Consider the following 57,671-nt stretch of genomic DNA (forward strand, 5'->3'; position numbering starts at 1 on the left):
ATACCTATATGAATCTGATGCAAAAGGTAATTTAATACCGATGGATCAACTTCCAGCGCTAACAAATAGCGGTTTCTCTCCTGGTATGATCGCTGTTGTTATCTCTGAAAAAAATACAGATCAATCTAACTTACAAGTCGCTTATACAAAACACGCCGACGATTACCAACTTCGTCCAGGCTACACATTCGGAACTGCAAACTGGGTTGGAAACAACGTAAAAGACGTTGATCAAAAAACATTTAATAAATTGTTCACACTAGATTGGAAGAATAAGAAATTAGTAGAGAAAAAATAAAGAAAACCGAACCTCCATTTAGATGGTGGTTCGGTTTTTATTTAAATTACAAAATCCTCCGGAATAAACACTTTCACTTCTTTCGGCTGTACGTATACGAAATCACCCGCTTGAATGTTCAGCTGCTTGAACTGTTCTTTCGTAATTTCTGCTTCTAAATATTCATCTGTTCCGTCTCGTTTTAATTCTACATATACGACAGGTCCGACTGCGTGAGAATAAGATACTTTTGCCGGGATTGCATCTATGCTTTGTTTCGTACGAGAGATTGATAAGTCATGCGGCCTTACGTAGGCTATTCCGTCTACGTTGGAAACGTGCTTATGCTCTGGTGCTTCTAGTTCGACCGATCCTACATTTAGCTTTCCTTTATGAACGCGGCCGTGAAATAAATTTACATTTCCTAAAAAATCGTAAACGAACGGGCTTGCTGGGTTTTCATATACTTCTTCCGGTGTTCCCATTTGTTCAATGCGACCTTCATTCATTACAACGATACGGTCTGCAACGTCTAACGCTTCTTCTTGGTCATGCGTTACGAATACGCTCGTAATTTGAAATTCGTCATGTAATTTTCGGAGCCATCTTCGTAATTCTTTTCTCACCTTTGCATCGAGTGCACCGAACGGTTCATCAAGTAATAAAATTTTCGGTTCGACTGCAAGTGCCCGGGCTAGTGCAATACGTTGACGTTGTCCACCAGATAATTGCGCTGGATAACGTTTAGCAAAGTCATCCATTTTTACGAGCTTTAATAATTCTGTTACCTTTTCTTCTATCGCTTCTGCTGACGGTCTTAAGCTTTTCTTTCTTACTTTTAAACCGAAAGCGACATTCTCAAATACATTCATATGTTTAAAGAGCGCATAGTGCTGAAAGACGAAACCGACTTGCCTGTTTTTCACGTGAATGTCTGTTAAATCTTCTCCATCAAATGAAACAGAGCCTCCATCCGCTTCTTCTAATCCTGCAATAATGCGTAATAACGTCGTTTTCCCAGAACCTGACGGGCCTAATAAGGCAACAAGTTCACCTTTTGGAATATCCAAATGAATGTCTGTTAGTGCTTGAAATGTACCATATTGCTTTGATACACCTTGAATTTGAATACTCACCGTAATCCCCCTTATTGTCGTTTTTCCATTCGCCATTCAATCCAGTTTTTTATAACGAGTGTAAACACTGCAATTAATGACATTAACGTCGCTACTGCAAATGCTGCTGAAAATTGATATTCATTGTACAAAATTTCAATATGGAGCGGCATCGTGTTCGTAATGCCACGCACGTGACCTGATACGACAGAAACGGCTCCAAACTCACCGATAGCACGGGCATTACATAGAATCATGCCGTATAAAAGACCCCATTTTATATTTGGAAGCGTAACGCGCCAAAACATTTTCCAGCCACTTGCGCCAAGTGATAAAGCTGCCTCTTCTTCACTTTTCCCTTGCGCCTGCATAATGGGAATTAATTCACGTGCAACGAACGGGAAGGTTACAAAGATTGTTGCGATAATAATACCTGGTACAGAGAAAATGATTTTCACTCCATGTTCAAGTAACCATTCGCCAAGAGCACCCCTCGGTGTGAAAAGTAAAACGAATACTAATCCTGCGATAACTGGTGACACAGCAAACGGCAGTTCAATAAGAGAGAGTAATACTTGTTTTCCTTTAAACTGAAACTTTGTAATAAGCCATGCCGCTGCGATTCCGAATACCGTATTCAGCGGTACAACGATTAACGTAACGAGAAGCGTTAACCTAATTGCTGAAAATGCTTCTTGATCTGTAATAGCAGCAATGTATACATCCATCCCTCTTTCAAAGGCTTTTAGAAAAATAGTTATGAGTGGCAGTAATAGAAAGAGAGATAAAAATAAAACTGTAATCGTAATTAATATGCCTGGTACAAGCTTAGATTCTTTTTTAGCTGATACGCTTTTTACTATTTTCTTTTCTAATAATGTTGGTTCCATTTTCTCTCCTCCTATTCACTTTTTAGTTCATGCCTTCTACTCCAGCTTTGAATCATATTAATAAGAAGAAGGAAAAGGAGGGAAATAATAAGCATCACGGTCGCTACAGCTGTTGCCCCCGCGTAATCATATTGTTCTAGTTTCGTCATAATCATCAGTGGTGCAATTTCTGTTTTCATCGGCATATTACCTGCGATGAAAACGACAGATCCGTATTCTCCTAATGCTCTTGCAAATGCGAGTGAAAAACCGGCAAGAAGAGCGGGAAAGATTTCTGGTAAAATGATTTTCACAAATATTTGTAAGCGGGATGCACCTAAACTCGAAGCTGCCTCTTCTACTTCTTTATCAATATTTTGCAGCACTGGTTGCACCATTCGAACGACAAATGGTAAACCGATAAAAGTAAGCGCAACGATAATTCCGAGTGGTGTAAAAGCTACTTTTATATGAAACAGACTAAATATTTTCCCAATCCATCCATTTTCCGCATAAAGCGTTGTAAGTGTAATACCAGCTACAGCTGTCGGAAGTGCAAACGGTAAATCAATGAGTCCATCTAATAGTCTTTTTCCTGGAAATTTGTAGCGTACGAGCACCCATGCTATTAATAAACCGAAAATGGCATTTACAATAGCAGCTGCAAATGAAGTTGTAAAACTAACTTGATAGGAATGCAACACACGCTCGTTCGTTATAACCCCAGCGAACTTCTTCCAACCTAACTGTGAAGTTTGAATAAATACGATAGAAAGTGGTATAAGTACGAATAAGCTCATGTACAACATTGTAAATCCAAGCGATAATCCAAACCCTGGTAAAACACGTTTCTTCCTCATCCTCTTTCACCTCATCCCCCTTTAGCAGTACGCATTATTTTTGATAAATTTTATCGAATACGCCGCCGTCATTAAAGTGTTTTTCTTGTGCTTTTTTCCAGCCACCAAATAGTTCATCTACTGTAAATAATTGAACTTTCGGAAATTGAGATGCATATTTTTCTGCTACTTTTTCATTACGTGGACGATAAAAGTTTTTTGCCGCAATTTCCTGTCCTTTTTCTGAGTACAAATATTCAAGATACCCTTCTGCTACTTTTTTCGTTCCTTTTTTATCAACGACTTTATCTACAACCGCTACTGGTGGTTCTGCAAGTACACTAATAGAAGGGGTTACAATTTCAAATTTATCTTTTCCAAGCTCTTTTTGGGATAATAACGCTTCATTTTCCCATGCGATTAATACGTCACCAATTCCTTTTTCAACAAATGTTGTCGTTGCTCCGCGCGCTCCTGAATCTAATACTTCTACGTTTTTATAAATTTGGCTAACAAACTCTTTCGCCTTATCTTCACTATTATTATATTTTTTCAGTGCGTATCCCCACGCCGCTAAATAGTTCCAACGTGCCCCGCCTGATGTTTTTGGGTTTGGTGTAATGACAGACACACCTTTTTTCGTTAAATCATCCCAGTCTTTAATACCTTTCGGGTTTCCTTTTCGAACAAGAAATACAATTGTTGACGTGTATGGAGTGGAATTATTCGCAAGTCGCTTCTGCCAATCTTCTGCTAATTGTTTTTTCTTACTAATCGCATCAATATCATAAGCAAGTGCTAGTGTAACAACGTCTGCTTCTAAGCCATCAATAACAGAGCGCGCTTGACTTCCAGATCCCCCGTGTGATTGTTTTACATTTACTGTTTGCCCGTGCTTCTCTTTCCAATACTTCGCAAAATCTTTATTGAAATCTTGATATAACTCCCTCGTTGGATCATAAGAAACATTTAAAAGCTCAACTGTTTTTTTATCTCCACTTCCTTCAGAATTACTAGTGGATGTTGCCGAACCACACCCTGATAAAAGTACAACTGCTGATAATAAAACACCTGTACTTTTCATAAACGCTGTCTTACCCCACTTTTTCATCGTTAAGCCCCCTTAGTTTATACAATAGAAAAAGGCACACAATATATTCACAAATGTGAACATTGTGCGCCTTCAGTTTATCTGATTAGCTTCTAATGTATTCTATTCGATTTCTTTTCATTTTAATTCTGTAATTCACATGTGTCAACTTGGAATTTGAATTTTCTTATTAAACTAAAATATTGGCATACGTTGAGCCCAATGATTTTTCAAATCAGCAAATTCTTTTGGTAACTTACTATTTTCATTCCATTCTAATTTATATGCATTTACTAACACCGTAGCCATTGATTCACAGTCCACTACTCCATTTTGATTAAAATTACCGTTCTTATCACTTTCAGAGTTCATCCATAATTTCACAAATAAGATATTGCACTCGCCGTAAGCGTTAATCCCTTCTGTTCTATGTATATCTCCTCCTTGTTGGTCATATGAAGCTTTAAATATATGACACCACAGCTTAATCAATGCACAAAAAAATGAGGCAACCACCTTCAAAGATGGTTGCCTCATTTTTACACTTGCATCGCTTTCTCTCTCAATGCTCTTCTTAACAACTTACCAGTCGTATTCTTCGGTAATTCTATTAAAAACTCAATGCTTTTCGGCACTTTATATTTCGCTAAATGTAACGTGCAGTAATGCATTAGCTCTTCTTCTGTTACGTTTGCTTGCTTCAAAACGACGTACGCTCGCACAGCTTCTCCTAAGTTTTCATCAGGAACACCGATTACAACAACTTCCGCTACTGATTCGTGCGTATATAATACTTCTTCTACTTCACGAGGGTATACGTTATAACCGCCAACTAAGACGATATCTTTTTTACGATCCACGATATAGAAGTAACCTTCTTCATCCATTTTCGCCAAGTCACCTGTATATAGCCAGCCGTCTTTCAATGTCGCAGCTGTATCTTCTGGTGCATTATAGTATCCTTTCATAACGTTAGGTCCGCGAACAATTAATTCACCGACTGCGCCGACAGGTACTTCTTCCCCAAGTTCATTTACAATTTTATTTTCTACATGCCAAATATTTGTGCCAATTGATCCTGGTTTCCGAGGACGATCTAGCGGATTGAAACAAGTAACTGGTGATGCTTCTGATAAACCGTATCCTTCTGAAACAATAACGTTAAAACGTTTTTCAAAGTTTTGCAGAAGAGCAACAGGCATCGATGCACCACCGGAAATACAAAGGCGAAGCGTCTTCACATCTTCTGCGCTTGCTTCTTCAAATAAATATAAATAATTGTACATCGTCGGTACGCCAGCAAAGATCGTTGGTTCGTACGTGCGACAAATACGGAATACTTCTTTCGGACTAAATTTCGGTAACATTAAAATCGTTGCCCCGTTCACAATCGGTGCATTTACCGCAACTGTTAAACAGAATACATGGAACATAGGCAGTGCCGCAACAACGCGGTCATCAGCCGTATATTGTAAATACGACGCCACATCGTTCGCATTACTATATAAATTTTTATGTGTTAACATAGCGCCTTTCGGTTTTCCAGTTGTGCCCGATGTGTATAGAATAACCGCTACATCTTCTTCATCTAGTTCAGGACCTTCGTAAGTTGTATCTCCAGTCCCCACAAAACTAGTAAACGTTTTCATTTTTTCGGTTTCTGTATGGTTAAAATCTGATGAGGTTTCGCATATGATGATGTTTTCTAATGAAGGAAGTCTTGTTGTAAGAGATTGTATAACAGGTAGAAGGACGTCGAGTACGATGATTGTTTTTACATCTCCATTTTGTAAAATATAATGCATTTCGTCTGCTGTATAAATTGGATTAACTGGAATAACAGTTGCTCCGGCTTTCATTGTTCCGTATAAACCGACCAAATAATGTGGTGAGTTCCCAACAACTAATGCGACATTGTCCCCTTTTCCAATGCCCATTTCTGCTAAATTGCTAGAAAACCTTGTGACCATTTTGTTTAATTGGTCATATGAGACCGACTGATCCATAAATATATAAGCCGGTTTTTCCCCCTTCTTTTTTGCCGTTTCAGCCAAAGATTGAACGAGATTCACAAAAACCCCACCTTTATAAAATTTAGAATATTTAAAAATTCTAAATTAATTATATTAAAAGAAAATTAAAGTGGCAAGTGATATTCTATTAACTGCATATAGACAGATCACCTTCTCTTAGTTTACTTTGGAAAAATAAGGGGATTTTATTTACAAGTAATTTATAACACTAGACCAAAAATCATTTTAGGATAATATGCACTCATCTTTTCTCTAAGTTTATCAAGTTCTTCTTTATTTAATGTCGTATGCTCCCCGTGCAAGTTAAGAGCGTCCGCTCCATCTTCATGAAAATAAACGGTAACATATAATGCCGGTAACCCTATATTGTCTTCATCTATTGATAAGACGACATCTGGTGTTTTATTAACAGTGCTGAATGTTTCATTTCTTTTCCACTTCTTATTTTGAAACATGTCTTGTATATCATGTATCTTTCGTTTGTTATCTGTATGCGTAAAATATATAACATTATCCTCAGCCGGTTTTCCGATAGACAAAATTGTACGACTTGAGGGCGATCCACTGTTACACGCTGTCATTCCGACGGCGAAGCTGAGTAATAATACAACGTACATTACCCTTTTCATTTCGATTAGCCTCCTTTTGAATATATATATTCCTTTACGAGGGGCAAATGTCCTGTGATTTTATGTTTTGTGGTAAATGAAATTATATGAGCGATTTTTCAGTTATATCAGCGCAGCTCGATTTATATCGGCGATTTTCCAAATATATCAGCGCAACTCGGTTTATATCGGCGATTTTCCAAATATATCAGCGCAACTCAATTTATATCAGCGATTTTTCAGTTATATCGACTTACCGACAAAACCTGACAATCTACGCAAAAAGAAAGAGGCTGCCCGTGATGGCAGCCTCCCTCATTTTTAGAAGAATAAATGTAAGAAATCTTCTGTTGTAATGTTACCGAAGTAACGTGCGATATCTACGCCTTCTAAAGCTACAGTGAATGCATCTTTATCGAATTGAACGCCTGTTAGACGCTCTTCGATATCATGAACATCTAGTGAACCGAAGAAGTCGCCGTAAATTTTACATTCTGTTACTGTTCCTTTTTTCACTTCAAGACGAACGTCAACTTGTCCAACTGGGAAGCGGTGTGAATGTTGTAAGTTGAACTTCGGTGATTTTCCGTAGTTCCAATCCCAATTTTGGTAACGTTCTTCAGAAAGTTTATGGATCTCTTTCCAATCCTCTTCTGTTAATTCATACGTTGGGATTTCTGTTTCTCCTTCGAAAATTGTTTCTAGAAGAAGTTGTCTAAACTCTTCTGTCGTCATTTCTTCGTTTAGAAACTCTGTAATGTTCGCAACGCGGCTACGGATTGATTTAATACCTTTTGATTGAATCTTATCCATTTTTACTTTTAATGCCGATACGACGTGATCGATTTCAGAATCAAATAGTAACGTACCGTGACTGAACATACGACCTTTCGTTGAGAACTGCGCGTTACCTGAAATTTTTCTACCTTCAGCTAAAATGTCGTTACGACCACTTAGTTCTGCATTTACACCTAATTTACTAAGCGCTTTCGTTACAGGCTCAGTAAATTTTTTGAAGTTGCTGAAACTGTCTCCATCATCTTTTGTAATAAAACTGAAGTTTAAGTTTCCTAAATCATGATATACTGCGCCTCCGCCTGATAGACGACGAACGACATGAATACCTTTTTCTTTTACGTAATCTGCATTAATTTCTTCTACTGTGTTTTGGTTTTTACCAATGATAATCGAAGGCTCATTAATGTAAAACAGTAAATATGTTTCGTTAATATCTAAATTCTTCACACAATATTCTTCAATCGCTAAGTTTATTCTAGGATCTGTAATCCCTTTATTATCAATAAATAACATCGTATCACCTCATGAGTTCCATACGTAACCACTATGCGCTAACGTAATATGGCCACTGAAAATTTGTTTTGCTTCTGTTACTAAATCAGATGGGTTGCCTGTATGCGGTAAGTGCGTTAATAAAAGTTCTTTTACATTCGCATCTTTTGCAATACTTGCTACTTCTGTACTATTCATATGCCCTGCTTTTGCAGCCTCTTGATGTGCATACATATTACACTCACAAATGAAAAGATCAGCATCTTTCGTGAATGGAATGAATTCAGGAATATAACTTGAATCAGCGCTGTATACTACAGCATCATCTCCAGCTGTAATACGCATCGCAAAGCATGTAACAGGATGAACAGTTTTTAAGAACGAAATCGAGAATGGTCCAACTTGAAGTGTTTCTTCTGGATTGTACGCGATTCCTTTCGTATGTGGTTCATGCGTTAAAGAATGGAATCCATTCTCGTCAAAGGTATGGCCGTATATTGGTAATTCCGGTAGTTGCCCCTTCGCCCCGCTCATAATTAATCTCGCATATTGCAATACCCCGATATCCGCAACATGATCATGATGATAGTGTGACAGTACAACTGCATCTATATGAGATGGTGTTATATATTTTTGAAGCTGTGCTAGTACACCACTACCACAGTCTACAAGTAAACGAAAACCATCGTGTTCAAACAAATACCCCGACGTTGCTTCTCCCGCTTCTGGAAAGCCGCCCCAAAAGCCGACAACAGTCATTTTCATATGTATCCATCCTTTCTAAAACCGAGTAGAAATGCCTGTTTTACTTACATCCTACATTGTTAACTATAATCCATTTCCTAAACTTTTTCATTAATTTTCAATTTTGTTATAAAACAGTTGTTGACTTTTATTTTTTGTACTAATACAATGATAGTAAGAAATGGAAATGGAGGGATTGACATGATCGATCAACCAATGGAGTTTTTCAGAAATTTACCGACGAAAACTTGTGCGCACTGCGGGAAAGAAATTGATGAGCAACACGAAGCATACCATAACAAATGTGACGATTGCGTTCACGAAGAATAGTAGTTTGTGAACATAAAAAAACCTAGCAGACATAGTCTACTAGGCTAATAACATCTTATCCTTCATCGTTGAACCTTTCACCAAGAGCTCCAGTTCAAACTCATACAATTCTTTTTTTCGATAATTTTTCGTATGGATTTTATCCATCATCAGGTCGACAACTTTTCGGGCCATTTCATCAATTGGCTGTTCAATTGTCGTAATACCTGGTTCTGTAATCTGCGATAATATTTGATTATCAAAACCGATAACAGCGAGATCATCTGGAATGCTCCAGTTATGGCGTTTCGCCTCTGAGATAATTCCAGCTGCTACCTCATCGCCTCCTGCCAAAATCGCGGTAGGATTTTTTTTGTCCTTTAATACTTCATGGAATATTCGTTTTCCATCTTCCCAAGAGAAAGCGTTTTCAAGAAAGTCAATCGCTTCTACTTGGCGGCTCTTCTCAGTTATTGCACGTAAAAAGCCCATTTTTCGCTGCTGGCTAACGACTTTGGTTTCGTTACCACGGCAAAAAATAAGATTACGATATCCTTGATCTAACACATGCTTCGCAGCTATGTATGCTCCTTGCGCATGATCAAACTTCACTGTTGGAATATTTGCTTCCTCAATATATTCATTACACAACACGATTGGACCGTGCTGTAAGTATGGCTCTACATCTTCCCACGGATTTTCTAGTGAACATAGAATAATCCCATCTACTTGTTTCGTAGATAATAATTGTAAATACTCCATCTCTTTTTCCGGTAAATATCTTGTTTGACAAATAATCAGTTTATATTTATGTTCAGAAGCAGCAATCTCGATTGCTTCAATAAATCTACTGAAGAAAGGATTTGTAATCCTTGGAACTAGCACCGCAATTGTTTCCGTTTTTTGTTTACGAAGCCTTCTCGCCGCAGAATTAGGAACGAAGCCTAAATGCTTCATTGCTAATTGAACCCTTTTTTTCTTCTCATCTGAAACATATGGATGATTATTAATCACCCTAGAAACCGTTGTCCTTGATAACCCTGCTAATTTCGCCACGTCCTCTATAGTCGACACGAAATTCTCCCCCTTTGCATGAAAACGTTTTCTTAAATTGATTATATAGTATATTATTGGAAACTGCAATATCGGTTGTTATGATTTTACTATATTAATATTATACATAGGTAAAAGTCTGTTAATGCATGGGCAATATACTGCTTTTAGAAATTTACGTTATGTACATTCCTTTTCTTAATACCATATATTCTTTATTTAATATAAAAGCCCATCAATACATCATCTCCATATGATCCATCTTCATATTTAATTTGCTTTCGTTGTCTTCCTTCTTCTACAAAACCCATACGTTTGTACACTTTAATTGCCCGATCATTAACAGAAACTACACCTAAGCAAATTTTCTCTAAACCTTTCTGCCCTTTAGCCCAACTAATAAGAAATTCAATTAATTTCGTGCCGATGCCTTGATTACAATACGCCTCTTTAATCCCCATTCCCATTGTGCCTGCGTGTTGTAACCGTTCTAGTTCATATCGGTTGAAAAGTAAAAAGCCTACCACCTTATAATCTACTTCATACACAATATAAAGATTACCTTTCTCATTACTTTTCCGTATCTTTTCTCTTTCTGCATCAATATCATTCGGTAATTTCTTTGGAGATACTATGAAAAACTTTGTAGTATTTTCCGATAATATAATTTCTTTTCTAATATTCATTATTGCTTCTGCATCAGCCTCTTTTGCTAATCGTATCATTGAATCACCTCGTACTTTTTCTTTTAAAAAATAATATTAAAACTATAAAACGTCCAATATGCAATATTGCATATTGAGAATCTTTTTACTCTTGATACAATATTCATACATCAAAATAAAAGGAATGTATGCAATGAATCCAATCTTAACAGCTGCAAAACAACTATTACATAAAGAAGAAAAGATTTTATCTACTTTAAAATGTTCACTTACTGGCTATATGATTACGCATAAAGTCCCATATCCTGGCATGTTACTTGCTACTAATCAAAGACTTCTCTTTTTTAGCCAATATAAAAACACATTCATTGCCGAATTTGATTATGAAAAAATTCTATCCATAGAAACGAAGAGAAGAATCTTTGACAAAAAAATAATATTTTACTATGAAGATGAATATATAACGCTTGGGTACATTACAAGTTCGAATGTTGAAGCGTTCATAGACTTACTACAAAGAAACAGCAAGACTAGCACAGGCTTATAATCAGCGGGGATCCCCTCGCTGATTCATTATTTTAACTCCTCCCACTTCGTCCAAACTTCTCTCCCGTTTATACGGTACATATTATCCTCTCTATCCATAAACCTGTGTACAATAAATTCACGTCTAATTGTACAAAAATCATCATGATATTGTTTTATAAATGTATTAATTTCTTTTTCTGTATATTGATTTCCAGCATCTAACTTGCTAATTAAATGCTCTAACAATACTAGTTTCTTCTTCTTTTGACCTGGAATCGATTTTAAACGATCCTCTTTATCGAAAAAGTTACGAATGGTCGTATCACGGAATTTCATTTCACTTTCAGTCATTTTTTATCCTCCATCACTTTTTTTCTTTATCTTTTCACTTAAAATATCAATAAAGTAATATTCACCCATTAACACATAATAGAACGTGAGTATTCCAAATGCATCTTTCATACTTGTATATACTTCTTTATCAAACAATATAGGTGAAAGGGCATAAACAAGAAAGATTATTAGCGGATTTACGATAAAATAATAAGTAAGATTGCCTTTCATCATATCAACTCCTCTACCCTATGTTTCTCTGTAAATTGTTGTAATTCCTTTTCTTTCGTTTCTATAGCTTTTAGAAAGATTTATAGATGAACTAAGGAAAAGATGTGCCCTCTATTAAAATAAAAAAGCACCAAAAAGGTGCTTTTATCTACGCTTCAACCGATTGATTTTCAGCAACATTTTTAAATTGTCGTTTGTGCATCAAAGTTAAGGAAGCGATCGTTCCAAGTGATAATACAACGATAAAGATCATGAGCATTCCTATGTTTTGCCACATGAAGTCAAAGTCTCCACTCGATACGACTGCTTTCAATCCTGATACAGAGTATGTCATCGGTAACCAAGCATTGAATGGTTGTAAAAACTTCGGAATCAATTCTAGTGGGAATGTTCCGGCACTTGTTGTAAGCTGCATAATTAATGTGATGATGGCGATAAAACGGCCTGCATCACCGAATGCTGTTACTAAACATTGAATTAATGCGATAAATGCTAAGCTTGTAACGATGCTAAAGAGTATGAAGTACGGAATACTTTGTACTTCTACACCTAATCCGAACAGTAGTATAACATCTGCTACTATCGCTTGAATAATACCGACCGATAGTAAAACACCGAACTTACTAATAAACCAGCTAAACCCTGATTTTGGAACACCGACTGTATCACGTAATGGATATACAATTGATAATAGTAATGCCCCAACAAATAAACCGAGTGATAGGAAATACGGCGTAAATCCGGTTCCGTAGTTTGGAACTTCCGCCATTTTCTCCGTCTTCACTTTTACAGGACTTGCAAACATATCATACGTTTTATCCGTCCCTTTTACTTCACCAGTTTTTTCTGCTCCTTCGCCAAGTTTCTCTGCAAGTTCACCTGAACCATCGTTTACTTTTACGAGACCATCCGTTACTTTTCCTGATCCGTCTGCTAGTTTATTAACGCCATCGATTAGCTGGGTTGAGCCAGTTGATAATGTGCCTAAGCCTGTTGTTACTTGACCGGAGCCATCTGCTAATTGATTTACTCCACCTGCCATTTGATTTGCTCCTACAGATAATGTACCTAAACCGCCTGTTACTTGGCTTGAGCCATCCGTTAATTGATTTACTCCTGCAGATAATGTTCCTAAACCACCTGTTACTTGGCTTGAGCCATCTGCTAATTGATTTACTCCTGCAGATAATTGACCTAATCCATCTGTTACTTTTCCAGAGCCGCTTTGTAATTGCGTTACTCCATCAATTAATTGAACTGATCCATCTTTTAATTTATCAGCACCTATTTTTGCATTATCTAATCCCTCACCAAATCCATGAAACTTACTAACAAATTCATTTTGTGCGTTCGTTAGTTTCTCAACACCATCTGCCAGAGCTTTCATCCCTGCTGGATTTGGTAATTTATTTTGCAATCCATTTGTTGTTTGATGTATTTCGCCCTTTAATTGTTTTACTTCTTCATTTAGTTTATTTGTTCCACCTGCTACTCCGGCAGCCTTTTGCTGAACTGTCGCTGTACTTTTTACAGCACTTGTTATGAACGGTTGTAACTGCTCTTGATATTCTTTTGGTAAACTTTCAATTTGCTTTTGTAAATTCGCTACATCTTGTGCTGCAGTTTTAGCATCTCCTACTGTTGATTGCGTAAGTTCATTTAACTGATTTATATTCGCCCCAGCTCCATCTATTTTTTCATTTACTGTATTCAATATAGAAGGAACTTTCGACTGCATTTCCTCTAAGCCTGCAGCAGACTTTTGTATGTTACTATTTAAATCTTGCAATCCCTTTTGAATTTCTTGAGACCCTTTTTCTAATTGACTTCGCCCTTCAACAAGTTTTCCCATACCATTTGATAGATCAGTTGTTCCTGTTTTTAAATCACCGGATTTACTTACTAATTTGTTCAAGCCACCGGTCACTTTCTCAGATCCATCACGCAATTCACCCGTTTTGCTATTTAATGTATTTAAACCTGCTGTTACTTTTCCTGACCCATCTACTAATTTTCCGATACCTGCATTGCTATTTAATACATGTAAACCATCTGTTACTTTTCCTGATCCATCTACTAATTTCCCGATACCTATTTGCATTTCACCGGTTTTGCTATTTAACGTATTTAAACCTGCTGTCACTTTCCCAGATCCATCAAATAGTTTCCCAACTCCATCCTTCATCTCCCCAGATTTCCCTTGAAGTGTATGAAGGCCATCCGTCACTTTACTTGAACCATCATGCAATTCACTTGATCCGTCGTGTAGTTTACTTGCCCCTTCCGCTCCATCTGCTAATCCTTTTGAGACGTCTTTAATAGAATCGAACATTTTCTCTGCATATGTTTTCGTTAACGTGCTTGATACTTCAGTTTTAATCTTTTCAATGGCTGTTCCTCCAATTTGTGAAGATAAGAAGTTTAAACTTTCGTTTGGAATGTACTCTAAGTTTAATGGCTTTGGATTGTCTTTTAGTAACGTTGTAGCGTTACTTGAGAAGTCATCTGGAATGCGCACTAACATGTAATACTTTCTACCTTCCATTCCTTTCTTTGCTTCTTTTTCACTTACGAACTCCCATTTAAAACTTTTATTATCTTTTAAATTATCAACGAGCCCTTTTCCGACCTCAATTGGTTTCCCATCAAATACTGCGCCTTTATCTAAATTGACTACTGCAACTGGTAAGTCATCTAACTGTTTATACGGATCCCAAAAGGCCCACAAAAACATCCCTGCATATAAAATCGGTACGAATAAGACCGCAATAATTGGAATTAATATTTTTTTACTTTTGATAATTTCCGTGAACTCTTTCCGAAGTAACTGATTCCCTTTCATAATTTCTCCCCCTTTTATAAAATGACCAAAATGTTCATATAGTCATTTTTACCCAAACAAAAAGGCTATACTTGTTCATACATATGCCTTATCCACGAATTTATTACTATGCAACTTTTTCTCATTATGATTATATTTTTTCTATATCCCCCCTTAACTTAAATACATGACCACATTGTTCATTTGGTCATTTTTTTATAAAATTAAAAGGATTATCTTAGTTTGACAATCCTTTTAGTAAATAAAGTTCAAATAACTCTGCAATTTTTTCTTTTTCTAGCGGTTCATGATTTTTTTCCCAATCAAAAATAAGCGATACATATAGACGAAGCATAATAAATGCTGTAATTTCTGGATCACATTTGCTAATTTCACCTTTTTCAATCGCAATCTTTAAATACGATTGAATAACAGAAACGATTTCCACATCAACTTGTTGCATCACTTCTTGTACTTCTTTCGTTCCCATATCGCGCTCTTCTTGAATTAATTTAATCATAAGCTGATGTTCTTTTCTAAATTCCAAGATGCTATATAATGCTCTATGTACATTTTCAAAAAATGAAACATCTGAACGAATTGCACTTTCTGCAACTTGCTTCATTTCTGTAATTAAATTAGAAATAATTTCACCAAATAGCTCTTCTTTATTTTTGAAAAAAGTATAAATCGTTCCTTTTCCTACATTCGCTAACTTCGCTACTTGATCCATCGTTGTTGCTTTATAACCGAACGCTGAAAAAGACTTTGTTGCAGCTTCAATAATAGAACGTTTTCGATCTATCGCCACATTGTCACCTCCAAAAATGACCAATTGGATAATATAGTCAATCAGTACATCTTTGATATTACCACACGCTTACATTCTATACAAGTTCTCTTTTTATTATTTCCAGTATAAAAAAATTTCAGTCAAGTTATATCATACTGTCCATAGTTTATCAGAAGAAAAGAGAAAAGGAAAAGATGTTCTAGAGATATACATCTTAAGAACACCTTTTTGCTATTTCAACATAGAAAGCATAATTTTCTCTAATTCTTCTTTATTTACATTCTTATCGAATACTGCTTCTCCTGGGTTCTCTAAACTATGATTAATAATAACGATTTGGTATGCACGATTTTTCCCTTTTGCTGGAACAATCATCTTCATACCTTGTAAATTCCTATCCGAGTTATGAGTCGCATAGAATATTTGATTACCTTCTAATTCGTACTGTTCAATATTTTCTTCTACAACAAATAAAGCATGGAACGGATCTTTACTTTCTCCAAATACTTGTGATTGATAAGTTGTATAGTTTCCTTTTCCGTTTGTATACTCTAATTCTATAATTAACTCGGGTCTTCTCTTAATAAAACAACTTACCTTTTCATCCTTTAGATCGTAGCCTTCAATTGTGTAAGTTGGCTTCTTAATTTGAAAATCTACATGTTCCTGCGCTTCCTTTACCGTGTAATTTAAAGATTCTTCCACTTTGTCATTAAACGGTTTTGAGTGATCATAAAGTGCATATAATTTTTCACGATCAGCTTCTGTTAAACGTTCTTCCCTAAAAAATATTGACTCGTAGTCAGAATCTCTCGGAGCACCTTTTTTCTGTATATTAATAATTTCTTTATACAACTTTATGTACTGTTGGAACTCATCTGTTGTTAAAGCCTTTTCAGCTAAATATAAATAATCTGTCTTATTTTCATACACTCTTGCTGAATACCTATATTCTTTTTTTGCATTTTCTTCTGTACCAAACAGCATATCTACAGCATTTTGGAAAGCATCCTTTGACTGCTCTACTTTATCCTTTTGTTTTTCTTTCCCTTCCGTTGCACGTGCGTTGAATAAAGAAAGAGATGCTATAGCAACTATGACAATCACTCCAAGTAAAGAAAGACGATACGATTTCTTTTGGAATTTTTTAATCATAATGATTCTCCTTTTTAGTGTTCGTTTATTTCTACTTAAATTTGCTAGGCTTGGTACTTGATAGGAATAGTGTTCTAAAAGGGTAATAATTGTATGACCGTATGCAATTTGTTCCTCTTTATCTATAAAAGTAAGTGCATATGCATCACAGGCTAATTCTTGATCTTCTCGCATACAAAAATAGGCGTACCAAAGAATTGGATTGAACCAATTTAATAGGATTAAACTGTACATAATCCAATTTACAGCTACATCGTTTCTCTTAATATGAGCTAACTCATGGTAAAAGACATATTGTAATTGTTGTTCATTTAATACTTTCATATGTTTTTTTGATAGTAATACTTTCGGGCGAAAGAAACTAAAAACCGTTGGACTTGCAATCTTTCCTGCAAGACGTAATGAAACTGCCTTCTTCATTTTCATAGACTGCTTACAGCGATTAAACACTGTAGTGACCTGTTCGTCCGTAATATCCGGTTGTTTCTTTATGTAAGAATATAAACGTCTATTTGTTAGAAACGTGATGGCTGCTAATATGATTACCCCAGCTAGCCACACATACAAAGCAAGTTTGTATAAAGAAAATGTAGTCTGTTTTTCCGAACTGACTTTTACTTCCGGTTCGCTAGTTTTTGTCACCATTTTAGAATTTGATTCCAATTCCACTTTTCGGTCGCTTTCTATGTTCACTATATTCTCAGTAGCCGGCATATTTTTTGGAATAACTTCCGATACGCTAGAACTATAAGAAAGTAATGAGTAAATGCTATAAGAGCTATCTGGCGACCACGGTAAAAGGAGTCTTATCATTAATACGATCCACAGCATATATTGCCACCGGGGGGTTAATTTATTTCTAAATAGAACTTTTATACATAAAATAAATCCGACTAATATGCTAGCCATAAGTGACGTTTCTATAAGCCAATCAAAAAAATGAGGAAGGTATACATTTATAAGCGTGTTTATCATTTTTATCGATCCTTCCTCTTATTCTCCTCTGTCTTCTCATCTAAAATGCGTTTTAATTCATTAATATCTTCTGAAGATAATTTCTCCTCTTTTAAGAAATTAACAAGTAATGGCTTAAACGCTGCACCGCAAAAACGTTTTAGTAAAGATTTCGTTTCCACTTGCAAATAATTATCTTGTGATACTAACGGGTAATAAGCGTACATACGCCCTTTATCTTGATGGTAAGAAACGGCTTCCTTTTGCACTAATCGATTAATTAATGTGCGGATTGTTTTCGGTTTCCAGTCCATTGCATCTTCCAGTTCTTCTATAATTTCATTCGCTGTTTGCGGAGAATTCGACCAAAGCACTTTCATAATTTCTAATTCTGCTTCAGATATTTTAGGTAATTGATTTGTCATAGTATATTTCACTCCTAAGTATTACATTTGTAATCTATAATTAAGATTACAAATGTAATACTTAATTGTCAACCATATTTTAGAAAAATTAATTTCAGCTAAACCTTACTTACCAACAACAAAATTCCTCTTTTTCAAATAATCAAATAAAAAAACAAGAAAATCTTTACAATTAATAGTAATATAGAAAATAGACAAGTTTATCAAAACAGTGGAGGCTTTTTCAGTCATGATGCGTGCACTTCGTTTAAATATAAAGCAAGCTTTTTGTAATCGTGTTTCTTTAATTATTATGTTTAGTGGACTAGCTCTTATTTTTATTTACCATTATTATTATGTAATTCGTTACATTGGGGATGGAACGGATGCGTTTGTAACAACAGCTTTTAAATGGATTGGATTTCGCGACAATGAAATGGATGTTTATTTATTATTAATGCCCGTTATTGCCAGTTTCCCCTTTAGTACAAGTTACAATTCGGATAAATCAGATGGTTTTAAACCGTTTGTAAGTAAAGGGATTTCTTTGTTCCCTTATTCAGTAACGAAATATATTGTTACATTCTTTTGTGGCGGACTTCTTTATACATTTCCGTTCATCTTATCGTTATTATTTTGCAAATTAACCATTCCAGACGGAGAACCGACGGCTGGTTCAGGCATTATAAATGATAATGGGATGTTTGCAAACTTATATTACGAATCTCCCCTCACTTACATTACTGTATATATTGGAATTAATTTTTTATTTGCAGGTTTAATGGCCCTTTTAGGACTTGCTGCATCTGCGTGGTCACAAAAGGACTATATGGCGATTCTTTTCCCATTTGCAGTTGCCTCCATTCCATACGTCCTGCTAAATACGATATTCCCTACAATAGGCGGAGCTCCTTTTCATTTATATGACCCAAAACAACCTTTGCATGGCATGTCGCCGTATATTTTGACAATACAATGTGCATTCTTCCTCCTCGTTAGCTTAATCATGTATATACAAGGAGTAAAACGTGATAAAAAAAAATATAGAAGAAGGTTGCAAAAAAGAGAGCGGTGTAGAAAAGCGTTTCAAGTATAATAAAACCCTAATTTCCTTACTATATTGGAAATTAGGGTTTTATTTACTATTCACTTACGGTGTACCAGCCAATCCCCATAAAATAACAACCGCTACAAAATAAATCGCTTTAATCGCTATTACTAAACATAATGAAACAATTGCATATTTACTTAATTCTCTTCTTGCACCTATTAAAGTGAAAATAACCGCCAAACTAAATGTTATATAAGAAGCTGCTGTATGTATTAAGTTATACGTAATATCTAGATTGCTTGTAAGTCCTGTTATATCAGCTACAAACTGAAGCATGACGATCGTACTAAAAAAAATTGCAAACTGATTCATTACCTTTCCATTTATTTGTAACTGCATTGTTGTCCCCCTTATTAAAAACTAAATATTCAATCAATTTTATCATTAGATTACAAAAAAAGGAATCATCTCTTTATACTATTAACGATGCAAAAAAAGAACGCTTAGTCACCTAAGCGTTCCCCACTTTAAGAAGCCTTCTTCAAATCAATTTGAGCAAGTACTGGGTCGTGGTCACTTACACGTCCGTGTTCTTTCATAATGTTTGAGTTTAAGTGTACTGGGTCTACAATTGTGTGTGGTGCGATATTGTTTGTTACTAAAATATGATCTAATACTTGTGCATTTCCTTCGTGAATGTACGTGTAACGATTCTCTTTCGGCACTGTGTTTAACATATCTTTTAAGATTGTTCCCTCTAGTGTTTTTAATGGTTTAGAGAATTCGAAATCGTTCATATCACCTAACACAACAACTGGTGCATTTGTATTCTTTTTCTGAATTCCTTGCACGAAATAATTTACTTCTTGTGCTAACTGAATTCGTTTGTCTTCACTCTTTAATACGAGCGGCTGCACTTTTCCAAATGGCGTTGCATCTCCTAGTTTTGAGTTTAAGTGATTTGCAACGACAACAATGTTTTGTCCTTGGAACGTAAATTCTGCCGCTAGCGGTTTACGTGTACTTTCAAACAATGGATTTTCGTCTCCAATACGAACAACATTTTTATCAAGTAACTTCGGTACCGTCGCTAATTTCACGCGTGATGGATTATAGAAGAAGCCGACGCGAATATTCGCTCCTGGTGCTCCTCCATCTTGATTATTGTTTGGAGCGATTTCTACATACTCATACTTCGGTCCACGAATTTCTAGAACTGCATCAATGATACGTTTTGCGCTTAATGACGCATCTGTTGTACCGTCATTAATTGATCCGTTATTATCTTGCATTTCCTCTACACCGATAATATCTGGCATTTTTAAATTGTATTTAATAGAATACGCTAACGCTTTTACTTTTTCATCTGTTGTTTCTTTTTTATTCGCTGAGAAGTTTTCAATGTTATATGTAGCAACCGTTAACTTATCAAGACGTGGCTGAATATTTGCCCCTACTTGCTTAAATCCACCATCCACTACAGCTGGCAGTTCTGTTATTGGTGAAATACGGAAAGAACCGTAATCATATCCTACTACCCCTGTTATATCTCCAGTGAAAGTATCTCCTACTTTTGCTACATAATCGCGAGGTACTTTTACAGAAAGGCGCTCTGGGTTTAATTGATTTTCATCTAATAAAGGTGTGCCATATTGTGTTACTATTTTATCTCCACCATTTTTTACTGTTACATATAAATTTCCGTTTTTCTGAGGTGCAATAATTTTTGGTGTTGGCATCGTAACACGCATACCTTCAATACTTTCATAGAAGTCGATTGCATCTTCACTTGGATCAAATAAACCAAATGCATCATTATCAATAATCTGGTCCGGAATTTTCACACCGTTTTCCCCGAGTACAATCGGTGCCGGCAAAGATTGATCTTTTGCGATTACAGCAACGCGGCTCGCTTTAATTTCAGTCGTCGTTAAGTCTGTTTCAAATCGCTCTGCATATCCTGGTCCAACATATTCTTCTACTACTCCATCGACTTGAATAAGATCTCCTACTGCTACATTCGCATCTTTTTTATATACGTACATACCTTCTGAAGTAGCTGGATCATTATCTGGCTGATTATCTTCTATATAAAAGCCGTTTTTATCAAGCGCTGTGACAACGCCTTCCACATTGTTTACTTTCTTCCCGTTGTAAGGAGAGATATGTGATTTCCCTTGAATGTCATGAATACGAACCTGTTCATTATTTACGATAATAAATGAAAATGTCGAGATTGCTGAAGAAGTAAGTCCTTCTTTTTCTGCGATTGCTTTCACTACACTATTTTCATTCACTATAATTTGTCCATTATAACGAACGCTTTTATTAGTAGGATTAGAGCCATCTAACGTATAGTAGATTGTTGCGCCTTCTGTATTCGTCGTTAATGTTACCGCTGTTCCTTTAGCAACTTCTCCACCGTTCGGTGAAGCTACTACATCGCTAACACGGTTTTGTCCTTCACCTTGAAACTTATAAGCTGTTACTGATTTTAGACCTGGGTTACTAAAATATAATTCAAGAGTCCCAGTCAAACTAACTTTCTTCCCGATATTTTCAGGGTGATCTTTTACATTCACTGCCGTTCTCACATCACCTTTTGGCAACTGAACGGGCATGATTTTGTCTGGATTCGTTTCGTTTGGTGAATCTGCAATTGCTACGTTTGTATCATCAAACTTAGCTGGATCCTTCGTATATTTAGAAGAACTTTGCGTATATCCAACAATATATCCTTCCACAATCCCCTTCGTTTTCCCTTGCTGCTTAAATACTTGAATTGCTTTTTCTACTGACATAGAAGCAGTTTCTTCTGCTTGCGCTAAAGTTCCAGTAAATGAAAACAATAGCAAGAATGATAAAAAGACACTTAACAATTTCTTCACAGCCATTTTCCTCTCCCTATTTCATATTTTCTCAGCATTTCTATCATATCAAATGATTCGTTATATAGAATGATATTTCGACAAATTTTACAAAAGATTTATTTAATTTACACGCTTTCAAACTACAATACAAAATAATTATTTTACACCTTCTATGAATGCACTCTATAATGTTAGAGAGAGAAAACAGAAAATATCGAAAGTTTATTGGCATGTAAAATGGATTCATTTGAATAGGAGTGATTGGATGGAAGTGCAAACAGAAACATACCGCGCAGCTATGAATGGAACATTAGAACGTCATTTTTCAGATATGATTGCCGTTATACCAACTAGAATTACAATTGAGCAGTTAAAACAGCGACTAGAAACGATCGCTACTAAAGTTGATGATTTAAAAATTGTTTATAGTGATGAGACAAGCCTTATTGTTGAATTACATATGGGTGAAACAGTCATACCGTATGAACTGCATATTGATGAACCGAACGATCCAGAAGGATATAAAATGTACAATAGACAAGATGCTACAATCGTAGATCGTAATTTTGAAGATGCAGCTTTCGGCACTGAAATTTTCACTCGTACGCTATTTGTAGGCGATGTACTGGACTGCTTTTTCCAGCAGTTACAGTTCTTATGGAATCTCTCCCCAGATTTGTTATTTGTAATCGATTCAAGTGCAGCAATGAAAGTGATATCTAGAAGCTATATTGAATATCACGTTGAAAATGAATTATTACCTGATATTCCTGACTTATACGTTATTCATTCCGTTTATGAAGACGATAAAGACGGTGAGCCTACGCAATATTGGTTTCATACACATGGTCTTTTAAGAGCAGGCGTAACTGAAATAGAGTTAATTATTCCAAATCGCATTTCTTCCTACTACGGCATTAGCGATCTCTTTCAAACATTTGCTAATAATGCCGTTGAGAATGGACAAGTCCCTATGAATGAGCCTATCGTTATCGCGCATAGTCAGCAAGGTTCTATACATACAGTCGCTGTTCCGTGGGAAAAAGGATTATCTTATATAGGGCATAAAACGAGTATGGACCAATTATCTTCAATCGAGGATGAAGAAGTGAAACTACAACCAATAGATGCACAAAATACATTCTTAGGCGGTATGGATGACCGAGATGAATACCATCAATCTCCATCTGTTCTCTTATTCAAATTTAATACTTCAGAAGAATATATTGAAAGCTTTTTCCAAGAACACGAGGAAGCTACAGGGCTCATGTTCTATAAAACAAATAGTGAAACTGATCGTATGGCTTACAATGCGAAGAATACTTTCGGGTATTTCAGCAACATTTTTCACATTGAACAATCAAATGAAGATTTTCGTTTCCTTGCTAAATTTGGTGTATCCTACGAAGAGGGAAAAAGTGAACATATGTGGTTTGAAATGCAAAACATTACGGAAGATTTCATTCAAGGAATACTCATTAATGAACCATATTTTATAGAAGATATGAGTGAAGGAAATAGTTATCATTTAGATTTTGATAACTTAACAGAGTGGGTTATTTATGCAGGAGATGCTGTTATAAAGCCAAATAACTTATATATGTTTATTGGCGAATAAGTATTTTATATAATAAACGAAACGCCTTCAATATGATTGAAGGCGTTTCTTATAATTTATTGTGCGATTAATTCAGCATCTATTACTTTCTCCAAATGAGATAATACACGCTTTGCAGCTTCCTCACCTTGATTAATACAGTCTGGAAGTCCAGCGCCAGCATAGGAGCTACCTGCCAAGTATATACCTGGCAACTCTTTCTCCATAAATGTTGTGAGCTGTTTCATTCGCTCGTTATGGCCTACTGTATATTGAGGCATCGCTTCTTTCCAGCGACTTACAATTGTAAACTCTGGATCCTCTGTAATGTCCATCGTCTTCTTTAAATCTTCTAGTACGAGCTGAACGAGTTCTTCTTCAGTTTGTTCTACAACCGCTTCATCACCAGCACGCCCGACGTAGCAACGAAGGAGTGTTTTTCCTTCTGGCGTTGTATGCGGCCATTTTTTATGCGTCCACGTACATGCTGTAATGGTGTAATCGCTATTTCGTGATACGACAAATCCTGTACCATTAATATCGCGCTGGATTGCAGACTTTTGGAAAGCAAGTGCCACATTCGCAACGGATGTGGATGGAATATTACGGAAGAAACGAAACTGCTTGTACTGAGCAAACATGGACGGCAATACTTTATGCGAAGTTGCCACTACGATGGCGTCCGCTTCTATTTCTTTTCCGTTACTAAGAGTAATTGTATAACCATCACCCTGTTTTGCAACTTTTTCAATGCGAGTTCCCTTTATTATCGTACCTTCATGCATCTTTGCTTCGAGAGATTTTACGATAGATTCTAAACCTGTTTTCACTGTTTGGAACATTCCCTTTTTCGGTTCAGCTTTCTCTTCTTTCGGAGCGAGCGTACGCATACCGAGTGAAATACTGCGATGTTTCTGCTCAATCTGATACATTTGCGGGAATGTTGACATTAAGCTCATTTCATCAATATCCCCTGCATAAATACCCGATAGTAACGGTTCTATTAAGTTTTCAACCACTTCGTTTCCAAGACGATGTCTGAAAAATTGTCCGAGTGATTGGTCAGATACTGGCTTTGACCTCGGCATTAATAGATCAAAACCAGCTCTTAGTTTACCAATTGGGGAGAACAGCCCGGAAAATAGAAACGGCGTAATTTGCGTTGGAATTCCCATCATTGATCCATTCGGCATTTTATGTAACCGATTGTTTACGAGGATAAATGATTGACCGGCTTGATTATTTACAAGTTCATCGCCAAGACCTAATTCTTTCACTAATCTAGCTGCACTTTCTTTTCGTGCTAAGAAAGAATCCGGTCCGCGCTCAATTGTAAATCCATCTTTTCGAACGGTTTGAATTTTTCCGCCAAGTTTACCCGATGCTTCTATAAGTAATGTATCAATCGGCAAGTTTTTTTCATGAATATTTTTTTGTAAGTTATACATTGCTGTTAATCCAGTGATGCCTCCGCCGACGATCACAACTTTTTTCCTCAAGCAGGCTCCCCCTTTCTTCTTACAGTACAGATTCTTTTTTCTTTAATACAACATCTGTTAAACAATCAATAAATGCGTCCGATGCATTTGGCATTTCTGGACGATAATATTTCGCACCAATTTCATCCGTTACAACTTTACACTCAAAGTCGTTGTCATATAAAACTTCTAAATGTTCCGCAACAAATCCAACTGGTGCATATACGAATGAAGTATAACCGTGTTTTTCATTTAGTTCTCTCGTTAAATCTTGTACATCTGGACCAATCCAAGGATCTGGTGTGTTTCCTGCACTTTGCCAGCCTACTGCATAGTTTGCTACTTCAGCTCCGCGCGCGATATAATCCGCTGTTTCATTTAATTGATCTGGATATGGATCGCCCATTGCAATAATTTTCTCTGGTAAGCTATGTGCAGATACGATTAATACTGCTTTTTCACGCTCTGCATCTGACATACCGTTATATATACCTTTCACTGCATCAACCCAGTACTGGATGAATTTCGGCTCTTTATACCAGCTATCAATGCCGTGAATTGTTAAGTTTCCAAGTTTCTCAGCTTCTTCTTGTGCTCGTCCAACGTATGATTTCACGCTAAACGTAGAATAGTGAGGTGCAAGAACAAGTGCGATTGCATCTTGTATTCCGTCGTTATGCATATCTTTCACCGCATCTTCAATAAACGGTTCAATATGTTTTAAACCAAGATACATATGGTACTCTACTTCATCTTGTACTTCATTTAAACGCTGTTCTAACTTCTTAGCTTGCTCTAATGTAATAGTAGCTAAAGGAGAAATACCACCAATTGCACGGTAACGCTCTGTTAAATCTTCCAGCATTTCAGGACTTGGCTTTCTTCCTCTACGAATATGTGTATAGTAACGTTCAATATCTTCTTCTTTATATGGCGTTCCGTATGCCATTACAAGCAAACCAATTTTCTTTTTCATACAGCAATTCTCCTTTACTTCGCTAACTGCCCTTTAGAGTATTCATGAATAAATGTAGTTAAACGTTTTAATGTATCCGGATTTACTTCTGGGAATACACCGTGACCTAAGTTAAAGATATAACCCGGCTGTTTCATCCCTTGATCTAAAATACCTTTTACATGTTCTTCAATAACAGACCATGGTGCAAGTAAGAATGAAGGGTCCATATTACCTTGTACCGCCTTATGAACGCCACGTGCACGTGCTTCTTCAATCGGTAAGCGCCAGTCTAAGCCGACTACATCAAGCGGTAAGTCGTGCCACTCATTCACTAAGTGTGCAGCTCCTACGCCGTGCATAATCATCGGTACACCCATCTTACGAACTTCTGCAAAAATAAGCTCCATTGCTGGTTTAATAAATACGCGATAATCTGCTACATTTACTGTTCCAACCCAAGAATCGAAAATTTGAACTGCTTTTGCTCCTGCGTTTATTTGCGCTTTTAAATATGTAATAACCATATCTGCTAGTTTATCCATTAAAGCGAACCAAGCTTTTGGCTCTGCATACATGAACGCTTTCGTATTATGGTAGTTACGAGATGGACCGCCTTCAATCATATAGCTCGCTAATGTAAATGGAGCTCCTGAAAAACCGATTAACGGTACGTCTAACATTTCTGTCGTTAATAAACGAATTGTATCTAGTATGTACGGTACGTCATCTTCTGGATTGATTTCCCCTAGTTTTTCTACGTCTTGTAAAGAACGGATTGGATTATCAATAACTGGGCCAATACCTGATTTAATTTCTACATCCACACCAATTGCAGGTAGTGGTGACATAATATCTTTATAAAGAATTGCTGCGTCTACGTTATATTGATCAACCGGCAATTTTGTAACGTAAGCACATAACTCTGGATTATGTGTAATTTCAAATAAAGAATATTTTTCTTTAATCTTTCTATATTCCGGCTGTGAACGACCTGCTTGACGCATATACCATGCTGGTACATAATCGGTACGTTCCCCCCTACATGCTTTTAAAAATGTCTCATTTATAGTTCTTACCAAGACCCTTGCTCCCTTCCTTACCAATGCTTCGAATACGTTCGATATTTATCTTTTTTTACTATACAGCTTGTAAAAACAAAATGCATAATATTATGTACGTTGTTCATTAAATTGACACAAACATTCTTAAAAACGCTTACTATTTTCACAACATTCTTATTATAACACAGAGAAAAACTATGGTTTAGCTACTTTTGACTTTTCTCCTTCACGATTCGTTTGTGTATTATATGGTACAACGTAAAAGCTCGGTTTTGAAAATATGTTAACGAACTTTTCCTCATATTCCCCAGCACCATTTACAGTGCTAACATGTGTATGAATTCCGTTCTCCACTCTATAGATTCGGTACATAATTCTGTTATCTGGAAGTGGCGTCCAACTTAATTTTGCTTTAAATAAACCGAAAGGGCTAAATGATAGTTTCATTTTTACATCTTCAATTTTGCGCAGTCGAATCGGAGCGCCGATTGTTTCCACACCTTCAGGCTTCATAAACTTCTCTTTATGTTCTACATTAGCCTTCGTTAAAATTTTCTTAAACAATTTTGTCGCAGATGCACTTTCTCCTTGCAACTGATGCTCCTTATCCGTACGGTCATAACCAATCCAAACAGCGCCTACTAAGTTAGGTGTATAGCCGACGAACCACATATCTCTTGCTCCCTTATCGTCATTTGGCAATGAAGTTGTACCCGTTTTTCCAGCTAACGCACCGTTATATACACCAGCTCTCGCTGTTCCTTCCTTCACAACTCCTTCTAACATTTTCGTCATATACCATGCTGTCTGCTTCGAGAAGATTTTCGTCTCTACTTTTGGAGATTCCCCAATGACTGCACCGTGTCTATTTAATACTTTATCAATAACGTGCGGCTCAATAATATTTCCATTTGCTAAAAATGAACGATACATTTTTACAAGATCAAATGTTGAAACGCCATTTTTTAGTCCCCCAAGCGCTGTACTTAAACCAGCATCTGCAATATGGACATTTCCTTTTTCTAAATATTGCTTTCCTTCTTCTACCCCTAACTCATTTAATAAAGAAACTGCCGGTACGTTTGCCGACTCTAAAATCGCATCATACATCGTCATTTCTTTTGAATACTCATGATTATAATTTCGAGGTTCATACCCTTCAAAAGAATTTCTTTCATTCGTTAATAAAGAATACGGATTATACTTTTTCGTTTCTAGTGCTGGTGCATAAACGATAAGTGGTTTTAAAACAGATCCGGGCTGCCTTTTGGCAAAAACACGATTAAATCCTCTCGGGACGTACTTTCTTCCCCCAATCGCCGCTTTAATCCCTCCCGTACGATTATCCATTAATAAGAAAGCACCTTGCGCCCCTTCTTCTTTCCCAGGAAAATTCCTTGCATCTTGAAACTGGTTATATGCTACCTTTTGAATCTTTTCATCCATAGGTACGACAAACGTATATCCTCCGCGAAGTACTTCTTGATGAGACAACCCGTATAAACGAGCGGCTTCATCTATGACCATATCAATATACGGCATATATGCAAGCTCATTCTCATCTAAATTTTTATATAGAGCAATTGTCTTCCCTTGATAACGAACGCTTTCTTCTGCAGTCAAATAGCCTTGTTTATGCATAAGTGACAATACTAGATCGCGGCGTTCCTTACTCTTCTCTGCAGAATAGTACGGTGAATATCCGTTTGGTGACTTCGGAAGGCCTGCAAGCATTGCCCCTTCCTCTACTGTTAAATCCTCAACATTTTTATTAAAATACAACTTTGCTGCCGCTTGAATACCGTAAGCCCCATGACCAAAATAAATATGATTCATATACATTTCAAGAATTTGTTGCTTCGTATATTTTTGCTCTAATTGAAGAGAAATTGCGACTTCCTTCAATTTGCGCGTAAATGTTTTTTCACGAGTTAAAAAGACGTTTTTAGCGAGTTGCTGCGTAATGGTACTACCGCCCTCTACCTTCTCTCTAGCTAACGTATCTTTATAAAGAGCACGGAATATAGACGGATAATCAATCCCTTGATGCTCATAAAAACGAGAATCTTCCACCGCAACAAACGCCTGCTGCACATACTTCGGAATTTGCTCGATCGGTACGAGGTCTCTATTTTCTACGTATAATTTCGTAATTTCTTTCCCTTTCTGGTCAACGATACGTGATGAAGAGTGGAAAACGAGCTGCTTTTCATCCATCATATAGCCACCAGCTAACACGATAAGTTTATAGAGTACAATCGCTACTACGAACGTTGCGACGCCGCCTAATAAAGTCCACTTTACTTTCTTCATACATCGTCCTTCTTTCCAAATGATGGTACATTTATTATTTGAAAAAGAAGTATCTTTATGTATATAATCTTCGAAGTTTTTTAAGAGAGTTGATATAATAGAAACAAACTAGTAAGGGGGCATTAAAATGAAGGCTATTATTTCATACGAAACACCTCTAGAACAAGCACATTTCACTGCAAAAAATGATGAGAAAAATATGTTTTATAAAGAAAATACAGAAGAATCTGTAGAAGGTTCACTTCAGTATGACGTACTAGATGCTGTCGGCGAATTTAAAGGACAACCTGGCTATATCGTTTGTAACAACATTTCTGTAACAGACGAAGGTCGCCCTGTATTTGAAAACCGCTTTAAAAACCGCGCAGGCCTTATCGAAAACGAACCAGGATTCCAAGCGATCCGTGTTCTACGTCCATTAAGTAACGATACATATGTCATCTTAACGATGTGGGAAACAGAGCAAAACTTTAAAGACTGGACAGAATCACGTTCATTCGAAAACGCTCATAAAAAACGTCCCACGCAAGCAGAAGGAACACCTCAGGCTCAAGCGCATCCACATGCGGAACAGCAAAAGAGTATTTTCTCTCGCCCTTCTTTTGTGACTACTTTTGATGTGTTAGTTTAATTTTTTTGAGTTTGGAGTTCGGAAACCGCGGTATGTGAAATTATATCGGCGCAACTCGAATTATATCAGCGTTTTTCTGAATATATCAGCGCAACTCGAATTATATCAGCGTTTTTCTGAATTTATCGGCGCAACTCGAATTATATCAGCGTTTCTTCGAATATATCAGCGCAACTCGAATTATATCAGCGATTCTTCGAATTTATCAGCGCAACTCGAATTATATCAGCGTTTTTCTGAATTTATCGGCGCAACTCGAATTATATCAGCGTTTTTCTGAATTTATCGGCGCAACTCGAATTATATCAGCGATTCTTCGAATATATCGACTTATCGACAAATCATGACACAAAAAGGAAACACCATTACACACCGGTGTTTCCTTTTTCTTTGTACCAATTATATATACGAAGTGAATCTTTTTTTCTCATATGCTTTACTTCATAGCCCCGCCCCGCTACCGCTACAAGAGTTGTACATAATTCATCCTTTCTTTGAAAATACGATTGATTATAACCTACTGCTTGAACATGTCTTCTTCGCATTATTCCTGTATATTTCGAAAAATTACGATATACAACCGTTAGTTGATTTTCTCTTAATTCATAACCGCCACTTTTATATCTAGCATACGCAAGTAACGAAAACACGATAAATAACGGTAAAATAACAAACAATGCAATATATTGTTTTAAATATATACTTACGCTAGCAATTAGAACTGTGAGTATGATACTTATTAACCAGCCCATAATGAAATAACGACGCAACGCTGTTTTTGGTAAGTGAGCGATCTCCGCTTCAATTTCATAAGGTAACTCTAAATATGTGAGCAGGTGCTGTACATCTTTTTTCTTCATAAAAGGATGCAGCATCACTTCATTACTTGCTGCTCCAATACTGTGAATTGCTTCCACTTCAACAGCGCAATAACCAAATGGCTGGCGAAGCATACATTCTTTTACAGTAATCGCTTGAATTCGGTGCAATTTTAAGACAAACTCTTTCTTTTCAAATAACCCTTGAACGATACGAATTTCTTCCCCTTTGCGCTCAATTTTAAAGTTTGCATATTTCAACACATATCCAGCCGTGGAAATAATCCATGAAATTGCCATTAAAATTAATGCTATTACAATTAGTTTATAAACACCGTTTCCCATCACATACGCTTCTACTTTACTTGTGAATCCTTCAGGAAGAACAAAATCAAACTTTGTGTAAAGAAGTACCAGTCCAGAAAACACTAGTCCGAACCGACCAGATGTAATCGCTGCTGCTAAAACCTCTTTCGCTGTTAACTGATAAACCGTCTTGCTTTCTTCCTCTTCTATTTCTTCTTTTACAGTAGTTTCTTTCTTATGTAATAAAGAGATTAAATGTTTTGCCTCGTCTTCTTTAATACCAGCCAACATCACTTCTGGTTCACTACCACCACCCGCTACTTCTATATTTAACTTCATAAGCCCAAGCATCTGATAAATGACATTAGAAGACGTACTAACATTTTGCACACGTTCTTTATTTAAATAACTTTCCTTCTTTACAAAAACACCGTGCTTTATATGTAAAATATTATTCTCAATCCAGTACACTTTAAAATACCATTTAATTGCTGAAAAAATAGCCATGATGAATAAAACAACCAGAAGGAAAAGATAAAATAAATACCAAGGTTCCACTTGTTCATCAGGTTTAAATAAAACAAGAATAATAAGTGGCAACAAACTCGCAACTCTAATACCTAACAATATCGTAATCGGATGTTGCCTCTTATACATCCTTATCACTCACTTTCGCAAGTTCTCCAATTTGTCTTTTTAGCTGTTCTGCTTCTTCTTTCGTTAAACCTGGAATACTATGAGAAGTTGCGGCTGTTGAAATGTGTAATTCTGCTAAATTATACTTTCTCATGATCGGCCCTTGCTCAATCGTTACGTGCTGCACACGGATCATCGGAATAAGTACGCGTTTTACAACGAACATTCCCTTTTGAATCTCAATCTCTTCTTCATTTAATCTGTAACTATAATAGCGCTGACGCAAATTTGGAAACACAAAATAATCAAGTGGAATAAATGTAATAGCTCCTGTTACTAATAGTCCAAACAACCAGCCCCACCAGTTAAAGTTAATCATAAAAAAGAAATACGCAATTACGACTGTTAGTATAACTGCCGTCCCAATTAAAGCGTGAATTCGCCACACTTTCAGCATATTAGAATGAATCTCCCTTTCTAACGGCTGCATCTCATCACTCCAATTCTATGAATTTATTACTTATATATTATCAAAAAATAAGATTTCATATACATTTTTGTAAATTTATAGTCAAATAATAACATTTGAATCAAAAGCATATTAAAGAAAAACATACCTCAGTTTTGAAAATTATATATTATAAATATGAATTATATTGAACTAAAATAAACCTTACATGATTCATGTAAGGTTTATCGTTTTATACACAATATATTTCATTATTGTTGAGATATACTAGCATCGCTTTCAATTCGCTTTTCTTTTTGGCTCAGTTTTTTATCTTTAGATTTTTTTAATGTTAAAGTCATACCAATAAAAATAAAAAGAATTCCTGTTATTTGCATTAAAGTTGGACGGAATCCAGTAAGTACAGTATCTAATAATATTGCCACTGCCGGATCCAAAAAAACTAATATTGAGATTGTTTTTGTAGATAAATAGCGTAAACTATCAAAAAACAGATAATATACTATCCCTGTGTGAATAAAACCAGTAGCTATAATATATGTCCAATTACTTTGAGTGAGGCCACTAAAAGCATCTAAATCTATAAATGGTATTAAAAGAAATATCCCCAAGAATGTTTGTAAAAATGTCATTGCATACGCACTCATTTTGTTAATCCCTTTACCAAATAAAGTTGTAAATGCATAAAAGAGAGCTGCAAGAAATCCCCATATCATACCTGAAGACATTAATGAACCGACAGAGAAACTTCCATCGATACCAGCAATTAATAAAGCTCCTGCAAAACACACAACTATTGAAATGATAGATATGAATGTTAATTTTTCTTTAAAGACGATACTTCCAATTAACAGTACAATTACTGGTGCAAGATGATAAACCGAGATAGCAATTGTAACTGACATATTTTCAAAGGCTTTAAATAAGAAAACCCAATTAAATACTAAGAAAAAGCCACATATTAAAACTTGAATAACCTCTTTTCGTTCCCATTTATCTTGTTTATATTGCCCTGTAAGCAACCAGCATACACTTAAAAATATTGTCGCAAAAATACACCTTACAAACACTAATTCAAACGAAGGTAAGTTTGTTTGAACTGAAAAAAATCCAACTGATCCAAAGATAACCATTGATGCTATCATCTTTAAAGCCGGTACCGTTTTCTCTTGCTTAAAACTTTTTTGAAGCAAATTAATCCCCCTCCAATAAAAACTCGGTTTATAGTGAGAAAAACACCAGCCTAAAAAAGGACAGGTGCTTTTCCTCAAAAACACTCAATTATAAATTTTTCCCAGCAGTCCAACCACCATCAATTACAAAATTAGAACCAGTAATAAAGCGGGCCTGATCAGAAATCAAGTACTCAATACATGAAACAATATCCTGCGGCAACCCCCAAGTATCTAAAGATTGATTACTTTTTATCATAGACATCAAAGCTGTATTACTAAAGTATTCTTCTGTAAGTTCAGTTCTAATAACACCGGGAGAAATGCTATTCACCCTTATATTTTGCTTTCCAAATTCCATAGCCATCTGTTTAGTCAATCCGATTAAAGCATGCTTTGATGCAACATAAGCAGCTCGCTCTGGTTCAGCCATTAATCCAGAAACCGATGCTATATTCACAATACAACCTTTTATTTTCGATTCACACCATCGCTTAGCTACTTCCCTAGAAAGGATAAATGGGGCTACTAAATTTACATCAATTACTTTTTTAAACATATCATCGGATAAATGTAAAACAGGTGTTATCTCTCGAATACCAGCTGCATTTATTAATATATCAGGAGAAAGCTTTTCTAAATCTAATTGAGTAAAAAGATTATGAATCGCTTCGCTATTACTTAAATCAATTTGCACTACTTTCAAAGGCATATCTGTTTTCATATAATCTATTAAGTTATTATTATTAATATCAAGCGCTATTACATGAAATGATTTTTCTAAAAAGTATTTTATACAAGCATGACCTATACCGCTATTGGCTCCAGAAATCATAATTATTTTATTCTCTCTCATTTTGTCTCCTTATAAGAAAATGTTACTAATAAAATATCACGAAAAGCCTCCGTACTACATTCTGTTCCAAGTGGCGTTACGGCATGGAAGACCTTTTGTCCAAATACTAAAGTTTCTAAAGGCTCCTTCAAACTTATAAACTGATTAATTTCCCGAGGAGAATTAGCTATTAAATTATCTCCACCAATAGCTGTATTACTTAAATTCATAAGGTGTAAAAACACTACTGGTTCATCATCTTTATGTAACCAAATAGGTGAACTAAAAGATGGTCTTTCTTTAGTAGCTTTATATCTTACTTGATGTAAACCTATAATTAAGTCTTTACTTGTATCTATTATATTTGTTTTAAATGCAAATTCAGTATCAAAGCGCACGATATTTTGAATTAAAGGATTACATAAAAAGCTATCATTTATGCTATTGAACTGTCTAACTTTCCCGCCATCGTCATAGTTATATTCTTTAGATTGGAAGTAATCATTACTATTATCTAAAATATAATCTGGTGAATCAACATACTTTATATACCTTGAATAAGATCTAGCACGACATTCACCGTATGCATCATCTTCCAAATTATAATAATCTAACTGTGCTTGTGTTAATAGACGATGATTCTCTTCCTCTTGTAAAAAGATTTCATTTGAAATTTCAAGGAATCCTTTAGATTCAAATTCATGTACCTTTTCTTCTATGCTAAAGCCACTCATTTTACTAAGAACAAACGTCATTATAAAAACCTCCACACTATTGTATTTTTCTATCTCACCCTATGTTAGAAATGCAATAAGTAACCGAGATTCTTGCTTAATAAAATTAAAAATTATGATATTCAATTAATACACCAAATGAAATATACGTAATTCATTAAAATTATTTATTAAGCAATATTATATATCCTTTCGGGTATTTTTTCTAATTATCTGAAGATTTATCAACATTAGTCTTAATATTCAAAAATAAAGAAATAGATTTTTCAGAAAGATAAAACTGCGCGTATTGCAATTATTTATGTATATAACTTTTTTTAAAATTATATTTTAAATATAGCTAGTTTTTTATAAATTTTTTGATATAATTACATACGGGAAAAGGGAAGAACTTTGTCTTCCCTTGTGTTTTTATTTGCATCTAGTACTTTTGCTAGATGCTTTTTTTATGCTAAAAAAGGTATCCTCAAATACTTTGAGGATACCTTTTCACCTTTATTATCTCTGCTGTTTTCTACCTAATATGAGTAATCCAAAACTCATCATTACAAGAAGTGCTCCCATATATGGTTCCACAGGCATTTTCTGCCCTGTCTTCGGTAATTCTTTTTCAGGTTTCTCTGGATTCGGTGTCCCAGGCTTTTCTGGATCTGGTGTCCCAGGTTTTTCTGGATTCGGTGTTCCAGGCTTTTCTGGATTTGGTGTTCCAGGCTTTTCTGGATTCGGTGTTCCAGGTTTCTCCGGATTCGGTGTTCCAGGCTTTTCTGGATCTGGTGTTCCAGGTTTTTCTGGATCTGGTGTTCCAGGCTTTTCTGGATCTGGTGTTTCTGGGCCTGGTGGCGCTAAATGATTCAATTTGTTTAATACTTCTAATTGAACTGCATTTATCATTCCGTTTGTAATTTCAAATGGAATTGGATTAGTTAATTTTTCATATCCTTTTGGTGCTTCTACTTCTACTAGTGTGTAGTTACCTACAGATAGATCTGTGATTTTTGCCTTTCCATCTTTATCTGTTGTTACTTTCACTACTACTTTTCCCTTGTCATCATGAACTTCAAACACAGCTCCTGATAAGACTTCCTTGCTTTCAGCGGCCATTTTTGTAATCTCCACTGAACCTTTGTCTAACTGTTCATTCTCTACTTGCAATGATAAGACTTTCGTCATACCTTTTGTAATTTCGAATGAAACTGGCTTTTCTAGTGGTTTGTAGCCTGCTGGTGTTTCTACTTCTACTAACTCATACTTTCCAATAGATAAATCTGAAACGTCTGCTTTTCCTTCTTTATCCGTCGTTACTTTCGCAACTACTTTTCCTTTTGAGTCACGTACTTCAAATACAACATTTTCTAATGGTGCTTTACTGTCTTTATCTATTTTTGTGATTTCTACATTCCCCGTATCTACCATTTCATTTTCTACAGTGAACGCTAAAGATTTTGTCATACCTTTTGTAATTTCAAATAGTACAGGCTTTTCTAATTTTTTGTAGCCTGGTAAACTCTCTACTTCTACTAGCTTGTACTTTCCTACTGATAAATCTGAAACTGTTGCTTTTCCAGCTTTATCTGTCGTTACTTTCGTTACTACCTTGCCTTTGTCGTCTTGAACTTCAAAGACTACACCTGCTAACGGTGCCTTATTATCTTTATCTATTTTTGTAATTTCTACATTTCCCGTATCTACCATTTCATTTTCTATGTTTAATGATAGAACTTCTGTCATACCCTTTTTAATTTCGAATGATACTGGCTCTGTTAGTTTTTTGTAGCCTGGTAAGCTCTCTTTCTCTACTAATTTGTACTTTCCTACAGATAAGTCTGAGATTTTTGTTTTACCATTTTTATCTGTTTTTACTTCCGTTACTACTTTTCCTTGTTCGTCTTGTACTTCGAAGACTACGTCTTCTAATACTTTTTGACTATCTTTATCCACTTTTGTGATTTCTACTGAGCCTTTGTCTACTAGTTCATTCTCTACTTTTAGTGATAAGACTTCTGTCATACCTTTTTTGATTTCAAATGATACTGGTTTCGCTAGTTTTTTATATCCTGGTAAGCTCTCTACCTCTACTAGCTTATATTTTCCTACTGATAAATCAGCAATCTTTGCTTTTCCTTCTTTATCTGTCGTTACTTTTGTTACTACTTTGCCTTTTTCATCTTGTACTTCGAAGACTACACCTGCTAATGCTTTTTGACTATCTTTATCTACTTTTGTAATCTCTACTGAGCCTTTGTCTAACTGTTCATTCTCTACTTTTAATGATAAGACTTCTGTCATACCTTTTTTGATTTCGAATGATACTGGCTCTGTTAGTTTTTTGTAACCTGGTAAGCTTTCTTTCTCTACTAATTTGTACTTTCCTACAGATAAGTCTGAGATTTTTGCTTTACCATTTTTATCTGTTTTTACTTCCGTTACTACTTTTCCTTGTTCGTCTTGTACTTCGAAGACTACGCCTTCTAATACTTTTTGACTCTCTTTATCTACTTTTGTGATTTCTACATTTCCCTTGTCTAACATTTCGTTTTCTACTGTTAAAGCAAGAGATTTTGTCATGCCTTTTTCAATTTGGAAAGTAATCGGATCTACTAATTGTTTATATCCTTTTGGTGCTTTTACTTCTACTAACTTGTATGTGCCGACTGATAAATTAGTAACTTGTGCTTGTCCTTTTTTATCTGTCGTTATTTTAGCGACTACTTGTCCTGCTTCATCTTGAATTTCAAAGACTGCATCAGCTAAAGCATCTTTATTTTCTTTATCTACTTTTGTAATTTCTACATTTCCTGTATCCACTAATTCATTTTCTACAGTCAATTGTAATGCTGTTACTCTACCCTTTTCAATTTCGAATGAAATTGGCTTTTCTAGTGGTTTGTATCCTGCCGGTGTTTCTACTTCTACTAACTCATACTTTCCAATAGATAAATCTGAAACGTTTGCTTTTCCTTCTTTATCCGTCGTTACTTTTGCAACTACTTTTCCTTTTAAATCACGTACTTCAAATACAACATTTTCTAATGGAGCTTTACTATCTTTATCTATTTTTGTTATCTCTACATTCCCTGTATCCACCATTTCATTTTCTACTTTCAATGATAGAACCTCGGTCATGCCTTTTTTGATTTCAAATGATATTGGTTTTTCTAATTTTTTATAACCAGGTAAACTGTCTACCTCTACTAATTCATACTTTCCTACAAGTAAATCTGAAACATTTGCTTTTCCATCTTTATCTGTCGTTACTTTTGTAACTTCATTACCCTTTTCATCTTGGACGATGAATGTTACTCCCGCTAACGGTGCTTTATTATCTTTATCTATCTTTGTTATCTCTATATTTCCCGTATCTACCATTTCATTTTCTATTTTTAATGATAGAACTTCGGTCATGCCTTTTTTGATTTCAAATGATACTGGATCTGTTAGTTTCTTATAGCCTGGTAAACTTTCTTTCTCTACTAATTTGTACTTTCCTACTAATAGATCTGAGATTTTTGCTTTACCATCTTTATCTGTTTTTACTTCCTTTACTACTGTTCCAGCTTCATCTTGCACTTCAAAAACTACGCCTTTTAATGCTTTTTTGCTGTCTTTATCTATTTTTGTAATTTCTACTGAACCCTTATCTAACTGTTCATTTTCTACTTTCAACGATAGGACTGTTGTCATACCTTTTTTAATTTCGAATGATACTGAATCTGTTAGCTTTTTGTAGCCTGGTAAACTTTTCGTCTCTACTAATTTGTACTTCCCTACTGATAAATCAGAGATTTTTGCTTTACCATCTTTATCTGTTTTTACTTCTGTTACTACTTTTCCTTGCTCATCTTGCACTTCGAAGACTACGCCTTCTAATACTTTTTGACTATCTTTATCTATTTTTGTAATTTCTACTGAGCCTTTGTCTAACTGCTCGTTTTCTACTTTTATTGCTAAAGCTTTTGTCATACCTTTTTTTATTTCAAATGGTACTGGTTCTGTTAGCTGCTTATAACCTGGTAAGCTTTTCGTCTCTACTAATTTGTACTTTCCTACTGATAGATCTGAAACATTTGCTTTTCCATCTTTATCTGTTACTACTTTTCTTACTACTTCATCTTTCTCATCTTGGACTTCAAATTCGACACCCGCTAATACTGCTCCGTTTTCTTTGTCCACTTTTGTAATTTCTATATTACCTTTGTCTACCATTGCATTTTCCACTCGTATTGGGAATATGCCGTCCCCTGTTACACTTACTTCGAACTCTGTTTCTTTTAATTGGTAGCCTTCAGGCGCTTTCGTTTCTTTTAAAATATATTTTCCTAGTGCTAACGGTTTAGAGATTGCCTTACCATCTTTATCTGTAACAATATGTTCGACTACTACACCGTCTTTTACTATATCAAACTCTGCATTTGCTAATGGTTTTTCACCATTTTCCGAATCAATTTTCTTTATTTCAATTTGACCCTTTTGCACAGTATTTTTAATTTCAATTGTTTTTGTTTCTCCAGCTTGAAGTGTAACCTCTACTGGGCTTGTTAATTTTTGATATCCTTCTGGTGCTACTGTTTCATAAACTTTATACGTCCCAGGAGCTAAAGTTTGAGGTACTGAAAAACCTTTTTCGTCCGTTGTCAGTTTTGCAACAACTTCATTTGCACTATTTCGAACTTCAAATTCGGCACCTTTTAACCCTTTGTTCGGATTCTCAGAATCTATTTTATGAAGCGATACTGTACCATCTTTTGGAGCTTCAGGCGGTGTAATAGTTACTTCTTTTGATGTTAATGTTTTATCATCAAAATGTAATTCCGCTTTATTAGGAATCTTCTTATCTACGTAAGAAGATAAGTCTGCATTATTTTTAATTTTCGCCTTGATACTAAGATTAATTATCTGGTCTTCATATGACTTATAATCAAAATTCTCACCAAACGTAAATGTTACTTCACTTCTTTGTTTATCTATATTTAACGTCCCTTTAGAAGTAATATCTTGGCCATTTTTATCATACACTTTTGCCTCTAATACTTCTAAAACATCTTCTAAATCATCACTAATTACCATAGATGTGTATTTAGGAGGATCGTTCGGTATATGTGTACCAACTTGGTATTGAATAACTTGATCCATTTGTGTTAGCTGCTCATTCTCTACAAGCTTGCCATTCTCATCAACTATATTTTTTTCAATGCTAGGTGGATTATCGTCACCTGAACCGGATCCTCCCCCACCACTCACAAATACTTGTCCTACTTTTTCTTCAGTTTTAATATTTTTACCTTCTAATTTCACAGTATTTTTATGAGGTTTTGCAGCAGGATTTGTAACCTTTGTTTTATATCTTAAAATATAGCCTTTTGAACTGTCTGGAAATTCAATTGTAAATCCAGTCTTTGTTGCATTTATTTTAATGTTAGATAAATTTGCTGGCTTAATATTTGTTGGTGCATAACCATCTTCAAATACAGCCTCTTCTAATACTACGCTGTCTGTAATTAACTCATGCCCAGGTCCTAATGTATCTGTTAATTTAAGATCTTGCATTTCTGTTCCAGTTGCATTTACATATACAAGCCAATCAGCAATAGACGGATCTTCTTGATTATAAGAACCCCATTTCAATAGATTTTCCGTATTGGGTTGTGGCTTCGGTCTCTCTGTCGTATTACTTACATTTACTTCTTTATTTACGATTTGACCATCAACGTTAAATTCTAATGGAATTTCTTTAACACCATCATATGCTTCTAGACCAAAGTAGAATTCTACGAATAAAGAACCTTTAATGTTGTTCTTTCCTTCTACGTAATCACCCATAGTACACGTTAATAGACCCTTTTTCATCTCACATGTACCAACTGTTTTTCCTTCAGCATCTTTTAAAGGAAAACTCATATTCATAAGGTCTTTTCGAAACTCTTTTGGCATATCAATTGTGAATTGATCTCCACTTTTTATTTTTTCTTTAGCTGACCACTTCACTTCTACTTTCATACCATCTGAGGCTTGATATGGTTCAGATGTCGTGCCATCAGTACGGGAAATATTAATTTCGTCCACTGGACTTTTCATCACAGCAGCTTGAATAACTGGAGCCCACACATTCAGCACTGAAAATAATACTAGAAAAACTAATGAAACCATTGAAATATGTCTTTTAGTACTTTTCATTTGCATAGTTCCCTCCTAAATTTTTATATTTATATAACAAAAAAGATCGTCCGGTTGCATCAAAAATGTGCAACCAGACGATCTTAGTAACCAATATGTATTACCGTAGACTCTAAGCTTTGCGGCCTATCCTTTCGAATAGTGTGCTAAAAATATCTTTTATTCTTTTTTTGTTTCATTTTCCTCTTAAACCAAATATTACTATACCGTCTGGACGGTTATAATTCAATACTCTATAAAATTGTTCTATTTTTCTAATAAAAAAAATAATTCACCACTACATTAAAGAAGCAATGGTGAATTATTTTAAAATTATATAGTTCGCATATTCTATTTATATGAATTACTAATAAGAGCTTGAATTACTTTTTCTCTTAACTCGGGGCTTAGTCTTCCAACCCCTAAATATTCCGAATACCATAATCCATCTGCTGCTAATCTAATAATTGTTGCACAAACTGAATCTATCTCATCATTTTCTATATTTTTTTGCAGTTGCTGAAATGATTGTTGTAATGGCTCAAGTAATTCAGGTTTTAACATGAGTGCTGCCATCATACTGCTAGACAACTCTTCTGTTCTTCTCTCATTACTTAATCTTTCCTCTACAAAAGAGCGAACCCATCTCCCTTTCCTCTCTGAGTCTTCCGCTACTTTATTGTAAATGGCCCCTTCATAATCCTCTACCCCTCGGACTATCATACCTTCTATTAAAGCTTCTTTATTTGAAAAGTGATACAATAATCCACCTTTGCTTAAACCCGCCTCTTTTGCCACTGCTTCTAAAGTTAATTTAGCAACCCCTTTACATTGTACAATTTGAGAAGCGGCCGCCAAAATCTTTTGCCGCGTTATGCTTATACTCATTCCTTTTTAAAACCCCATTTCTACTAAATTTATATAAATACGAATCTTATTTTTAATATTGTTGATTACTACTAAGTATTTTCTTTATACAACAAAAGCTTCATTACCTTTGAATTTTTAGTTACTTATTCTATTAAAAATTTCCATATCATTCAATATGATAACATTAAATACACAAAGCTGACTATACATCTATACTTTTGTATTTATTGAAAATATATCCATTAATAAAATTTACCGATTTATTCCTTCTTATTACTTTAAGACAGCAGTAATTCTTTCAGTACTAAATAAAAAATGTTATTACTCCCATTAAATTGAGTAATAACATTTTACTTAACAAATTCGCTGCCAACTAGCATCCTTCACATCTTCACTAGTCGGTTTTCTAACTGATCCAATAAAGTGAAACTTTATATCCGCAACATGGACAGGTGTATTTCATTTTGTCACTCCATTATTAACTTGTTTTCCCATATATTCCGACTCACAAAGAATGTAACAGCACAAATCATAGTTATCCCCATGAAAAATGTATTAGAATCTTCATATGTAGTTGGAATGCCTACCGTTACGAAAACAATACTAAAAGCTAAAAATAGATATAATAATAAAGATATAATATAGCTTAGTTTAAATCGTAAAATGATACCTCTAAACAATAGCTCACCAAGTAGACAGCCACCTAAAATAATAGGTACTCCGAAATACAATGTAAGGACTCCCATTTGCGCAGTAGATTGAATTATCTTTCCAATTATGTTCGGCGAAACCAGCTCACTATCGTTTCCCATCCTATCATATAAATCAAGTGCTGTTGCTGAAATAAAGAAACTTAATATAGAAAATGAATACGGTATTAAAAATTTGCTCACTCTCATTCACCTCGCTTTTTTCTTTACATATATTATTCATTATTTCCTATCATTTTTACATAAAAAAATAACCCTCTATGATAAAACATAGAGGGTAGCATTTCTATATAAAAATCTATACCTTATCCTGAAGTGAATCCCGAAAATAGGACAAATATCAAAACACCTAAACCATCTGCTATCTGCTCCCTACATTCTTTAGGGTAGATAGTTTATATGTTTTATTAGAAAGTAGTGCCTTCTTTTTTATAATATTCTTTTGAAATCTCTTCATAAAATGCGGCTGATGTCGCGTAGAAATAAGGTGCTAACCATAAGAAACCGATTCCTACAGTAAGAATACTTAAAATGAACCAACCTAAGAAACTTAAGCATAGTAAAAAGTAATCCATTTTATGTCCATTCATCATATGACGACTCTCAGTAATCGCTTGATTCGCTGTATATTCTGGATGATCATTCAAAATAAAATATGTCATAGAATAAGAAAATGATTTAATAATACCTGGAATAATAAGAAGTAATGTCCATAGAGTCAAGTATACATACATTAGTAAATATGTTAAAAACGACTTCATCAACTTACTTCCATCGCTAAACCATCTAAATATATGACCAATGCGAGCATCAGTCCCACGAATTGCATTTAAAACAAGATAATAGGCACCTATTGTTAATGGACCAATAACAAGCATTACTATAATACTTACTGTAAGTGAATCACTTGCTTCTTCCCAACCCCAAAATATCGAGAAAATACCTGTTGTTAGCATTTCAACAGCTCCAATAAGGATTCCAATTAATAAGGTTGCCCCTACCGCTAGTCCCCATCTTCCTTTTAATGCATCAAGTGCTTCTCTTTTCAACTGACTTATCATATATAACCTCCTAATACTATTTCCATTTTATTATACCATTTATATCAAAAATCCCACATATTTTCCCAAAACAGAATCATATTACCTTTTTTCATACGTATTGATACATGTGTGCTGTAGTTGTACTAATATATGGATTAAACGACTCTTTTCCCTATAACAAAAAAGCCTGCCTTTCATAATAGGCAAGCTTTCTCAAGTTACATCTCATTTATTTTCTTCTTATACCAATCCTGCATTCTCTCCGCATCTTCTACTCTCGTATGCTCTATTTTATAACTAGATGATGCACTCGAAAACTTATACGTACATAAATCCGCACGGCGCTGGAAATATGATTGTGTCTTCTCCATTGATTGGACGTGTCTTCTTCTAATAAGTCCTGTATATTTTCCGACGCTACGATAGACAAGTGTAATTTGTTCTCCGTTAACACTGTAGCCATTTGTTTTAAATGTTGCGTAGCCAAGTGTAAAGATAAGGATTGCGAGCGGTAGTAATGCCCACATGATGTAATACTTTTCAAAGTATACGCTTATTCCAGTAAGCGGGATTGCGAGCATAGCGAAAAAGATTAAACTATCAATGAGATAGCGGCGCAATGCTGCTTTTGGTAACGAAGTAATATTTGCATTCAGTTCGTATGGTAATTGTAAATGCGCGAGTAATTGTTGCACTCGATCTTTTCGAATGATAGGATGCAGTGTAACTTTTTCTTCTTTCCCTTCACTTTGAATGACTTCTACTTGCACAGCACAATAACCGAACGGTTGGCGTAAAATGCCTTCTTTTATCGTAATCCCTTGAATGCGGTGCAATTTTAGTACGAGTTCTTTTCTCTCCAGTAACCCTTGCGAAATACGGACTTCATCATTTTTTCGATTCACTGTGAAGTTACCGTGTTTTAACGCGTAGCCAATTGTAGATATCATCCAAGAAACGACAAGTAAAATAGCTACCATGTAAATCCAGCCATATATATCGTGGTCCATTACATATGACGTCACACTATTTTTTATCCATTTCGGAATATACTCATCTACTTGGTGATAAACGAAAAAGATTAAAGAGAACAATACTCCAAATTGACCAGATGTAACAGACGCTATTAAAATCTCTTTCCACGTTAACTTGTACTCTGTCGTTTGTTTTTCCTCTGTAACAATTGCTTTTTCTACTGTATTTTCTGCTGCTTCGTCTAACGTTTTTTCTGCTTTCACTTCTGGAGTTGGCTCATTTAGCAAAGTAATAAGCTCCGTCGCCTCTTCTACCGTAATTCCAGCTAAGCTAACTTCTGCTTCATCGCCCCCGCCAGCTGTTTCAATCTGAATTTTTTTCAAACCGAGCATTTGGTATAGTACGTTAGAACTTGTATTAATTGTTTGAACACGTTCTTTATTTAAGTAGCTCTCCTTTTTCACAAAGAGACCTTGTTTCACATGTAATACGTTATTTTCGACCCAGTATACTTTGTAATACCAGCCTACGATAGCTGAAATAATTGTGATTAACGCAAAGCCAATAGGAACTAAATACCAAAATGGAAACTTTCCCCTTAAGCTAAAAAGAAAAATAATGAGTGGTATAAAGTCTGTTATTTTTAACTCTAATAACATCGTGATTGGATGCTGCCTTTTATACATCCTCATCACTCACTTTCGCTAATTCTGCGATTTTCGTTTTCAACATTTCAGCTTCATACATCGTTAAACCTGGGATGTTATGAGAAGTTGCTGCCGTTGAAATGTGTAATTCTGCTAAGCCATATTTTCTCATAATTGGTCCTTGTTCAATCGTTACGTGCTGCACACGAATCATCGGTACTAATACGCGCTTTACGACAAAAAGACCATGCTGAATTTCAAGTTCTTCTTCATTTAGTTGATAGCTGTAATAACGTTGACGTAGTTTCGGGAATAAGAAGTACGCAAATGGTGCGAACACAACTGTTAGCCCAATCATCACATACAAAATCCACGCCCACCAATCAAACTTTATCATGAGGAAAAGGTAAGCTAAAATAACGAGTATACCGATCCCTTCTTCAATTACAGCACGAACTTTCCACACCTTGACCATGTCAGGGTGAATTTCATTTTTCAATGGATCCATGTAACCACTCCAAATCTAGTAATCTAATATATGAATACTCTCAATCTATATTTTACGTAACTTTACAGAAAATTGAAATTCAATCTTCTTTCTTCTCAGGAATAAAATATCCGAACCAAAGTAGCCAAATGAAACCGATTAACTTCATCCAATTTCCATCCGCTTGAAAAGCTTCAATCATACCTGGTATTTTATAAACCCCAATAAATCCAAGAAAACCGAGCCACCAGTTTTTTTGCATTTTCATCTTTACTCCTCCTTCATGACGTTTTTCACATTTCGAATCCAAATTTCTTTATACTTTAACTGGAATCCCATGAGCATATAGTTGCTCATATTATCAATCACGAGTGCTAGCGTATGAGCATTTTCTTCCGTTTCATGTTGTGACACTACGTCAAGTTCTACGCCTTTCTTCAATAAATCGTGGAAACCATTTAAGAAATCTTCTTGTATTTCAAATAAGCGTTTCTGATACTTTTCATTTCGCGATGCAGTTACGATAAATTCATTGATAACGCGTAATATCCCTTCTTGCCCTTCATATTCAGAGAGCATATGTAAACCATCAGCAATTAACTTTTCTGCAAAATTTTCTTTCGTATATTGCTCTTTATCGAAATAACTCACGAAATGATATCCAGAGAAAATTTCTTCAAATAAAAAATCGATTAACGCTTCTTTAGAAGAAAAATGATAATAAATAGCCGGTTTTGAAATACCTACCTCTTTCGCAATCATGGAAAGACTCATCTTCTCAATGCCGTGTTCTGCCATAAGTTTAAATGATGCCTCTACAATGTTTTGCGATGTTTGTAAATTCTTCGTCATACTGTACCTCACTTATTTTTACTTACCGGTCGGTAAGTAAATTATAAAACAAAACGAAATGATTTTCAATTTAGTTAGCACTACAGAAGGTGTTTATCAGAAAATACAGAAAGTTATAAAGTAAAAGCAACATATAACAATAAGGAGGATATCATATGGGACTTGGCGGTAATGGCGGTAGTGGTGGTAATGGCGGCGGTGAAGCAGGGCAAGCTGGTAAGAGCGGATTTTCATTAATCATTGTACTTTTTATCGTATTGATTATAGTTGGAGTTAGCTATATCGGACTTGGCTTCTAAGAAAAGGCGTCCTACGTTACACATGTAGGACGCCTTCTTTTTAATCCCTATTCAGCAATCGCATACGATAACAATTCATCGTCACTTCTCCAAGTCTTTGCAGCAATTGATAGTTCGCATATGCGCCGACTGGGGCACCGATTACCGGGACGAGCTGAAGCATTTTTGCTAAATCGATATAGTCTCGGTATTCTGTTTGGAACTTTTCCCAGTCCATATGATTTTCTTTTTCTGTATCCCACGTTTCAATTGCTTTCCATATTTCTTTTCTGTGATTGTCACTTGAAAAGGCAAGCTGAAAAACGTGAAGGATAAAAAGACGCTCTTCTTGTTTACTCGTATCAAATCCGTACAACGTTGCTGCATCGAATAAAAATTTAATTTTAATTGTAAGTAGAAGCGGAAAGTCAGCAAGACCGAGGAGAATACCGCCAGCCCCCGTCCCTGCTCCTTCTGCCGCTGCTATTTTTTTGTACTCATCCATTTTTTTACGTACTTCATCGTCTCGTCTTTGCAATGACCATGTCGTCTCTTTTAGCTTCGGCTTTATAAAGTTTGACCCGGCGCTGATCGTTTGCACCATCATACGAATCGTCTCTGTTAGTACCTTTTGTACTTTCGCCGGAATGAGCTGTTGCACTTTCGTCTGCACTTTTTTGGAGAACCGTGTCATCATAGAAGAATCTTTCATGAATGTAGCTTTCCACTGCTCCAATTCTTTTATAACCTTCTCTTCGTATGTAATCATAGGTTCATTCCTTTCAATTTAAACGCTCAATGCGCTTCGCCCCGTATTGGTAAACAAAACCGATACTAAATAATATGCTTACGATAAGTAAAATTCCTGTCATCATGAAATCTTTCGTTGCTAGTGCAAATATAACTGTAAAGATTACGCTCCCTATGATTAGAATCGCGTTTAATAAAGTAAGAAAGTCTTTCTTCTTCTCTTCTCCCCCTACCGGATACAAATCAAGCCAAATCTTCATGCGGTGATGTTTCCATAAAGTTAAGAGCTGATAACCGATTAAGTATAGGAAAATAAGGCTTACAATAAATCGTCCATATAAAAACGGAATGAAGTACAAAATAACTCCTCCAAGAGCGAGCAAACGCACATATAAACCGAAATAGTTACCAGATCGTAAAAATGTTCTCGTATATAAGTATAAATAGGTACGCTTTTCACCAATCATCGAAAGAATGAAATCGAGCCATTTTCTCCGTGCTACTCTTTCTTTTAATGCTGGTACATCAACGAACATATTCGCAATGCGGTACAGTAGCATCATCTTCTTACCTTCTTCAGAAATTAAATACTCCCAGTTTAGCGGCTTTCCCTTCACCATTTGATGCAGTACTACGAGGTATAACACCATGAGAAGGACGGTTCCGCCAATAAACATAACCGAAGTACGCTCTACAAGGAAATAAACAAATAAACCGTTTAAAATGAAACGAATGAACCAATCAGCTCTTTGTATATTTTGATCTGTTAAAAATGACTTTTCCCACGCTACGAATAAGTTCCACGCTTTTACGATAACAAACGCGAGTACAATCCATATGTAAGCCGCTCCTGTTTGCTTCATTTGCTGGAAGTATAACGGGGCAAGCGCTGCCGCTACGATTACGATTATGTATAACTGGATCATAAATGTAAAAAGAAACGCCTTTGTGAAGTAAGGTTTTAACTTTTCTTCAACTGGCAGCAAGTAAACGAGATCTGCTTCTTTTAATAATGTTTGAATGGATCCAGCCGTTAACACGAGTCCAATTAATACTGCCATTACGAGCGCCGCCGGAAACGAAGTTGTTAACGTTTGTAACCATTGCTGGTAATAGTACGCTCCCGCACCAATGATGAACACGAAAATAAATTTCAAATGATCATTAAATACGTATTTACTATATGTACGAACTTCTTTTAGAAAGTGACGAAATCGTTCTTTCCATAACGCTGTGCTATTCATAATCTTCTTCCTTTGTTAGCGCGATGTAAATATCATCTAACGTTGCACCTGGCATATTAAACTGTGATTGCAGTTCAGATAATGTTCCCTTCGCTCTTACTTCACCTTGATGCAAAATAATGAACGAATCACAATAACGCTCTGCCGTCGCTAAAATATGTGTGCTCATTAAAATACCGGCACCACTCTTTTTCATTTGGTCCATCATTTGAAGAAGGGATTGAATCGCTAACGGGTCTAATCCAACGAATGGTTCATCTACTATGTAAAGAGATGGCTCCACTAAAAATGCGCTCATAATCATTACTTTTTGTTTCATTCCTTTTGAGAAATGAGATGGAAACCATTTTAAACGATTTTTCATACGAAACTCTTGTAGTAGTTGTCCTACACGTTCTTCATATTGTTTTTCATCAACCCCATACGCCATAGCTGTTAATTTCAAATGCTCTTCTAACGTTAATTCATCATATAATACCGGCGTTTCCGGAATGAATGAAAAGCTAGAACGGTACGCTGTCATATCATCACGAATTGTTTTCCCATTAATTGTGACAGTTCCTTTTTTCGGTTCCATTAAACCGATAATATGTTTAATCGTCGTACTTTTACCAGCTCCATTTAAACCGATTAAGCCGACAAGTTCGCCTTTATTAACAGAGAACGAAACGTCTTTTAATACAGGTCGTTTCGTATATCCTCCTGTAACATTTTCTACACGCAATAACTCGCTCATACGACACCACTTTCTTCATTAGTATTCATTCTATATTCATCTTACCAAAAATTATGCTGTACTACATAGTATCCATGTACTCAAAAAAAATTTTTAAATTTATTAGCATATATTTTTCCGAAAGCGGACATCATAATTATTGAAGAAGGAACACATTGAAAAAGCAACCACCTATTGATGAGTACAACAACATAGTGAAGTCATCATGAAATGGGGTGTCCAATTTGGACAATGAAATTTACACATAACCAGATCATTTGTTTCATTTTCGAAACGGGGTGTCTCTGAAAGAGCATATACTGTTTTAAAAAATAAACAATTTCATTTTAAAAAAGATTGCAATTCATTTCACTTGAAAATGGGGTGTCTACGGCAGAAACTTTAGCCGATTTACCGTGCATTTCTTAAATAAATGAGGTGTCTGCGAAACGTAAATTACGATAATGCTTTTTCAATCCCTCTTCAGAAAACAGGAAGCTGAGTCAGCTTCCTGTTTTTCGTGTTTGTTCTCTTATGTAATTATGGTAAAATACGGCTAAGGATATTTGAAAGGATGAGATCAATGAATCATACAGCAGACAATTGTATTTTTTGTAAAATCATTGACGGGCAGATCCCTTGCTCAAAAGTATACGAAGATGAACATGTGCTTGCATTTTTAGATATTAGTCAAGTAACAAAAGGACATACTCTTGTTATTCCGAAAGTTCACAAACAAGACATTTTTGCGTTAACGCCAGAAATCGCATCACACATTTTTTCTGTCGTTCCAAAAATCGCAAATGCGATTAAAGCAGAGTTTAATCCAGTTGGCTTTAACCTACTTAACAATAACGGTGAAAAAGCTGGACAAACTGTGTTCCACTTCCACCTTCATTTAATTCCACGCTACGGTGAAAAAGATGGTTTCGGTGCTGTTTGGAAATCACATCAAAATGAATACACTATGGAAAATTTACAAAACATCGCAAGTACAATTGCAAATAGTGTGAAATAATGACACTATAAGAAGGCGTAATACATAACAAGCCACTTCCCTGAAGTCATCAAATTCCGCATGGCTTGTTTCTTTACTTAAAATGCTCAGGGATGATTGTTTGTGCATAGCACATATAAGAAAGATATGCATATTTTTCCCATCATGAATACGAACAAAAAATAAGGAGGTCTCCTTTTATGTCAAAAGCTAAATCCTTTATTACAGGTGTTATTTGCGGCGGAGCAGTTGCTGGACTAGCTGTTCTTTTCTCAACTCCTTCTTCTGGTAAAGACATGCGCGGCAAGTTAAAAGAAAAAGGAAATGATATTAAAAAGACTTTAGCTGATATTACAGCTGATACGAAATTATTAAAGCGTCAAATTGTTGAAACTGCTTCAGAAGGTAAAGAAGTGTTTCAAGAATTAAAAGATGACATGCAAGACACGCTTTCTAACTGGAAGCAAGATATTTCTCAAAACAAGCGCCATATTGAGAAAGAAATTTTGGACATCCAAAAGTCAATTGAGAAACTACAAGAAGCTGTTCCAGAAAAAGCGTAAACAAATTCCTGCTTAGTTTTTTGCATATAACAAATATTTTTTATATAAATTGACCTTGACACGGCATATCGTATAGATATGCCGTGTTTTTATGCATTTACAATATATGTTATCACTTAACATGTAAGGACAACGTATGTATTCACGACTCATAAAACGCTTCCATAGTTATGCATGATTTGTATAGAATGTCATTTTTCCGAAAAATTTTCACAATTCTCACAAAAAGACTTTATTAATTTTTATTTTACTGGCATAATAGATAGTAATGAAAAAAGAATGTTAAAGTGGGTGAGTAAATGAAAAGTGGAGAAAAAGATTACTCGGTAAAAGAAGCGATGATTTTCAGCCAACGCATTGCTCAATTATCGAAAGCGTTATGGAAATGTGTAGAGAAAGATTGGCAGCAGTGGATTAAACCTTACGATTTAAATATTAATGAACATCATATTTTAACAATCGCTTATCATTTAAAAGGGGCTTCTATTTCTGAGATTGCTAAGTTTGGAGTTATGCACGTATCAACAGCGTTTAACTTCTCGAAAAAGCTGGAAGAACGCGGCTATCTTGTATTCTCAAAAAAGGAAGATGATAAACGAAATACGTACATTGAAATTACAGACAAAGGGGAAGAATTACTACTTCGCTTAATGGAAGAGTATGATCCTGAAAATAATTCAGTGTTTAATGGGGCTCTTGCACTTCGTAATTTTTATGGGAAGTTCCCAGAAAATATCGAACTGATTGCAATCCTGCGTAACATTTACGGACAAGACTTTATCGATATTTTTGAGAAATCATTAGAAGATATTGAAGAGAACTTTACAGAATCCGATCAAAAGTTAGTTAAGAAATAATCTATTTATTTTTTCGCAATCATGCTTAAGAATTCATTCATAAGCGGCTTAAATAAACCTTGTTTTGCTAGCGCTTCCGCAGTTTCGTGTACTTCGAGCTGATGTGGAAGCGCTTTTTCAAATTGATCTAACAGCGCATCGAACAAAAGAAGCCCTTCTGCTTTCTCCACTACATATTGCTCGTTCAGTTTTTCACAAAGATTTAGTATACGTTCAATATCTTTTTTACGAGCTTTTTTCTTTATGATCAAAGAATAAAATGGACACTTCTCTTCATCAATCATTTTAAATAGTAGGTCTACATAGTATTCAGCTTGTTCTAATCTTCTAACAACGTCCATTTTCTCCCTCACTTTCTAACACAAAGTCTTCTATTTCTGAATTTTGTAACACGAACAAAATATCGTGTGATACAATATATGTATATGTATTTTAGCCAAAAGGAGGTCTCGCCTCATGACACTTATAACAGTTGTTTTTGTCGCATTCGCACTTCTTGTTATATTTTACACGAATTTCATGACACATACACTGTGTGAACGAAAACAAATAGCTGCGAGCCGCCAGCCCGGTGTCTTTCGGGTTATTAATGTATGTATAACAATTTTATTAATTTCTAGTTATATAGAAATTATATTTCATGGAAAGTGAGGAAGGAAAGCCCCTTCCTCACTTTTTTCCTCTATAAGCAAATTATACCTACAATAACCAATAAAATAAACAGTACAAGTAATAAAATAAGTTGAGAATTCATCCCCATCCCCTCCTCTATTCTGTATATGCGGCATACGCCCAATATGGCACACTTTCAAAATCTGACACGTGCTGGTTAATTTTTCTTTATCAATATGAAAACGGTTCGAAATATGATATATTAAATTTTGTACATATTGCTTATACTATAGAACAAAACATTCATCAAAACTTTATCCTCAGCCACGGTAAGCCCTGTTAAGCGCGCTTTACCAATATAAAAAAGCAAAAGTATCAGTGAGACTTAATCGGGCTCTTATGAATCAAAATTCATTGGTGTAGGATAAATTAAAAATACATAATAGTAGGAGTGTTTATCGAATGAAGAAAGCTATGCTTGCCTTAGCCGCAACAAGTGTAATCGCATTATCAGCATGTGGAACATCATCATCAGACAAAATTGTTACATCTAAAGCTGGTGACATTACAAAAGAAGAATTCTACAATCAAATGAAGACACAAGCTGGTAAACAAGTACTAAACAACATGGTTATGGAAAAAGTACTTATTAAAAACTACAAAGTTGAAGACAAAGATGTAGACAAAAAGTTCGATGAAATGAAAAAACAATACGGTGATCAATTCGATACACTATTAAAACAACAAGGTATTAAAGAAGAAACGATAAAAACTGGTGTGCGTGCTCAATTAGCTCAAGAAAAAGCTATCGAGAAAACAATCACTGATAAAGAACTAAAAGAAAACTACAAGCCTGAAATTAAAGCAAGCCACATTCTTGTAAAAGATGAAGCTACTGCGAAAAAGGTAAAAGAAGAACTTGGACAAGGTAAATCTTTCGAAGAGTTAGCGAAACAATACTCTGAAGATACTGGTTCAAAAGAAAAAGGCGGAGACCTTGGCTACTTTACTGCTGGTAAAATGGTTAAAGAATTCGAAGATGCTGCTTACAAGCTGAAAAAAGATGAAGTAAGCGAACCTGTGAAATCACAATTCGGTTACCACATCATTAAAGTAACAGACATTAAAGAACAAAAACCATTTGATGAAGTAAAAGGCGACATCAAAAAAGATCTAGTTCAGAAGAAAGCACAAGATGCTGCATTCATGAATGATCTTATGATGAAAGAAATCAAAAAAGCTGACGTAAAAGTTGACGATAAAGATTTAAAAGATCTTTTCGAAGAGAAAAAAGCTGACGCTAAAAAAGAAGAAAAGAAATAATGCAGTAAAAAGCTTGGGCTTAGGCCCGAGCTTTTTTTATCCCCTCTTCTCCCGGTAGTTATATCTAGATTCGGTAAATGAAATTATATCGGCGATTTTCAAAATATATCAGCGCAACTCCAATTATATCAGCGATTTTCGAAATATATCGACTTACCGACAAAAAACGACAACAAGCGTGACTCCCTCTTCAAACACAAAAAAACCTTGATCCACGCCACGTAGAACCAAGGTTTATCTTATTATCATTGATTAAATGAAAAAACTATGTTAAATTAGAACAGAAACACGTTTCATAAAACAAAAGGAACGTATTTATCCGTATCTTAATTGTACACCAAAACACATCTTCAGTCAACCTCTATTTTTCACTTTTAAAGGAGTGCTTACCGTATGAACAAAAAACTTGATCTAGAGCAAAAAAGATTGGATACCGTAATCGAGACAATTACGGAGCAAATTGATAAACTGGAAAACGAAACTGGCAGACGCCGAGCAGAAGTAATCAATATTCGTAAACACTTTTGGGATGATGTGAAAGTGAACACGGATACTTTCGATGATTATCTTGAAACAGTTATCAACTTAAGACAACAAGCTCAGTCACTAGCTGTTACACAAATTACCCATAAGCACACCTTTAATCGACTTGCCGCATTAAGACGCATGCATAAAGCACCTTATTTCGGACGAATTGATTTCAAAGAAGAAGGAGAATCTGCAGCGGATCAAATTTATATCGGCGTCGCTACACTTACGGATGCAAGCGGAGAAAACTTCCTTATATATGACTGGCGCGCACCTATTTCGAGTGTATACTACGATTATCCACCAGGACCGGCTGAATACAGTACACCAGGCGGCGTAATCCACGGTAATGTGGAGAAAAAATTACAATACATTATTCAAAATGGCGAGATTGATTCTATGTTCGATACGAGCCTTACAATTGGTGATGAAATCTTGCAACAAGCGCTTGGAAAAGGCACGAACAAACATATGCAAAGCATTGTTGCTACGATTCAGCGCGAGCAAAATGAAATTATCCGTCACGATGAAGGCCGACTCCTTATCGTGCAAGGAGCCGCTGGTAGTGGTAAAACATCAGCTGCATTACAACGAATCGCCTACTTACTATATAAATATCGCGAATGGCTAAAAGCAGATCAAATTATTCTCTTCTCTCCTAACTCTATGTTCAATAGCTACGTTTCTAACGTACTACCTGAACTCGGTGAAGAAAATATGCAGCAAGTTACATTCCAAGAATATTTAAATCATAGACTAAGTAAGTCATTTGAAGTTGAAGATCCTTATGAACAATTAGAATATATGTTAACTGAAACGAATAATCCTACCTATAAAACGAGAAATGCGAGCATCCGATTTAAAGCATCCACTCAATTTTTCGAGATGATTAGAGCGTACAGACAATCTCTTGAATCTTCAGGCATGCTATTTAGAGGAATGAAATTTAGAGGAAAACTGATTGTTTCTGCGAAAGAAATTACAGAGCAATTTTACAATACCGACTCCTCCCTCCGCTTCCATAGTCGAATTGAGAAGTTAACGGATTGGCTAAATAAGCAAATAGATGCACTTGAAAAAGCAGAACTGAAAAAGCCTTGGGTAGAAGAAGAAATTGAATTACTTAGTAAAGATGAATACCAAAAAGCTTATAAATATTTGCAGAAAAAAGGAGAGTTTGACGACAACTCCTTTAATGATTTTGAAAAAGAAACGAGAGTACTTGGACGTATGATTGTCCGTAAAAAATTGAAGCCACTGCGTAAAGGCGTTCAAACATTACGCTTTATCAATTTCACAGGCATATATAAACAACTCTTCACAGATGCATCATGGGTTACTGAGAAAAAACCGAAAGAGTGGGATGACATTTGCTCCTTAACAGTAAACATGCTTGATGAAGGAAAACTATATTACGAGGATGCGACTCCATTCTTACTTTTAAAAGAATTAATTGAAGGCTTCCAAACGAACAGATCGATTAAACACGTACTCGTAGACGAAGCGCAAGATTATTCTCCGTTTCAGTTCGAGTTTTTAAAACGTCTCTTCCCTGCCGCAAGAATGACGGTACTCGGAGACTTTAACCAAGCGATATTTGCTCATGCGAGTGAAACGGTTAATTTCGATACACTTACAAATTTATACGGTCCAGACGAAACAAACGGCATTAACTTAACTCGTAGCTACCGCTCAACAAAACCGATTATTGAATTTACACGTGCTCTCGTACCGGAAGGCAAGAACATTCACGCCTTTGAACGTGACGGCGAGAAACCTACAGTGACGAAAGTATCGAATGTCAACGAACTGCACGAACGTATTACTGCCAAAGTTGCTGAACTACAAAAAGAGCAGCACAATACGATCGCAATTATATGTAAATCTGCAGCTGAAAGCGCAGCTGCATACGAAGCACTTAATCATATCGATAATATTAAACTCGTGAAGAGTAACTCAGCCGAGTATGAGCAAGGCATTGTCGTAATCCCTGCTTACTTAGCGAAAGGTATCGAATTTGATGCTGTTATTATTTACAATGCTTCTAAAGATGTGTACAGCCATGAGAGCGTTCGTAGATTGTTCTACACTGCTTGTACGCGGGCGATGCATGAGTTGCAACTTTATAGCGTTGGCGAGGTTAGTCCTTTTGTGCTTGGGGCTGATTCGGAGAGTTTTGAGCTTATAATGAAAACACCTTGATAATCATCAAGGTGTTTTTCTCATTCTAAAAGGAATATCTTTACGTCGATATACACTTAGCACGATTCCCATTATAAATGCGTGAAATAGAGTTGGTATCAAGCCGTAACTAATAAAGGGTAATGATATAGAGACACGTGGTAATATCCCAAGAATCATGCCAACGTTATAAACGAAATGGAATACAAAAAGAGTTACTCCACCAACGAGGAGTAATTTACCATAACCATCATTTATTTTATAAGCTATATTCATTATTCTTACTGCAAAAAGAGACAAAATCAAGACAAGAACTAGCGCAAGCACATATCCATAATAGTAAGTCAAACTTGCAAATACAAAATCAGTATGAGTAGCAGGGATAGACTTTATATTTCCATATGTACCAAACCAACCTACCGATGCCATTGCCTCTTTTAAACGTAAATACCATTGATCATGCTCTGGGTTTAAAAACCCTAAAATTCTAGCTATCCGGTATTCTTTTACGGCAGACCAGGAAAATAAATCCCTAATAATAAAGAAACAAATCGGTAACATTGTAATGAGCCAGGCCGTTTTCTTTCCTAGCTTACTCCACCAAAGCATAACAAATACCATCGTGATATAGATGAACAGTGGTAAAAGAGTTGATGTAGTTAGAAATAAATATAAAGAAAATAAATACAACATGAGAAGATGTATAAACTTTAATCTACTGTTATTGAAAAAAGAAGCCCAGGCTAGAAGGAAGAATGGTATTGTCATTAGACAGTCAATTATGATGGAACCAATTTTCATTAATGGCTCACCATTCAAAAAAGCAGTCGGAAAACACTTTATCATTAA

General features: G+C 35.5%; 54 protein-coding genes and 1 riboswitch (2 of these 55 only partly in view). Of the genes, 13 read left to right on the plus strand and 41 right to left on the minus strand.

The genetic code is table 11. The features are described 5' to 3' along the window. On the plus strand, positions 1 to 298 hold the 3' portion of the coding sequence (gene cytK2 / locus ES895_RS10825; protein ID WP_000830636.1) for a beta-channel forming cytolysin CytK2. The gene continues 713 nt to the left of window position 1, outside the view; only the last 298 of its 1,011 coding nucleotides appear in the window; its start codon lies beyond the left edge, outside the window; its stop codon occupies positions 296 to 298. Positions 299 to 339: 41 nt separating this feature from the next. Here cytK2 and ES895_RS10830 read toward each other — a convergent pair whose 3' ends face one another. From ES895_RS10830 to ES895_RS10870, 9 genes are all read right to left on the minus strand, one after another. Further along, entirely contained in the window at positions 340 to 1,413 is a 1,074-nt protein-coding gene (locus ES895_RS10830) for a sulfate/molybdate ABC transporter ATP-binding protein (protein WP_000027100.1), read from the minus strand. Positions 1,414 to 1,424: 11 nt separating this feature from the next. After that, positions 1,425 to 2,282: a sulfate ABC transporter permease subunit CysW gene (gene cysW, locus ES895_RS10835; protein ID WP_135238337.1), complete on the minus strand. Its 858-nt coding sequence runs from the start codon at positions 2,280 to 2,282 to the stop codon at positions 1,425 to 1,427. 11 nt (positions 2,283 to 2,293) lie between these two features. Beyond that, on the minus strand, positions 2,294 to 3,121 hold the full coding sequence (gene cysT / locus ES895_RS10840) for a sulfate ABC transporter permease subunit CysT (RefSeq protein WP_001227879.1): 828 nt from the start codon (positions 3,119 to 3,121) through the stop codon (positions 2,294 to 2,296). 34 nt (positions 3,122 to 3,155) lie between these two features. Further along, a complete protein-coding gene (locus tag ES895_RS10845) occupies positions 3,156 to 4,211 on the minus strand; it encodes a sulfate ABC transporter substrate-binding protein (RefSeq protein WP_000758702.1) in 1,056 nt (351 codons plus the stop codon). Positions 4,212 to 4,385: 174 nt separating this feature from the next. Continuing rightward, positions 4,386 to 4,562: a hypothetical protein gene (locus tag ES895_RS30090; protein ID WP_001999272.1), complete on the minus strand. Its 177-nt coding sequence runs from the start codon at positions 4,560 to 4,562 to the stop codon at positions 4,386 to 4,388. Between the two features lie 167 nt (positions 4,563 to 4,729). Next, on the minus strand, positions 4,730 to 6,262 hold the full coding sequence (locus tag ES895_RS10855; RefSeq protein ID WP_001055203.1) for a fatty acid--CoA ligase family protein: 1,533 nt from the start codon (positions 6,260 to 6,262) through the stop codon (positions 4,730 to 4,732). Between the two features lie 161 nt (positions 6,263 to 6,423). Beyond that, entirely contained in the window at positions 6,424 to 6,852 is a 429-nt protein-coding gene (locus ES895_RS10860) for a hypothetical protein (RefSeq protein ID WP_000832615.1), read from the minus strand. A gap of 300 nt (positions 6,853 to 7,152) precedes the next feature. Then, positions 7,153 to 8,142, minus strand: a complete 990-nt coding sequence (gene lplA, locus ES895_RS10865) for a lipoate--protein ligase (protein ID WP_000897281.1) — start codon at positions 8,140 to 8,142, stop codon at positions 7,153 to 7,155. A 9-nt stretch (positions 8,143 to 8,151) separates the two neighbouring features. Beyond that, on the minus strand, positions 8,152 to 8,886 hold the full coding sequence (locus tag ES895_RS10870; RefSeq protein ID WP_000784680.1) for an MBL fold metallo-hydrolase: 735 nt from the start codon (positions 8,884 to 8,886) through the stop codon (positions 8,152 to 8,154). 180 nt (positions 8,887 to 9,066) lie between these two features. Between ES895_RS10870 and yhfH the strand changes: the two genes are divergently transcribed. Then, positions 9,067 to 9,195 (plus strand): protein YhfH, encoded by a 129-nt coding sequence (gene yhfH / locus ES895_RS10875; RefSeq protein WP_000567010.1) that lies wholly within the window; start codon positions 9,067 to 9,069, stop codon positions 9,193 to 9,195. Between the two features lie 39 nt (positions 9,196 to 9,234). On the opposite strand, the gene ES895_RS10880 is transcribed toward yhfH, so the two are convergent. Further along, the gene (locus ES895_RS10880; protein ID WP_000103715.1) at positions 9,235 to 10,248 is read right to left on the minus strand and encodes a LacI family DNA-binding transcriptional regulator; all 1,014 of its coding nucleotides are present in this window, start codon (positions 10,246 to 10,248) and stop codon (positions 9,235 to 9,237) included. Positions 10,249 to 10,442: 194 nt separating this feature from the next. Next, positions 10,443 to 10,952 carry a GNAT family N-acetyltransferase gene (locus ES895_RS10885; protein WP_000620018.1) on the minus strand — a complete coding sequence of 170 codons (510 nt, stop codon included), beginning with the start codon at positions 10,950 to 10,952 and terminating at the stop codon, positions 10,443 to 10,445. Positions 10,953 to 11,085: 133 nt separating this feature from the next. Between ES895_RS10885 and ES895_RS10890 the strand changes: the two genes are divergently transcribed. Beyond that, complete coding sequence (locus ES895_RS10890) at positions 11,086 to 11,439, plus strand: PH domain-containing protein (protein WP_001068220.1); 354 nt, start codon at positions 11,086 to 11,088, stop codon at positions 11,437 to 11,439. Positions 11,440 to 11,465: 26 nt separating this feature from the next. Here the strand turns inward: ES895_RS10890 and ES895_RS10895 are convergent, their stop codons facing one another. The 6 genes from ES895_RS10895 to ES895_RS10920 form a co-directional block, all read right to left on the minus strand. Beyond that, entirely contained in the window at positions 11,466 to 11,771 is a 306-nt protein-coding gene (locus ES895_RS10895; protein ID WP_000140286.1) for a DUF2087 domain-containing protein, read from the minus strand. A gap of 3 nt (positions 11,772 to 11,774) precedes the next feature. Further along, positions 11,775 to 11,987, minus strand: a complete 213-nt coding sequence (locus ES895_RS10900; RefSeq protein WP_097814527.1) for a hypothetical protein — start codon at positions 11,985 to 11,987, stop codon at positions 11,775 to 11,777. Between the two features lie 145 nt (positions 11,988 to 12,132). After that, positions 12,133 to 14,826, minus strand: a complete 2,694-nt coding sequence (locus ES895_RS10905; RefSeq protein ID WP_135238338.1) for a YhgE/Pip domain-containing protein — start codon at positions 14,824 to 14,826, stop codon at positions 12,133 to 12,135. 217 nt (positions 14,827 to 15,043) lie between these two features. Continuing rightward, complete coding sequence (locus tag ES895_RS10910) at positions 15,044 to 15,616, minus strand: TetR/AcrR family transcriptional regulator (RefSeq protein WP_000963381.1); 573 nt, start codon at positions 15,614 to 15,616, stop codon at positions 15,044 to 15,046. Between the two features lie 213 nt (positions 15,617 to 15,829). Continuing rightward, on the minus strand, positions 15,830 to 17,728 hold the full coding sequence (locus ES895_RS10915) for a M56 family metallopeptidase (RefSeq protein ID WP_135238339.1): 1,899 nt from the start codon (positions 17,726 to 17,728) through the stop codon (positions 15,830 to 15,832). A gap of 2 nt (positions 17,729 to 17,730) precedes the next feature. Then, positions 17,731 to 18,132, minus strand: coding sequence for a BlaI/MecI/CopY family transcriptional regulator (locus tag ES895_RS10920; protein WP_000184503.1), 402 nt, complete (start codon positions 18,130 to 18,132; stop codon positions 17,731 to 17,733). A gap of 229 nt (positions 18,133 to 18,361) precedes the next feature. Here ES895_RS10920 and ES895_RS10925 point away from each other — a divergent pair, with 229 nt between their 5' ends. Next, positions 18,362 to 19,207, plus strand: coding sequence for a hypothetical protein (locus ES895_RS10925; protein ID WP_000984162.1), 846 nt, complete (start codon positions 18,362 to 18,364; stop codon positions 19,205 to 19,207). 54 nt (positions 19,208 to 19,261) lie between these two features. Here ES895_RS10925 and ES895_RS10930 read toward each other — a convergent pair whose 3' ends face one another. Together ES895_RS10930 and ES895_RS10935 are read right to left on the minus strand one after the other, a co-directional pair. After that, a complete protein-coding gene (locus tag ES895_RS10930; RefSeq protein WP_001176848.1) occupies positions 19,262 to 19,561 on the minus strand; it encodes a hypothetical protein in 300 nt (99 codons plus the stop codon). A gap of 128 nt (positions 19,562 to 19,689) precedes the next feature. Next, entirely contained in the window at positions 19,690 to 22,056 is a 2,367-nt protein-coding gene (locus tag ES895_RS10935) for a DUF6359 domain-containing protein (RefSeq protein WP_098375850.1), read from the minus strand. 241 nt (positions 22,057 to 22,297) lie between these two features. Here ES895_RS10935 and ES895_RS10940 point away from each other — a divergent pair, with 241 nt between their 5' ends. After that, positions 22,298 to 23,650, plus strand: a complete 1,353-nt coding sequence (locus tag ES895_RS10940; protein WP_098375851.1) for a DUF4026 domain-containing protein — start codon at positions 22,298 to 22,300, stop codon at positions 23,648 to 23,650. A 56-nt stretch (positions 23,651 to 23,706) separates the two neighbouring features. On the opposite strand, the gene hemY is transcribed toward ES895_RS10940, so the two are convergent. From hemY to ES895_RS10960, 4 genes are all read right to left on the minus strand, one after another. Next, a complete protein-coding gene (gene hemY, locus ES895_RS10945) occupies positions 23,707 to 25,128 on the minus strand; it encodes a protoporphyrinogen oxidase (protein ID WP_001228100.1) in 1,422 nt (473 codons plus the stop codon). Positions 25,129 to 25,147: 19 nt separating this feature from the next. After that, positions 25,148 to 26,083: a ferrochelatase gene (gene hemH, locus ES895_RS10950; RefSeq protein ID WP_000726800.1), complete on the minus strand. Its 936-nt coding sequence runs from the start codon at positions 26,081 to 26,083 to the stop codon at positions 25,148 to 25,150. Positions 26,084 to 26,097: 14 nt separating this feature from the next. After that, a complete protein-coding gene (gene hemE / locus ES895_RS10955; RefSeq protein WP_000252603.1) occupies positions 26,098 to 27,144 on the minus strand; it encodes a uroporphyrinogen decarboxylase in 1,047 nt (348 codons plus the stop codon). Positions 27,145 to 27,321: 177 nt separating this feature from the next. After that, a complete protein-coding gene (locus tag ES895_RS10960) occupies positions 27,322 to 29,439 on the minus strand; it encodes a transglycosylase domain-containing protein (RefSeq protein ID WP_000756294.1) in 2,118 nt (705 codons plus the stop codon). A 127-nt stretch (positions 29,440 to 29,566) separates the two neighbouring features. Between ES895_RS10960 and hmoB the strand changes: the two genes are divergently transcribed. Beyond that, positions 29,567 to 30,070 (plus strand): heme-degrading monooxygenase HmoB, encoded by a 504-nt coding sequence (gene hmoB, locus ES895_RS10965; protein ID WP_000644065.1) that lies wholly within the window; start codon positions 29,567 to 29,569, stop codon positions 30,068 to 30,070. A gap of 365 nt (positions 30,071 to 30,435) precedes the next feature. On the opposite strand, the gene ES895_RS10970 is transcribed toward hmoB, so the two are convergent. The 13 genes from ES895_RS10970 to ES895_RS11025 all read right to left on the minus strand — a co-directional run bounded on the left by ES895_RS10970 (position 30,436) and on the right by ES895_RS11025 (position 46,774). Beyond that, a complete protein-coding gene (locus ES895_RS10970) occupies positions 30,436 to 31,851 on the minus strand; it encodes a PH domain-containing protein (RefSeq protein WP_000278150.1) in 1,416 nt (471 codons plus the stop codon). Further along, positions 31,844 to 32,320 (minus strand): PH domain-containing protein, encoded by a 477-nt coding sequence (locus tag ES895_RS10975; protein ID WP_001182725.1) that lies wholly within the window; start codon positions 32,318 to 32,320, stop codon positions 31,844 to 31,846. The genes ES895_RS10970 and ES895_RS10975 overlap by 8 nt, the downstream gene beginning before the upstream one ends. A gap of 230 nt (positions 32,321 to 32,550) precedes the next feature. Continuing rightward, the gene (locus ES895_RS10980) at positions 32,551 to 33,492 is read right to left on the minus strand and encodes a DMT family transporter (protein WP_000939627.1); all 942 of its coding nucleotides are present in this window, start codon (positions 33,490 to 33,492) and stop codon (positions 32,551 to 32,553) included. An 88-nt stretch (positions 33,493 to 33,580) separates the two neighbouring features. Then, a complete protein-coding gene (locus ES895_RS10985; protein WP_001208941.1) occupies positions 33,581 to 34,327 on the minus strand; it encodes an SDR family NAD(P)-dependent oxidoreductase in 747 nt (248 codons plus the stop codon). Continuing rightward, positions 34,324 to 35,061 carry a 2OG-Fe dioxygenase family protein gene (locus tag ES895_RS10990; RefSeq protein ID WP_000144819.1) on the minus strand — a complete coding sequence of 246 codons (738 nt, stop codon included), beginning with the start codon at positions 35,059 to 35,061 and terminating at the stop codon, positions 34,324 to 34,326. The genes ES895_RS10985 and ES895_RS10990 overlap by 4 nt, the downstream gene beginning before the upstream one ends. Before the next feature lie 477 nt (positions 35,062 to 35,538). Continuing rightward, entirely contained in the window at positions 35,539 to 41,217 is a 5,679-nt protein-coding gene (locus tag ES895_RS10995; RefSeq protein WP_135238340.1) for a SpaA isopeptide-forming pilin-related protein, read from the minus strand. Between the two features lie 59 nt (positions 41,218 to 41,276). Then, a riboswitch (cyclic di-GMP riboswitch) is annotated at positions 41,277 to 41,369 on the minus strand. 172 nt (positions 41,370 to 41,541) lie between these two features. Then, positions 41,542 to 42,078 (minus strand): TetR/AcrR family transcriptional regulator, encoded by a 537-nt coding sequence (locus ES895_RS11000; protein ID WP_000028010.1) that lies wholly within the window; start codon positions 42,076 to 42,078, stop codon positions 41,542 to 41,544. A gap of 449 nt (positions 42,079 to 42,527) precedes the next feature. After that, positions 42,528 to 42,953, minus strand: coding sequence for a hypothetical protein (locus tag ES895_RS11005; protein ID WP_002098741.1), 426 nt, complete (start codon positions 42,951 to 42,953; stop codon positions 42,528 to 42,530). Between the two features lie 224 nt (positions 42,954 to 43,177). Then, the gene (locus ES895_RS11010; RefSeq protein WP_000625400.1) at positions 43,178 to 43,831 is read right to left on the minus strand and encodes a DUF975 family protein; all 654 of its coding nucleotides are present in this window, start codon (positions 43,829 to 43,831) and stop codon (positions 43,178 to 43,180) included. A gap of 200 nt (positions 43,832 to 44,031) precedes the next feature. Continuing rightward, positions 44,032 to 45,474 (minus strand): PH domain-containing protein, encoded by a 1,443-nt coding sequence (locus tag ES895_RS11015; protein ID WP_097814066.1) that lies wholly within the window; start codon positions 45,472 to 45,474, stop codon positions 44,032 to 44,034. Then, entirely contained in the window at positions 45,467 to 45,943 is a 477-nt protein-coding gene (locus ES895_RS11020; protein WP_135238341.1) for a PH domain-containing protein, read from the minus strand. The genes ES895_RS11015 and ES895_RS11020 overlap by 8 nt, the downstream gene beginning before the upstream one ends. 79 nt (positions 45,944 to 46,022) lie before the next feature. Continuing rightward, the gene (locus ES895_RS29240) at positions 46,023 to 46,190 is read right to left on the minus strand and encodes a hypothetical protein (RefSeq protein WP_000783813.1); all 168 of its coding nucleotides are present in this window, start codon (positions 46,188 to 46,190) and stop codon (positions 46,023 to 46,025) included. 2 nt (positions 46,191 to 46,192) lie between these two features. Next, positions 46,193 to 46,774 carry a TetR/AcrR family transcriptional regulator gene (locus ES895_RS11025; RefSeq protein ID WP_000164831.1) on the minus strand — a complete coding sequence of 194 codons (582 nt, stop codon included), beginning with the start codon at positions 46,772 to 46,774 and terminating at the stop codon, positions 46,193 to 46,195. A gap of 155 nt (positions 46,775 to 46,929) precedes the next feature. Between ES895_RS11025 and ES895_RS11030 the strand changes: the two genes are divergently transcribed. Beyond that, positions 46,930 to 47,073, plus strand: coding sequence for a YjcZ family sporulation protein (locus ES895_RS11030; protein WP_000522760.1), 144 nt, complete (start codon positions 46,930 to 46,932; stop codon positions 47,071 to 47,073). 40 nt (positions 47,074 to 47,113) lie between these two features. Here the strand turns inward: ES895_RS11030 and ecsC are convergent, their stop codons facing one another. From ecsC to ecsA, 3 genes are read right to left on the minus strand one after another with little or no spacing between them, the layout of a single operon-like run. Then, a complete protein-coding gene (gene ecsC, locus ES895_RS11035) occupies positions 47,114 to 47,821 on the minus strand; it encodes an ecs operon protein EcsC (protein ID WP_000634143.1) in 708 nt (235 codons plus the stop codon). Between the two features lie 13 nt (positions 47,822 to 47,834). Further along, complete coding sequence (ecsB, locus tag ES895_RS11040) at positions 47,835 to 49,046, minus strand: ABC transporter permease EcsB (protein WP_097814068.1); 1,212 nt, start codon at positions 49,044 to 49,046, stop codon at positions 47,835 to 47,837. After that, complete coding sequence (gene ecsA, locus ES895_RS11045) at positions 49,039 to 49,782, minus strand: ABC transporter ATP-binding protein EcsA (RefSeq protein ID WP_001292603.1); 744 nt, start codon at positions 49,780 to 49,782, stop codon at positions 49,039 to 49,041. Before ecsA ends, ecsB begins: the two co-directional genes overlap by 8 nt. Positions 49,783 to 50,344: 562 nt before the next feature. Between ecsA and ES895_RS11050 the strand changes: the two genes are divergently transcribed. The 3 genes from ES895_RS11050 (at position 50,345) to ES895_RS11060 (ending at position 52,178) form a co-directional block, all read left to right on the plus strand. Continuing rightward, positions 50,345 to 50,779, plus strand: coding sequence for an HIT family protein (locus ES895_RS11050; RefSeq protein WP_001016835.1), 435 nt, complete (start codon positions 50,345 to 50,347; stop codon positions 50,777 to 50,779). A 179-nt stretch (positions 50,780 to 50,958) separates the two neighbouring features. Then, a complete protein-coding gene (locus ES895_RS11055; RefSeq protein WP_000030302.1) occupies positions 50,959 to 51,321 on the plus strand; it encodes a YtxH domain-containing protein in 363 nt (120 codons plus the stop codon). 299 nt (positions 51,322 to 51,620) lie between these two features. Beyond that, positions 51,621 to 52,178: an HTH-type transcriptional regulator Hpr gene (locus ES895_RS11060; RefSeq protein WP_000834924.1), complete on the plus strand. Its 558-nt coding sequence runs from the start codon at positions 51,621 to 51,623 to the stop codon at positions 52,176 to 52,178. A 5-nt stretch (positions 52,179 to 52,183) separates the two neighbouring features. On the opposite strand, the gene ES895_RS11065 is transcribed toward ES895_RS11060, so the two are convergent. After that, a complete protein-coding gene (locus tag ES895_RS11065; protein WP_000383655.1) occupies positions 52,184 to 52,519 on the minus strand; it encodes a DUF1878 family protein in 336 nt (111 codons plus the stop codon). A gap of 115 nt (positions 52,520 to 52,634) precedes the next feature. Between ES895_RS11065 and ES895_RS11070 the strand changes: the two genes are divergently transcribed. From ES895_RS11070 to helD, 3 genes are all read left to right on the plus strand, one after another. Further along, positions 52,635 to 52,829, plus strand: a complete 195-nt coding sequence (locus ES895_RS11070) for a hypothetical protein (RefSeq protein WP_000172690.1) — start codon at positions 52,635 to 52,637, stop codon at positions 52,827 to 52,829. Positions 52,830 to 53,252: 423 nt separating this feature from the next. Continuing rightward, positions 53,253 to 54,113 carry a peptidylprolyl isomerase PrsA gene (prsA, locus tag ES895_RS11080; protein ID WP_097814069.1) on the plus strand — a complete coding sequence of 287 codons (861 nt, stop codon included), beginning with the start codon at positions 53,253 to 53,255 and terminating at the stop codon, positions 54,111 to 54,113. 393 nt (positions 54,114 to 54,506) lie between these two features. After that, entirely contained in the window at positions 54,507 to 56,843 is a 2,337-nt protein-coding gene (gene helD / locus ES895_RS11085; RefSeq protein ID WP_097814070.1) for an RNA polymerase recycling motor HelD, read from the plus strand. A 6-nt stretch (positions 56,844 to 56,849) separates the two neighbouring features. On the opposite strand, the gene ES895_RS11090 is transcribed toward helD, so the two are convergent. After that, positions 56,850 to 57,671: the 3' portion of an FtsW/RodA/SpoVE family cell cycle protein gene (locus ES895_RS11090; protein WP_135238342.1), read on the minus strand. It continues 432 nt past the right edge of the window; 822 of the gene's 1,254 nt are visible here — the last part of the coding sequence; its start codon lies beyond the right edge, outside the window; the stop codon is at positions 56,850 to 56,852.

Source organism: Bacillus sp. 007/AIA-02/001, assembly GCF_004634455.1.
GTDB classification, from domain to species: Bacteria; Bacillota; Bacilli; order Bacillales; family Bacillaceae_G; genus Bacillus_A; species Bacillus_A cereus.

Bases quoted from the DNA above. Each gene is read 5' to 3' on its own strand.
- ES895_RS11050 (WP_001016835.1), top strand. From the start codon at position 50,345: ATGAATCATACAGCAGACAATTGTATTTTTTGTAAAATCATTGACGGG.
- helD (WP_097814070.1), top strand. From the start codon at position 54,507: ATGAACAAAAAACTTGATCTAGAGCAAAAAAGATTGGATACCGTAATC.
- yhfH (WP_000567010.1), top strand. From the start codon at position 9,067: ATGATCGATCAACCAATGGAGTTTTTCAGAAATTTACCGACGAAAACT.
- ecsA (WP_001292603.1), bottom strand. From the start codon at position 49,782: ATGAGCGAGTTATTGCGTGTAGAAAATGTTACAGGAGGATATACGAAA.
- ES895_RS10975 (WP_001182725.1), bottom strand. From the start codon at position 32,320: ATGCAGCCGTTAGAAAGGGAGATTCATTCTAATATGCTGAAAGTGTGG.
- ES895_RS10890 (WP_001068220.1), top strand. From the start codon at position 11,086: ATGAATCCAATCTTAACAGCTGCAAAACAACTATTACATAAAGAAGAA.
- cysT (WP_001227879.1), bottom strand. From the start codon at position 3,121: ATGAGGAAGAAACGTGTTTTACCAGGGTTTGGATTATCGCTTGGATTT.
- ecsB (WP_097814068.1), bottom strand. From the start codon at position 49,046: ATGAATAGCACAGCGTTATGGAAAGAACGATTTCGTCACTTTCTAAAA.
- ES895_RS11030 (WP_000522760.1), top strand. From the start codon at position 46,930: ATGGGACTTGGCGGTAATGGCGGTAGTGGTGGTAATGGCGGCGGTGAA.
- prsA (WP_097814069.1), top strand. From the start codon at position 53,253: ATGAAGAAAGCTATGCTTGCCTTAGCCGCAACAAGTGTAATCGCATTA.
- ES895_RS10970 (WP_000278150.1), bottom strand. From the start codon at position 31,851: ATGTATAAGAGGCAACATCCGATTACGATATTGTTAGGTATTAGAGTT.
- ES895_RS11065 (WP_000383655.1), bottom strand. From the start codon at position 52,519: ATGGACGTTGTTAGAAGATTAGAACAAGCTGAATACTATGTAGACCTA.
- lplA (WP_000897281.1), bottom strand. From the start codon at position 8,142: ATGTTATTTATTGATAATAAAGGGATTACAGATCCTAGAATAAACTTA.
- cysW (WP_135238337.1), bottom strand. From the start codon at position 2,282: ATGGAACCAACATTATTAGAAAAGAAAATAGTAAAAAGCGTATCAGCT.
- ES895_RS10885 (WP_000620018.1), bottom strand. From the start codon at position 10,952: ATGATACGATTAGCAAAAGAGGCTGATGCAGAAGCAATAATGAATATT.
- ES895_RS11015 (WP_097814066.1), bottom strand. From the start codon at position 45,474: ATGTATAAAAGGCAGCATCCAATCACGATGTTATTAGAGTTAAAAATA.
- ES895_RS10930 (WP_001176848.1), bottom strand. From the start codon at position 19,561: ATGCAGTTACAAATAAATGGAAAGGTAATGAATCAGTTTGCAATTTTT.
- ES895_RS10940 (WP_098375851.1), top strand. From the start codon at position 22,298: ATGGAAGTGCAAACAGAAACATACCGCGCAGCTATGAATGGAACATTA.
- ES895_RS10995 (WP_135238340.1), bottom strand. From the start codon at position 41,217: ATGCAAATGAAAAGTACTAAAAGACATATTTCAATGGTTTCATTAGTT.
- ES895_RS11000 (WP_000028010.1), bottom strand. From the start codon at position 42,078: ATGAGTATAAGCATAACGCGGCAAAAGATTTTGGCGGCCGCTTCTCAA.
- ecsC (WP_000634143.1), bottom strand. From the start codon at position 47,821: ATGATTACATACGAAGAGAAGGTTATAAAAGAATTGGAGCAGTGGAAA.
- ES895_RS10860 (WP_000832615.1), bottom strand. From the start codon at position 6,852: ATGAAAAGGGTAATGTACGTTGTATTATTACTCAGCTTCGCCGTCGGA.
- ES895_RS10960 (WP_000756294.1), bottom strand. From the start codon at position 29,439: ATGAAGAAAGTAAAGTGGACTTTATTAGGCGGCGTCGCAACGTTCGTA.
- ES895_RS10870 (WP_000784680.1), bottom strand. From the start codon at position 8,886: ATGAAAATGACTGTTGTCGGCTTTTGGGGCGGCTTTCCAGAAGCGGGA.
- ES895_RS10895 (WP_000140286.1), bottom strand. From the start codon at position 11,771: ATGACTGAAAGTGAAATGAAATTCCGTGATACGACCATTCGTAACTTT.
- ES895_RS10920 (WP_000184503.1), bottom strand. From the start codon at position 18,132: ATGACAAATCAATTACCTAAAATATCTGAAGCAGAATTAGAAATTATG.
- hemH (WP_000726800.1), bottom strand. From the start codon at position 26,083: ATGAAAAAGAAAATTGGTTTGCTTGTAATGGCATACGGAACGCCATAT.
- ES895_RS10985 (WP_001208941.1), bottom strand. From the start codon at position 34,327: ATGAGAGAGAATAAAATAATTATGATTTCTGGAGCCAATAGCGGTATA.
- ES895_RS11025 (WP_000164831.1), bottom strand. From the start codon at position 46,774: ATGACGAAGAATTTACAAACATCGCAAAACATTGTAGAGGCATCATTT.
- ES895_RS11070 (WP_000172690.1), top strand. From the start codon at position 52,635: ATGACACTTATAACAGTTGTTTTTGTCGCATTCGCACTTCTTGTTATA.
- ES895_RS11060 (WP_000834924.1), top strand. From the start codon at position 51,621: ATGAAAAGTGGAGAAAAAGATTACTCGGTAAAAGAAGCGATGATTTTC.
- ES895_RS30090 (WP_001999272.1), bottom strand. From the start codon at position 4,562: ATGAACTCTGAAAGTGATAAGAACGGTAATTTTAATCAAAATGGAGTA.
- ES895_RS11055 (WP_000030302.1), top strand. From the start codon at position 50,959: ATGTCAAAAGCTAAATCCTTTATTACAGGTGTTATTTGCGGCGGAGCA.
- ES895_RS11020 (WP_135238341.1), bottom strand. From the start codon at position 45,943: ATGGATCCATTGAAAAATGAAATTCACCCTGACATGGTCAAGGTGTGG.
- ES895_RS29240 (WP_000783813.1), bottom strand. From the start codon at position 46,190: ATGAAAATGCAAAAAAACTGGTGGCTCGGTTTTCTTGGATTTATTGGG.
- ES895_RS10900 (WP_097814527.1), bottom strand. From the start codon at position 11,987: ATGATGAAAGGCAATCTTACTTATTATTTTATCGTAAATCCGCTAATA.
- hmoB (WP_000644065.1), top strand. From the start codon at position 29,567: ATGAAGGCTATTATTTCATACGAAACACCTCTAGAACAAGCACATTTC.
- ES895_RS10845 (WP_000758702.1), bottom strand. From the start codon at position 4,211: ATGAAAAAGTGGGGTAAGACAGCGTTTATGAAAAGTACAGGTGTTTTA.
- ES895_RS11010 (WP_000625400.1), bottom strand. From the start codon at position 43,831: ATGATAAGTCAGTTGAAAAGAGAAGCACTTGATGCATTAAAAGGAAGA.
- ES895_RS10990 (WP_000144819.1), bottom strand. From the start codon at position 35,061: ATGACGTTTGTTCTTAGTAAAATGAGTGGCTTTAGCATAGAAGAAAAG.
- ES895_RS10935 (WP_098375850.1), bottom strand. From the start codon at position 22,056: ATGGCTGTGAAGAAATTGTTAAGTGTCTTTTTATCATTCTTGCTATTG.
- ES895_RS10925 (WP_000984162.1), top strand. From the start codon at position 18,362: ATGATGCGTGCACTTCGTTTAAATATAAAGCAAGCTTTTTGTAATCGT.
- ES895_RS10915 (WP_135238339.1), bottom strand. From the start codon at position 17,728: ATGATAAACACGCTTATAAATGTATACCTTCCTCATTTTTTTGATTGG.
- ES895_RS10905 (WP_135238338.1), bottom strand. From the start codon at position 14,826: ATGAAAGGGAATCAGTTACTTCGGAAAGAGTTCACGGAAATTATCAAA.